Annotated in this window: 47 protein-coding genes, 2 tRNA genes and 1 riboswitch; of the genes, 28 read left to right on the top strand and 21 right to left on the bottom strand. The window is 30.1% G+C overall.

Annotation, left to right across the window (positions count from 1 at the left end; translation table 11 throughout):
- Positions 1-175: 175 nt before the first annotated feature.
- The gene (locus RSC72_RS12140; RefSeq protein WP_332565904.1) at positions 176-2,926 is read right to left on the bottom strand and encodes a M4 family metallopeptidase; all 2,751 of its coding nucleotides are present in this window, start codon (positions 2,924-2,926) and stop codon (positions 176-178) included.
- Between the two features lie 191 nt (positions 2,927-3,117).
- Between RSC72_RS12140 and htpG the strand changes: the two genes are divergently transcribed.
- Complete coding sequence (htpG, locus tag RSC72_RS12135) at positions 3,118-4,995, top strand: molecular chaperone HtpG (RefSeq protein ID WP_332565905.1); 1,878 nt, start codon at positions 3,118-3,120, stop codon at positions 4,993-4,995.
- Positions 4,996-5,669: 674 nt separating this feature from the next.
- Here htpG and RSC72_RS12130 read toward each other — a convergent pair.
- From RSC72_RS12130 to RSC72_RS12120, 3 genes are read right to left on the bottom strand one after another with little or no spacing between them, the layout of a single operon-like run.
- Positions 5,670-6,446, bottom strand: coding sequence for a succinate dehydrogenase/fumarate reductase iron-sulfur subunit (locus tag RSC72_RS12130; RefSeq protein WP_332546987.1), 777 nt, complete (start codon positions 6,444-6,446; stop codon positions 5,670-5,672).
- Positions 6,447-6,506: 60 nt separating this feature from the next.
- Positions 6,507-8,519 (bottom strand): fumarate reductase/succinate dehydrogenase flavoprotein subunit, encoded by a 2,013-nt coding sequence (locus RSC72_RS12125; protein ID WP_332546988.1) that lies wholly within the window; start codon positions 8,517-8,519, stop codon positions 6,507-6,509.
- A gap of 12 nt (positions 8,520-8,531) precedes the next feature.
- Positions 8,532-9,224, bottom strand: coding sequence for a succinate dehydrogenase cytochrome b subunit (locus RSC72_RS12120; protein WP_332546990.1), 693 nt, complete (start codon positions 9,222-9,224; stop codon positions 8,532-8,534).
- Positions 9,225-9,541: 317 nt separating this feature from the next.
- Between RSC72_RS12120 and RSC72_RS12115 the strand changes: the two genes are divergently transcribed.
- The 8 genes from RSC72_RS12115 to RSC72_RS12080 all read left to right on the top strand — a co-directional run bounded on the left by RSC72_RS12115 (position 9,542) and on the right by RSC72_RS12080 (position 15,959).
- A complete protein-coding gene (locus RSC72_RS12115; protein WP_332565906.1) occupies positions 9,542-10,042 on the top strand; it encodes an RNA polymerase sigma factor in 501 nt (166 codons plus the stop codon).
- Positions 10,042-10,683, top strand: coding sequence for a hypothetical protein (locus tag RSC72_RS12110; RefSeq protein WP_332546753.1), 642 nt, complete (start codon positions 10,042-10,044; stop codon positions 10,681-10,683). Before RSC72_RS12115 ends, RSC72_RS12110 begins: the two co-directional genes overlap by 1 nt.
- Before the next feature lie 22 nt (positions 10,684-10,705).
- Complete coding sequence (locus RSC72_RS12105; RefSeq protein ID WP_332546750.1) at positions 10,706-11,017, top strand: hypothetical protein; 312 nt, start codon at positions 10,706-10,708, stop codon at positions 11,015-11,017.
- 51 nt (positions 11,018-11,068) lie between these two features.
- Complete coding sequence (locus RSC72_RS12100; RefSeq protein ID WP_332546749.1) at positions 11,069-13,453, top strand: TonB-dependent receptor; 2,385 nt, start codon at positions 11,069-11,071, stop codon at positions 13,451-13,453.
- Between the two features lie 7 nt (positions 13,454-13,460).
- Positions 13,461-13,784 (top strand): hypothetical protein, encoded by a 324-nt coding sequence (locus RSC72_RS12095; protein ID WP_332546748.1) that lies wholly within the window; start codon positions 13,461-13,463, stop codon positions 13,782-13,784.
- 64 nt (positions 13,785-13,848) lie between these two features.
- Positions 13,849-14,298 (top strand): DUF4625 domain-containing protein, encoded by a 450-nt coding sequence (locus tag RSC72_RS12090; protein WP_332546747.1) that lies wholly within the window; start codon positions 13,849-13,851, stop codon positions 14,296-14,298.
- Positions 14,299-14,398: 100 nt separating this feature from the next.
- Positions 14,399-15,253, top strand: a complete 855-nt coding sequence (locus RSC72_RS12085) for an ATPase (protein WP_332546746.1) — start codon at positions 14,399-14,401, stop codon at positions 15,251-15,253.
- Position 15,254: 1 nt separating this feature from the next.
- The gene (locus RSC72_RS12080) at positions 15,255-15,959 is read left to right on the top strand and encodes a formyltransferase family protein (RefSeq protein WP_332546745.1); all 705 of its coding nucleotides are present in this window, start codon (positions 15,255-15,257) and stop codon (positions 15,957-15,959) included.
- A 49-nt stretch (positions 15,960-16,008) separates the two neighbouring features.
- On the opposite strand, the gene RSC72_RS12075 is transcribed toward RSC72_RS12080, so the two are convergent.
- The 3 genes from RSC72_RS12075 to RSC72_RS12065 all read right to left on the bottom strand — a co-directional run bounded on the left by RSC72_RS12075 (position 16,009) and on the right by RSC72_RS12065 (position 17,232).
- Positions 16,009-16,239: a hypothetical protein gene (locus RSC72_RS12075; protein ID WP_332565909.1), complete on the bottom strand. Its 231-nt coding sequence runs from the start codon at positions 16,237-16,239 to the stop codon at positions 16,009-16,011.
- Positions 16,240-16,381: 142 nt separating this feature from the next.
- Positions 16,382-16,573: a hypothetical protein gene (locus RSC72_RS12070; RefSeq protein WP_332565910.1), complete on the bottom strand. Its 192-nt coding sequence runs from the start codon at positions 16,571-16,573 to the stop codon at positions 16,382-16,384.
- Positions 16,574-16,626: 53 nt separating this feature from the next.
- Positions 16,627-17,232 (bottom strand): DUF4126 domain-containing protein, encoded by a 606-nt coding sequence (locus RSC72_RS12065; RefSeq protein ID WP_332547108.1) that lies wholly within the window; start codon positions 17,230-17,232, stop codon positions 16,627-16,629.
- A gap of 143 nt (positions 17,233-17,375) precedes the next feature.
- On the opposite strand from RSC72_RS12065, the gene RSC72_RS12060 reads away from it, so the two are divergent.
- The 14 genes from RSC72_RS12060 to RSC72_RS11995 all read left to right on the top strand — a co-directional run bounded on the left by RSC72_RS12060 (position 17,376) and on the right by RSC72_RS11995 (position 31,758).
- A complete protein-coding gene (locus tag RSC72_RS12060; RefSeq protein ID WP_332547106.1) occupies positions 17,376-17,588 on the top strand; it encodes a hypothetical protein in 213 nt (70 codons plus the stop codon).
- The gene (udk, locus tag RSC72_RS12055) at positions 17,575-18,243 is read left to right on the top strand and encodes a uridine kinase (protein ID WP_332547104.1); all 669 of its coding nucleotides are present in this window, start codon (positions 17,575-17,577) and stop codon (positions 18,241-18,243) included. Before RSC72_RS12060 ends, udk begins: the two co-directional genes overlap by 14 nt.
- Positions 18,243-18,623, top strand: coding sequence for an FtsB family cell division protein (locus tag RSC72_RS12050; RefSeq protein ID WP_332565911.1), 381 nt, complete (start codon positions 18,243-18,245; stop codon positions 18,621-18,623). Before udk ends, RSC72_RS12050 begins: the two co-directional genes overlap by 1 nt.
- Positions 18,616-19,890: a methylmalonyl-CoA mutase family protein gene (locus RSC72_RS12045; RefSeq protein ID WP_332578521.1), complete on the top strand. Its 1,275-nt coding sequence runs from the start codon at positions 18,616-18,618 to the stop codon at positions 19,888-19,890. Before RSC72_RS12050 ends, RSC72_RS12045 begins: the two co-directional genes overlap by 8 nt.
- 149 nt (positions 19,891-20,039) lie before the next feature.
- Positions 20,040-20,624 carry a Crp/Fnr family transcriptional regulator gene (locus RSC72_RS12040; RefSeq protein ID WP_332565913.1) on the top strand — a complete coding sequence of 195 codons (585 nt, stop codon included), beginning with the start codon at positions 20,040-20,042 and terminating at the stop codon, positions 20,622-20,624.
- A 63-nt stretch (positions 20,625-20,687) separates the two neighbouring features.
- On the top strand, positions 20,688-21,626 hold the full coding sequence (locus tag RSC72_RS12035) for a ketopantoate reductase family protein (RefSeq protein ID WP_332546358.1): 939 nt from the start codon (positions 20,688-20,690) through the stop codon (positions 21,624-21,626).
- A 114-nt stretch (positions 21,627-21,740) separates the two neighbouring features.
- On the top strand, positions 21,741-22,907 hold the full coding sequence (locus RSC72_RS12030; RefSeq protein WP_332546359.1) for an RsmD family RNA methyltransferase: 1,167 nt from the start codon (positions 21,741-21,743) through the stop codon (positions 22,905-22,907).
- A gap of 64 nt (positions 22,908-22,971) precedes the next feature.
- Positions 22,972-25,161 (top strand): FUSC family membrane protein, encoded by a 2,190-nt coding sequence (locus RSC72_RS12025; RefSeq protein ID WP_332546360.1) that lies wholly within the window; start codon positions 22,972-22,974, stop codon positions 25,159-25,161.
- 1 nt (position 25,162) lies between these two features.
- Positions 25,163-26,962, top strand: coding sequence for an ABC transporter ATP-binding protein (locus RSC72_RS12020; protein WP_332546361.1), 1,800 nt, complete (start codon positions 25,163-25,165; stop codon positions 26,960-26,962).
- Between the two features lie 60 nt (positions 26,963-27,022).
- Positions 27,023-27,697, top strand: coding sequence for a hypothetical protein (locus tag RSC72_RS12015; protein WP_332546362.1), 675 nt, complete (start codon positions 27,023-27,025; stop codon positions 27,695-27,697).
- Between the two features lie 180 nt (positions 27,698-27,877).
- Positions 27,878-29,767: an ABC-F family ATP-binding cassette domain-containing protein gene (locus RSC72_RS12010; protein WP_332565916.1), complete on the top strand. Its 1,890-nt coding sequence runs from the start codon at positions 27,878-27,880 to the stop codon at positions 29,765-29,767.
- A gap of 104 nt (positions 29,768-29,871) precedes the next feature.
- Positions 29,872-29,972: riboswitch (SAM-I-IV-variant riboswitch) on the top strand.
- Positions 29,973-30,018: 46 nt separating this feature from the next.
- The gene (locus RSC72_RS12005) at positions 30,019-30,264 is read left to right on the top strand and encodes a hypothetical protein (RefSeq protein WP_332546364.1); all 246 of its coding nucleotides are present in this window, start codon (positions 30,019-30,021) and stop codon (positions 30,262-30,264) included.
- Between the two features lie 90 nt (positions 30,265-30,354).
- On the top strand, positions 30,355-31,350 hold the full coding sequence (locus tag RSC72_RS12000) for a pirin family protein (protein ID WP_332565917.1): 996 nt from the start codon (positions 30,355-30,357) through the stop codon (positions 31,348-31,350).
- 54 nt (positions 31,351-31,404) lie between these two features.
- Positions 31,405-31,758: a hypothetical protein gene (locus tag RSC72_RS11995; RefSeq protein WP_332546108.1), complete on the top strand. Its 354-nt coding sequence runs from the start codon at positions 31,405-31,407 to the stop codon at positions 31,756-31,758.
- Between the two features lie 82 nt (positions 31,759-31,840).
- On the opposite strand, the gene RSC72_RS11990 is transcribed toward RSC72_RS11995, so the two are convergent.
- From RSC72_RS11990 to RSC72_RS11980, 3 genes are all read right to left on the bottom strand, one after another.
- A complete protein-coding gene (locus tag RSC72_RS11990) occupies positions 31,841-31,987 on the bottom strand; it encodes a hypothetical protein (RefSeq protein ID WP_332546109.1) in 147 nt (48 codons plus the stop codon).
- The gene (locus RSC72_RS11985; protein ID WP_332546110.1) at positions 31,971-32,558 is read right to left on the bottom strand and encodes a zeta toxin family protein; all 588 of its coding nucleotides are present in this window, start codon (positions 32,556-32,558) and stop codon (positions 31,971-31,973) included. Before RSC72_RS11985 ends, RSC72_RS11990 begins: the two co-directional genes overlap by 17 nt.
- 131 nt (positions 32,559-32,689) lie before the next feature.
- Positions 32,690-34,306 (bottom strand): glycoside hydrolase family 10 protein, encoded by a 1,617-nt coding sequence (locus RSC72_RS11980; RefSeq protein ID WP_332546112.1) that lies wholly within the window; start codon positions 34,304-34,306, stop codon positions 32,690-32,692.
- Between the two features lie 176 nt (positions 34,307-34,482).
- On the opposite strand from RSC72_RS11980, the gene RSC72_RS11975 reads away from it, so the two are divergent.
- The gene (locus tag RSC72_RS11975) at positions 34,483-34,917 is read left to right on the top strand and encodes a potassium channel family protein (RefSeq protein ID WP_332546113.1); all 435 of its coding nucleotides are present in this window, start codon (positions 34,483-34,485) and stop codon (positions 34,915-34,917) included.
- Positions 34,918-34,961: 44 nt separating this feature from the next.
- Here the strand turns inward: RSC72_RS11975 and RSC72_RS11970 are convergent, their stop codons facing one another.
- Positions 34,962-35,696 (bottom strand): DUF2911 domain-containing protein, encoded by a 735-nt coding sequence (locus RSC72_RS11970; RefSeq protein ID WP_332546115.1) that lies wholly within the window; start codon positions 35,694-35,696, stop codon positions 34,962-34,964.
- A 1-nt stretch (position 35,697) separates the two neighbouring features.
- Positions 35,698-35,859, bottom strand: a complete 162-nt coding sequence (locus tag RSC72_RS11965) for a DUF5522 domain-containing protein (protein WP_177190320.1) — start codon at positions 35,857-35,859, stop codon at positions 35,698-35,700.
- A gap of 183 nt (positions 35,860-36,042) precedes the next feature.
- Between RSC72_RS11965 and RSC72_RS11960 the strand changes: the two genes are divergently transcribed.
- The 3 genes from RSC72_RS11960 to RSC72_RS11950 are packed head-to-tail and all read left to right on the top strand — an operon-like array spanning position 36,043 to position 38,387.
- Entirely contained in the window at positions 36,043-36,369 is a 327-nt protein-coding gene (locus RSC72_RS11960) for a hypothetical protein (RefSeq protein ID WP_332578520.1), read from the top strand.
- Positions 36,370-37,287 carry a 1-aminocyclopropane-1-carboxylate deaminase/D-cysteine desulfhydrase gene (locus RSC72_RS11955; RefSeq protein ID WP_332546117.1) on the top strand — a complete coding sequence of 306 codons (918 nt, stop codon included), beginning with the start codon at positions 36,370-36,372 and terminating at the stop codon, positions 37,285-37,287.
- Entirely contained in the window at positions 37,284-38,387 is a 1,104-nt protein-coding gene (locus tag RSC72_RS11950) for a glucosaminidase domain-containing protein (RefSeq protein ID WP_332546119.1), read from the top strand. Before RSC72_RS11955 ends, RSC72_RS11950 begins: the two co-directional genes overlap by 4 nt.
- Positions 38,388-38,435: 48 nt before the next feature.
- Here the strand turns inward: RSC72_RS11950 and RSC72_RS11945 are convergent, their stop codons facing one another.
- The 7 genes from RSC72_RS11945 to RSC72_RS11915 form a co-directional block, all read right to left on the bottom strand.
- Complete coding sequence (locus RSC72_RS11945) at positions 38,436-38,852, bottom strand: copper resistance protein NlpE N-terminal domain-containing protein (RefSeq protein WP_332546120.1); 417 nt, start codon at positions 38,850-38,852, stop codon at positions 38,436-38,438.
- A gap of 47 nt (positions 38,853-38,899) precedes the next feature.
- Positions 38,900-39,907 (bottom strand): cytochrome d ubiquinol oxidase subunit II, encoded by a 1,008-nt coding sequence (locus RSC72_RS11940; RefSeq protein WP_332546121.1) that lies wholly within the window; start codon positions 39,905-39,907, stop codon positions 38,900-38,902.
- 2 nt (positions 39,908-39,909) lie between these two features.
- Positions 39,910-41,247 carry a cytochrome ubiquinol oxidase subunit I gene (locus RSC72_RS11935; protein ID WP_332546122.1) on the bottom strand — a complete coding sequence of 446 codons (1,338 nt, stop codon included), beginning with the start codon at positions 41,245-41,247 and terminating at the stop codon, positions 39,910-39,912.
- Positions 41,248-41,340: 93 nt separating this feature from the next.
- Positions 41,341-42,342, bottom strand: coding sequence for an acyl-ACP desaturase (locus RSC72_RS11930; RefSeq protein WP_332546124.1), 1,002 nt, complete (start codon positions 42,340-42,342; stop codon positions 41,341-41,343).
- Positions 42,343-42,351: 9 nt separating this feature from the next.
- On the bottom strand, positions 42,352-43,086 hold the full coding sequence (locus RSC72_RS11925; protein WP_332546126.1) for a lysophospholipid acyltransferase family protein: 735 nt from the start codon (positions 43,084-43,086) through the stop codon (positions 42,352-42,354).
- A gap of 63 nt (positions 43,087-43,149) precedes the next feature.
- Complete coding sequence (locus RSC72_RS11920; RefSeq protein ID WP_332546128.1) at positions 43,150-43,551, bottom strand: hypothetical protein; 402 nt, start codon at positions 43,549-43,551, stop codon at positions 43,150-43,152.
- Complete coding sequence (locus tag RSC72_RS11915) at positions 43,548-44,054, bottom strand: nuclear transport factor 2 family protein (protein WP_332546129.1); 507 nt, start codon at positions 44,052-44,054, stop codon at positions 43,548-43,550. The genes RSC72_RS11920 and RSC72_RS11915 overlap by 4 nt, the downstream gene beginning before the upstream one ends.
- Positions 44,055-44,203: 149 nt before the next feature.
- On the opposite strand from RSC72_RS11915, the gene RSC72_RS11910 reads away from it, so the two are divergent.
- Positions 44,204-44,455, top strand: coding sequence for a hypothetical protein (locus RSC72_RS11910; protein WP_332565919.1), 252 nt, complete (start codon positions 44,204-44,206; stop codon positions 44,453-44,455).
- 767 nt (positions 44,456-45,222) lie between these two features.
- Here RSC72_RS11910 and RSC72_RS11905 read toward each other — a convergent pair.
- Both RSC72_RS11905 and RSC72_RS11900 read right to left on the bottom strand, forming a co-directional pair.
- Positions 45,223-45,296: transfer RNA gene (locus RSC72_RS11905), tRNA-Arg, on the bottom strand.
- A gap of 25 nt (positions 45,297-45,321) precedes the next feature.
- Positions 45,322-45,396, bottom strand: a tRNA-Pro gene (locus RSC72_RS11900).
- Positions 45,397-45,474 lie beyond the last annotated feature (78 nt).

Below are 45,474 nucleotides of genomic sequence, written 5' to 3'. Positions count from 1 at the left end.
ACATTCAACTTGAATGTTAAAGTATAATCGCGTTGAGTACGCTTTGTATAAACTCGCTCTTCTTTCATAATGATGCTTTTTTATGTATCACTATTTCAGGACGAGACACATTATACTTCATAAAAAAACGATCATATTTCTATGACCGTTTTTTAATATTTAAAAATTTCTGAACTTATTTTTTAATAAATTTCTGAACTGTTTCAGTTCCGTCTTGTGTTATCTTAAGAATGTAAACTCCTACTCCTAACGAAGTAACATTGATTGTCTTTTTAGAAGTTCCTAATTTAACTACACTTCCTGCAGTATTAATAATTTCAAATTTGAACTCTTTATTATTAAGTAATTCTACATTTAAAATATCATTTACTGGATTTGGATAAATTTTGACTGATTTACTTGTTAAATTATCAGTTGCTAAATTTGCCTTTACTGTAACAGAATAATCTTCAACTTCTCCATATACAAACTGAGCACATCCTGTAATATTTGTATTATTAGGGTTGTACATTTGTATAATTCTTAATCTTAATGGTTGATCTGTAGTTACTGTTTCAGGAATAGTTATAGGAATAGATAATACATTTGATCCAGCTGCAGTTACATTAGCTAACCTTTTAGTTGCATTAAAAACTCCATTGTTATCATTATCTAAAAATACTGCATATGATAATTTAACACTACTATATCCTGTTAAAATAGATGGAGTTATATCTAGATTATATGATTGTCCTGCTGTTAGTTCTGTATTAAGATAAGAAAAATCATCATATCCTTTTACTGAAATACTTGGATTATTAATTGTATTTAATTTCACATTAGATATACTAAAATAATTAATAAAACCACTTGAAACATCACAAGGAGCTGCAAGGTTTGTCGTTGTAATATTAGCTGAATTACTTTTAGATGATTGATTATTATAATTATCGTAAGCAATAACATCAAACTTATATGATGTTAGGGGTTTTAAATTATTAAGTCTGAAAGTTGCATTTGGTGTTCTTCCAACTTCTTTGTCGTCTTGCATAATAATGTATCCCCAAATTCCATTCTCATCTGTTGCTACATCCCAAGTTAGCGTAGTCGCATTTCCTGTTGTATTATTTGCTACTAAATTAGCTGGTGTACTTGGTACTTTTGTATCTGCAACAGCTAAATATTTACCTCCTAAACCTACAGCGTAAAATGAATTTTGAGTGGCAATTGCCTGAGGAGAATCTGCTCCAAAAAGATCTATAGCTGCTTGTATTCCGAAATCTCGTGTATTTTTATAATCAGATTTTGGTGATAAATAAGCTGTTTCTAATCTATAAACAATCTTTTCAGCATCTTCAAAACCTATTCCTGTAACATTGTATGCATTGCCTAAATCATTCGTTGCATTTTTACCCATTACCAAGATGTAAAACCAATGATTTAAAACACCACTATTATAATGTACGCCACAACCATCATTTGTATTAGAATTTGGAACTAAACAACCATCATCTACACTAGATTTAAACCAATATTCTCCCTTATAAGTATCTGGATTTTCACGTGATTTAGGATCGGACATTGATCTCAAATAATCACCACCTTTAATAAAAATTTCACTTCCTAAAATAAATGCTTGCTTCTCTGGAGCAAATTTGTGTTTTACAGTTGCTGACCAAATATCTGAAAAAGCTTCGTTCAAAGCTCCCGACTCTCTTTCATAATCTAAACCAGCGGTTTCCTGAGTAATTGCATGTCCTAATTCATGCGCAGTTATATCCAATGCTGTTAATGGATCCGTTTCAACACCATCTCCATCTCCATAAACCATAGCGCTTCCTGACCAATAAGCATTATCATAGTTTTTAGAATAATGAATAAAGCTATATAATGGCGCTTTTTTATTATCATAACTATCTCGATTGAACGTTTGCTTAAAATAATCGTAAGTTTTTGTTACTCCCCAATGTGCATCCAGTGCAACATCATCCTTATTTGTATTCTTAAATTCTGCAGCAGTCCAATTGTTATCGTTGTCATTAAATTCGGTTAAATTTGATGTATCTGCTAATCCATTCAAATTTAAAGTAATAATCTCTATACCTCTAGAAGTATCAAATAATCTATAAAATCCTTCTTTTTTTGGATCAAGTTCTGCTTGAATTTCTCTAGTTCCACTATAACGCGTTTCTGCATTACCTGTATCTAAGTAAGAGGTATTTTTTAACTCTTTACTTTCTGATTTTTTATCATTATGAAGATTAATACGCCCTTCTGCATGTTTTATAATCGGAGATTTTTTAAGTAAAAGACCAGTAGCTGCATCTATAAAAATATAATCTCTAGATAAAGGTACTAAAGCATAAACATCAAATTTGTAAGATAAAATTAAAGCATATTTATCCTCACTTTGTTGTATAGGTAAATAAACCAACTCTCCTTTAGGCTTTTTAATATCAAAAGAAATATTATTCGACTTTTCTTCCCAAGCATAAGTTTTAGCATTAACATTATTTAAAGCTTTGTTGAATGCTTCTTGTTCTGAAATTACATTTTGATTTGAGTTTAAGTTTTCTACAGAAAAAGTTCTACCAGAGATACTTATTATATCATTTGCTTTATAATTCACACGATATTCTCCTCCATCAATCTTATAACCATTATAATATGTATCATAATATTCTGTTACAAAATTCTGAAATCCAGCTTCTGTTTTTCTTAACCTCAACTCTATATCATTAGATATATTAAGTAATTTATTCAAATTTGTTGAATTACCTTTAGAGTTAATGATAGAGTTTTTCGGTGTTCCATTCTTAAAAGTTATCATACTCACAGACCCATCTGTATTATGATAAACATTTTGCTTTGTTTGTGCAGAAACATTAATATTCTGAAAAATTAAAAATGCTGCAATAGGTAATGTAGTAAAGAGTTTTTTATTCATATAAATTTAATTTATATTAAAGTTATTAATTATTTATAATAGAATTATTTTTTTAACACTAATTCAAAAAAATAGAGCCAAAATGGCAGAAAAATGTTGTTTGGAATATCTTTTGAAAAATAAAATATCAATCAAAAGAACCTTGATTGACAAAAACGATAAACTAATTATTAAAAAAAATATAAAATAACATGAGTAAAGGAAATATTAATGTTTCGGTAGAGAATATCTTCCCATTAATTAAGAAATTTTTGTACAGTGACCACGAAATATTCTTGCGTGAGTTAATTTCAAATGCGTCTGATGCAACATTAAAACTAAAACATTTAACAAGTATTGGTGAAGCAAAAGTTGAGTACGGAAATCCTAAAATTGAGGTGAAAATCAACAAAGAAAATAATACTTTACACATTATTGACCAAGGTTTGGGAATGACGGCCGATGAAGTTGAAAAATACATCAATCAAGTTGCATTTTCTGGTGCAGAAGAATTTATCAATCAACACAAAGATGCGGACGGAATTATTGGTCATTTTGGATTAGGATTTTATTCTGCATTTATGGTTGCGGATACAGTAGAAATCATTACAAAGTCTTTCAAAGATGAGCCTGCAGTACATTGGACATGTGATGGTTCTCCAGAATTTACATTAGAAAACTCGGATAAAACTGATCGCGGAACAGAAATTATTTTACATATTGCTGAAGATTCTAAAGAGTTTTTAGATGAATGGAAAATTCGTGAATTATTGAATAAATACAATAAATTCATGCCTATTCCAATCAAATTCGGAACTAAAAAAGAAACGCTTCCTTTACCAGAAGGCGCTGCAGAAGATGCAAAACCAGAAGAAATTGAGGTTGATGATATTATCAATAATACACATCCAGCTTGGACAAAAACTCCTTCTGAATTAACGGATGAAGACTACCAAAGTTTTTACAGAGAATTGTATCCAATGCAATTTGAAGAACCTTTGTTCCATATTCATCTTAATGTTGATTATCCATTTAATTTAACAGGAATTTTATTCTTCCCAAAATTAGGAAACAACATCAATATTGATAAAGATCGTATTCAATTATACCAAAACCAAGTCTTTGTAACAGACGAAGTAAAAGGAATTGTACCAGATTTCTTGATGTTATTGCGCGGTGTTATAGATTCTCCGGATATTCCTCTTAATGTTTCGCGTTCGTACTTACAAGCTGATGGTGCTGTGAAGAAAATTTCTGCTCACATCACGAAAAAAGTAGCGGATAAAATGTCTTCTTTATTTAATCAAAATCGTGAAGATTACGAACAAAAATGGAATGACATAAAAGTTGTGATAGAATATGGAATGATTTCGGAAGATAAATTTTTCGAAAAATCTGACAAATTTGCATTATATCCAACAGTTGATGGAAAATATTTCACATGGGACGAATTGACTTCTGTAACAAAAGATAATCAAACAAATAAAGATGGTAAATTAGTCGTTCTTTATACTTCTGATGCAGATGGGCAAGACCAATACATACAAATTGCGAAAGAGAAAGGTTACGAAGTTATTTTATTAGATTCTCCTATCGCTTCACACTTGATTCAGAAATTAGAATCTACAAAAGAAAATGTAACATTTGTTCGTGTTGATGCAGATCATATCAATAATTTGATCGAAAAAGATGAAGTAAAGATTTCTAAATTGTCTGAAGATGATAAAGAAAAATTGAAAACTGATATTACAACTTCTATCAACAATAAATCATATACAATACAATTAGAAGATTTATCTGCTTCTGACGCTCCATTTATTATCACTCAATCAGAATTTATGCGTCGTATGAAAGACATGCAAGCTTCTGGTGGAGCTGGAATTATGGGAATGGGAAATTTCCCTGAAATGTATAATGTAGTTGTTAACTCAAACTCAGATTTAGCTTCAGAGATTTTAACAAAAGAATCTAAAGAAGAAAAAGAAGCGTTAATTAATCAAGCATTAGATTTAGCAAAATTATCACAAGGTTTGTTAAAAGGTAAAGAATTAACAAATTTTATCAATAGAAGTTTTAAGAACATCAAATAATCTCAGAACACTTTACTTTAGTGTCTTGTAACAAAAATTCCAGCTCAAATTGAGCTGGAATTTTATTTTTATTATGATGTATTGATGTGTTAAACTTTTAAAATTAGTTCTTATAAATTTGCTAAACATGATTTTTGTCATTAATTTTACACTAAGGAATTAATAATTATTCGTTCTCTTCTTTAAAATAGTTTAGTTGTTTTAAAACAGAACATTAAAATTAATAATTATTTTCCGTTAAAATAACGAAATTTTTAAGCCGAAAAAGTTTTCATGTAAAGGTGAAAAATTTAAAAAATCATTATCAAAAATTTCGGGAAGGATTTCAAGAAATTGAAATCCTTTTTTACCAAGATGTTCTTTTTAAATTGATTTTGCTCATTTAGTCATTACACATATAAGTTCAATATAAACGTTCCGTTTATTCTATAATTAATGAGCATTTATTAATTTATAATTAAATAACATATTTGTTCTTAATTATTAATCGATATAATCCCATAAGATTATATTTAATCAATACACAAAAAGAACAGTTTACAATGTTTTATTCGTAAAAAAGGTTATGACATTGGGAAGGATTTCAAGAAATTGAAATCCTTTTTTTATGCACAAAAAAAAAGGCATGAAAATATTTCATACCTTTTTCTATATTGTGTGAGTAATCTCTTTTATTAAGCGATTTCTTCTGAAGTAATTTTTGCTGATAAAAACTCACGGTTCATGCGAGCTATGTTTTCTAAAGAAATTCCTTTAGGACATTCTACTTCACAAGCTCCTGTGTTTGTACAGTTACCAAATCCTTCTAAATCCATTTGCGCTACCATTTTCTGTGCACGACGAGCTCCCTCAACTTGACCTTGTGGTAATAATGCGAACTGAGAAATTTTTGCACCTACAAATAACATTGCAGATCCATTTTTACAAGTTGCAACACAAGCTCCACAACCAATACAAGTTGCAGCATCAAAAGCGTCATCAGCAGCTTTCTTATTAACTGGAATTGCATTAGCGTCTACTGTGCGTCCAGATGTGTTTACAGAAACGTAAGCACCAGCTTGTTGGATACGGTCAAAAGATGAACGGTCAACAATTAAATCTTTGATTACTGGGAATGCTGCAGATCTCCATGGTTCGATAAAAATAGTCTCTCCATCTTTGAACATACGCATGTGTAATTGACATGTTGTTGTTCCAGAATCTGGTCCGTGTGCTTGTCCATTGATGAATAAAGAACACATACCACAAATTCCTTCACGACAATCGTGGTCGAAAGCAACTGGTTCTTTTCCGTCTTCAATTAATTGCTCGTTTAATAAATCAAGCATTTCTAAGAAAGAAGAATCAGTCGAAACATCTTTTAGAGAATATGTTTCCATTTTCCCTTGGTCATTAGCGTTTTTTTGACGCCAAATTTTCAGTGTAATACTGATATTTTTTGATGATGCCATATTATTTTAGATATTTTGACATTTGGATTAGTTAGATATTAACTAATCCAAATGATTATATTATTTATAACTACGAGCTTTTAACTCGATATATTTGTACTCTAACATTTCTTTGTGTAAAACCTCTTTGTTGATGTCTCCACCTTGATATTCCCAAGCAGCTACATAAGCAAAGTTTTCGTCATCACGTAAAGCCTCTCCTTCTTCTGTTTGATAATCTTCACGGAAATGTCCACCACAAGATTCATTACGGTGTAATGCATCGATAGCCATTAATTGACCTAACTCTAAGAAATCTGCTACACGCATTGCTTTCTCTAACTCAGTATTCAACTCATTAGCATCTCCTGGAACTTTTACATCGCGGTAAAATTCTTCACGTAAAGCTGCAATTTCTGCAATAGCTTCAGTTAAACCTTCTACGTTACGAGCCATACCAACTTTGTTCCACATAATGATACCTAAACGTTTGTGGAAATTATCTACAGATTTAGTACCGTTATTATTAACAAAGAAATTTAATTGATCTTTTACAGATTTTTCTGCTTCATCAAATTCTGGAGAATCTGTAGAGATTTTTCCTGTACGAATATCAGCTGATAAATAATCTGCAATTGTATAAGGTAATACAAAATAACCATCTGCTAAACCTTGCATTAATGCAGAAGCTCCTAAACGGTTAGCTCCGTGATCAGAGAAGTTAGCCTCTCCAGCTACGAAACATCCAGGAATTGTAGATTGTAAGTTATAATCAACCCAAACACCACCCATTGTGTAGTGAATTGCAGGATAGATACGCATTGGATTTTCGTAAGGATTTTCGTCTGTAATTTTCCAATACATTTGGAATAAGTTACCGTATTTTTCCTCAATCCATTGTTTACCTAATCTTTGGATTTCTGCATCAGAAGGATTTTGATCTCCATTAGCAAAAGCTACTTCGCGACCTTTTTTCTTGATTTCATCTGTAAAATCTAAGTAAACTCCTTCTCCTGTTTCATTCGCTTCGATACCATAACCAGCATCAGAACGCTCTTTTGCAGCACGAGAAGCAACATCACGAGGAACTAAGTTACCAAATGCAGGGTAACGACGCTCTAAATAGTAATCTCTATCTTCTTCTTTAATATTTACTGCTTTCAACTTTCCAGCACGGATTGCTTCAGCATCTTCTTTCTTTTTAGGAACCCAAATACGACCAGAGTTACGTAATGATTCAGACATTAACGTTAACTTAGATTGATTTGTACCATGGATTGGAATACAAGTTGGGTGAATTTGTACGTAACATGGATTTGCGAACAATGCACCTTTTTTGTGAATTTTCCACGCAGATGTTACGTTAGATCCCATTGCATTAGATGATAAGAAGTAAACGTTACCGTAACCTCCTGTCGCAATAACTACTGCGTGAGCTGAATGTCTTTCAATCTCACCTGTAACCATGTTACGAGCAATAATACCACGAGCTTTTCCATCAACTAATACGATATCCAACATTTCGTGACGGTTGTACATCTCGATTTTTCCTAAGTGGATTTGGTGATTCATTGCTGAATATGCACCTAACAATAATTGTTGTCCTGTTTGTCCTTTTGCATAGAAAGTACGAGAAACTTGTACACCACCAAAAGAACGGTTATCTAATAATCCACCATATTCACGTGCAAAAGGAACCCCTTGCATTACACATTGATCGATAATATTACCAGAAACCTCAGCCAAACGATAAACGTTAGACTCACGAGCACGGTAATCACCACCTTTTATTGTGTCGTAAAATAAACGATAGACAGAGTCATTATCTCCTTTGTAATTTTTTGCAGCATTTACACCACCTTGTGCAGCAATAGAGTGCGCACGACGTGGAGAATCTTGGTAACAAAAAGCTTTCACTTTGTAACCTAACTCTGCTAAAGTAGCAGCAGCAGAACCACCAGCTAAACCAGTACCTACAACAATAACATCAATTTTATCACGGTTATTTGGAGCTACTAAGTTTAGGTGAGCTTTATGCTCGCTCCATTGGTTTGCGATATCTCCTGTTGGAGTTTTTGAATTTAAAATACTCATTTTTTCTTGATATTATAAGTTATTAACAAAATGGTAAATAGCAATAACGATAAAACCAGCAGGAATTAAAATTGAATACCATTTTCCGAAAGCAACAATAAATGGTGTGTATTTTGCATGACGCGCTCCAATAGATTGGAAAGCTGATGCAAAACCATGTTGTAAGTGTAATGATAAAAACACAAAAGCAATTACGTATAATACCAAAGTAACAATTCCTGTAATTTGAGAATTAAATACGTGAATTACGTGATCCATAAAGAAGTTTCCTTGTGCAAAATTAGGATCTACGTTAATGTAATGTGCATTAATTGTAGGTACCCAAAACTGCCATAAGTGTACTAATAAGAAAACTAAGATTACAGTACCAGAAATCAACATGTTTCTAGACATCCAAGTTGCGTTTGCTGCACCATTGTATTTTTGATATGCAATTGGTCCACGCGCTTTTTTGTTCTGCATTTCTAATACAAACCCCATAACGAAGTGGTATACTACCCCAATAAGTAAGATTGGTTGCATTACAAATTGAATAATTGGGTTTGCGCTCATAAAAGCTGAAACCTCGTTAAAACCCTCAGGATAAACTACTGACAAGGTATTAATCACGAAATGTTGTAACAAGAACACGATTAAAAACAACGCTGAAAGCGCCATCGCGAACTTCTTACCAATCGAAGACTTTAGTAATGATTCATTTGCCATAAAGCAATACGTTTAATTTTTTTTTAGATATTTCTACAAATTTACTAAAGAACGAAGTCTATTCACAATGAATTATGTCATTTCATTAACGTTTGCTTATAGTTTAGAATCATTCTTAGTTAAAAGTGTTAAAACTTTTAACTTTTATTAAGAAACTATTGTACATCATTTTTTTATTAATTAAACTTGCAATAGAAAAGTAGAATAACTTTTCATAGGTTTAAGTTAGTTAGGTTAATCCTCTTATAGTTTTATAAGAGGATTTTTTTGTAACAATTCTTCAAATTTTACTACCTATAGATAACAATCAAAAAAAATTGGATAGTAAAGCAAACATATTTACCGAATTAGTCGAAAAAAATCAGGGAATTATCCACAAAGTATGTCGTATATACACAGACGACAAGGACTCTCATGACGATTTATTTCAGGAAATTGTTTTACAACTTTGGCGATCTTATGATAGTTTCAAAGGCGATTCAAAATTTAGTACTTGGATGTATCGTGTCGGATTAAATACTGCAATTACATTAATTCGCAAAAAAACAAAAACACGCGAAACCGATTATATTGAAGATCAATTCATACACATCAAATCCGACGACAAAGATGAAGTTTTAGAAGAACGTATTACACTTTTATATGCTGCAATTCGTTTTCTGAATGATGTAGAACGTGCATTAGTCCTACTTTTCTTAGAAGATTTACCTTACAAAGACATTGCAGAAACTTTGGGAATTTCTGAAGTGAATGCGCGTGTAAAGATGAATCGTGTCAAAATAAAATTAAAAGAAATAATGTCTAAAATGGAACAATAATGGAGTTAGACGATTTAAAATCAATTTGGGGTTCCATAAAGGAAGAAGAAAAATTTGATCAAAATCAGATTTTTCAAATGTTAAAAAAGAAATCATCAACAACAATAAAATGGTTATTTATTTTCACGTTTTGTGAATTTATCCTTTTTATTAGTTACAATTTATATGTTTTAATTTCAGGTAAAAGTTTATTTAATAATGAAGTTAAATCACTTGTTGAACAAAAAACAATTCATAATTACGAAATCGCTTCAGTTTTAGGAATCGCAATCACATTCGGTTTTCTTGTAATGGCTTATCGTTATTTCAGAAAAATTGATCTTAATCAATCTGTTGTCGATCTAATGAAAAATATTATTTCTTTTCGCAGATTAGTTAATTTATTCATCCTATTTACAGTTTTAAGTTTAATTATTTCCTCGGCTCCATTTTATTACGAATTAGGGCAATCTATTTATCTTGCAAAACATGCAAATGATATAAAACCTCTTGTAGAAAACGCGACTATTTATGGCTGGATTGCGATTATTACTGCTGTTGCGTTTATAATAATTATAGGAACTGTATATTACGGAATAATTTATTTTTTATTTTTAAGAAAACTTCAACAAAATTTAAGAGAATTAAGAGAAATCAAATAAAAGTTTTAATTTTGTATTAATAATGAAAAAATTTATCCAATATCTAATGCTTACGATTTCGCTGTTTATGACAGTGTATCAATCTGCGCATATATTGGATCATGCTCTAAATAAAGAACACAAACAAAGTAACGATAAATTTTCAACTGTACACGACCATAGCTGTACGGTTTGTCACTTTAATCAACATTTTATCGAGAATGATTCAGAAATCAAATTATTTGAATGGACTAAATCTTTGATCCAAAAAGATAAAACACTTTACACAACATACGTAAAAAAATCTGTTTTATTAACACACAAAAGTCTTCGCGCACCGCCCTACTCTATTTAATTTCAAGAAAAAACATTATTATTTTTTTAACGTTATTAAATTATTGTATTTATGTCTATCAACATAAAATGCGCTATTATAGCTACATTTTTGTGTAGCACAACATTTGCACAAACTATTTTTGAAGGTCAAATTATTGACAAAAATCAAAAACCAATTCCTTTCGCTACAATTCAATTAAATGAAGAAGAATTTCATGCAGACGCAGAAGGAAAATTTAAAATTGAAGATCTAAAAAAAGGAAAATATAACGTTTTGATTGACGAACAGGGTTACGAACCCTTTTCGCAAACAATTACGTTAAACAACAAGCAAAATTTTGTTTTCACACTCACATTTCACAAAGCTTATAATCTTGATGAAGTAACTGTTTTAGGACATCACCACGATTTTTCTACTGCAAATGTAGAGCGCGTCGACCAATCTTATATTCAAGAAAATTATGCTGGATCGCTTGCAAAATCTTTAGAAAATATTGCTGGCGTTAACGCTTCTGGAATTGGTTCTTCTGCCTCAAAACCAATCATTCGTGGACTTGGTTTCAATCGACTTATTGTTACTGAAAATGGTGTAAAACAGGAAGGACAACAATGGGGAGCCGATCATGGTTTGGAGATTGATGCACTAAATGTTGAAGATATTGAAGTGATAAAAGGACCAGCAGCATTAGAGTATGGAAATGAAGCTATAGCTGGAGTTATAAAGATTAACAACAATAATTTACCAGCAAAAAACTCAACTTCGGGGGAAATAAAAACTTTGTATCAATCTATAAATGATAATTATGGATTTGGATTTAATATAAAATCTCGTGGCGATAAATTTTTCTATAAACTGAAAGGTTCTTACTCCGATTATGCCGATTATAGAACTACAACAGATAGAATTTATTACTTAAATCGTTATTTACCAATTTACAACAAACGTGTGAAAAACACGGCTGGTAGAGATTTTAATACCGAAGTACAAGCTGGTTTTGTTGGAGAAAAATTTCGTTCAATTTTGACACTTTCTAATGTAAATCAAAAAATTGGTTTTTTCCCAGGATCGCACGGAATTCCTTCTGTAGATAGACTTCAAGATGATGGAAATTATAGAAATATCGATTTTCCGTATCAAAAAGTAAATCATTTTAAAGTAATTTCTGAGAATGAATTTAGATTAAATTCTAAAGATATTTTCAAATTTGTGACAAGTTATCAAAATAACCGTCGTCAGGAAATGAGTGCTTTTCACACACATTACGCAAATCAAACAGCACCAACAAAAAATCCTGATTTAGAATTAGATTTTAATTTATCAACCTACGATTCACAATTAAAATTTGAACATAATCACAACAAAAATTTCAAAACAATAATCGGTGCGCAAGCTCAAATCCAAGAAAATAATATTGCGGGTTACAACTATTTATTACCAAAATATAACCGAAATATTTACAGTGGATTTTTGATAGAAGAATTCAAAAAGGGAAATATTTGGAAAATTACGGCTGGTTTACGTTACGATTATTCAACGTTTAAATCTGAAGGATATTTTGATGATTTCTTGTATAATTATTTAATAGAAAGAGGAAATTCTGCTGGAATTGCAGATTTTTATGCAACAAGAAGTAAATCTATTGATAGAAATTTTAGTAACCTAAACGGAATGATTGGCGCAACATTTCAGCCAAATGATTTGTGGGATTTTAATTTGAATGTCGGAACTAATTTTCGTTTACCAACGGCTATAGAATTAGGTGCTAATGGAATACATCACGGAAGTTTTCGACACGAACGCGGTGATGAAAATCTTGATGTAGAAAAAGGAATTGCGGTAGATTTCAAATCTGTTTTTCATAAAAATGATTGGGATATTTCCATTAGTCCATACTTATATTATTTCAGCAATTATATTTTCTTGAAACCTTCTGGTCAATTTTCTATTTTACCACATGGCGGACAAATTTATCAATACACGCAAAACAAAGCGTTGTTAACTGGTTTTGAGTTTGAAGTACGTAAAAAAATCAACGAAAATTTTGATGCAAATGTTATTTATGAATATTTGTACAATCGTCAAATTACCGAAAACAATAAATTAGGAAATTATTTACCATTTACCCCTGCAAATAATTTGTTTGGTCAAATCAATTACAAAATCAATCAAAATATTGATTTTTTAGATGATGTGAACTTTTTCGCTAATGGAAAATATACGTTTCAACAAGATAAAATTGCACAAAATGAAGACATTACAGCAAGTTATTTCTTGGTAGGAATTGGTGGAAAAACTCAATTAAAATTCAACAATTTTAGAGCAAATTTAAGTATTCAAGTTTCTAATTTACTGAACAAGAATTATTACAATCATACCAGTTTTTATCGTGCTTTGCAGTTACCAGAACAAGCTCGAAATATACAAGTTATGTTAGGAATTCCGTTCGGAAAATAGGTGGAAAATGAGAAAGTATAATCCAATTTTTGGACTATTCTTTGCAATTATCATTTTTTCAATACCAATTTTTAATCAACTTCACTTTTCATTAATCGATCATTCCGAAACGATTAATAATCAGAAAAAAGAAGTTATTCATCATCAATGTCATCATTTTACGTTTTATACTATTTTTATTGATACACATGATGAACCAAAAATTGAACTTGATGTAGAAGATAATTTTCAGAAAGAAAAAAGTCTAAATTATATAGAAAATCTTGTTTTTTCTACAATAGAATTAAGTTTTACACGTGGTCCACCAAAGGCGGATATTAGAATTTCGTAATCATTTTTTAGAAATTCATAAAACGTTTAAAAATTAAAATTCAATTCAAAAAAATTAAAAAAACATGAAAAATTCAATCTTAAAATATACATTTATTACATTATCAGCATTATTCATTAGCTCTTGTGCAGAAGATTCGATGGATTTGGACACAACAAAACCTGAAATTAATTTGATTTCCCCGAAAGATGAAGCGCATTTTCACTTGGGAGATGAAATCACGATAGAAGCAATTTTGAAAGATAATGTAGAATTGGGAACTGTAAAAGTAGAAATACATTCGGCTGGTGACGGACATCAACATAAAAGTGCTGCTGTCAATTGGGAATATGATGCAGAAGAAGTAATTCCGAGTGGAAAAACTGAACATACGTTTTCTCATAAAGTGAAAATTCCTGCAGAAGGTATCAAAGACGGTCATTATCATTTGGGAATTTTCTTAATTGATAAAGTAGGAAATCAGTCACAATCTTTTATCGAAATCGATGTAGTAGACGAAAATCACGAACATTAAAAATAAATTTATCTAAAACGCCCTAATTTTTGGGCGTTTTTTTGTGTTAATTGTTAAATGAATGCTATTTTAGCACTCCTCAACAATATCAAACAAAAAAATGATTGCAATAGCAGATAGCGGCTCTACTAAAACTGATTGGGTAATTTTAGGAGATGACTTAAATGAAGTTTTTAGAACAAGCACAATAGGATTTAATCCATATTTCGTAACGTCACAAGATATTTGCGAAGAGTTACAAAAAAATGAAGATTTTGCACCTTATGTAAATGATTTTACAAAAGTTTTCTTTTACGGCGCAGGAACATCAAGCCCAGTAATGCATGAAGTTGTAGAAAAAGGTTTACGCGCATTTTTTACAAATGCAGAATTTGTAATCGATCACGATTTATTAGCAGCTTGTTATGCGACTTACATGGGAAAACCTGCAATGGTTTGTATCTTAGGAACAGGATCTAATTCTTGTTATTTTGATGGAAATACAATGCGCGAAGAAACAAAATCTTTAGCTTATATCTTAGGAGACGAAGGTTCTGGAAATGACTTAGGTAAACGTGTTTTACGCGCTTTCTATACAAAAAAAATGCCACCACATTTGGCAAAAGCATTTGATGATTATTACAAATTATCTGTAGATGAATTAAATAAAAATGTGTATCAAAATAAATTTGCGAATACATATTTAGCATCATTCAATAAATTTGTGGTAGAACATAAAAATGATCCATTTATTCAGAAAATAATTTATGATGCAATGTCTTCTTTTATAGAATATCAAATTATGCCATACGAAGAAGCACGTCATTCTGAGCTAAATTTCATTGGTTCTATAGCACATATTTACGAAGATGTAATACGTTCTGTTGCTGCTGAATATCACTTAACAGTTGGTCATATTATCAGAAAACCAATTGATAATGTAGTTGATTATCACAGAAATTATTTGATAAAATAAGATGATAAATCAATCCAAAATTGCTGTAATTTCTTACAATACACCTCATCGTAAAACACAAGATGTGCTGAATGGTTTGAAAGCAAAAGGCTATGAAAAGATTAAAGTTTTTGCTTTACCTTTTGTACAACGTGAAAATCCGTTCAAGCCAATCTATCAGCATCGTCCAAGTAAGGCAATAGAAGTTGAACCGATAGAATTTTGCAAAAACTTTGGTTATGCTTTTGATTTAACAACAGCCGAAACACTGAATGAACAATTAAATGATTTTGAGGCTGATTATGTAATTATTGCTGGAGCAGGTTTGTTACCAGATGAGTTGGTCGAAAATCATAAAATAATTAATACACATCCTGGTTTTTTACCACTTACACGAGGTTTAGATTCGCTGAAATGGGCAATTACGAAAGATGTAAAAATTGGTGTAACGACTCATTTTGTAGATACAGAAGCTGATGCAGGTTTTTTGATTGAACAAAAACTTGTGCCGATTTACGGAAATGACACGTTTCATTCGGTTGCCTATCGTCAATATGAAATGGAGATTGAAATGTTGATAAATTCGGTTGAATTAATTCCAACTTTAACAGATTTTAAATCACTTTCATCCAACGAATTTGAAGCTACTCGACGAATGCCAAAAGCAATTGAAGAAAGTTTAATGCAAGCTTTTGAAAACTATAAACAACAATTTAAAGTTGATTAAAATTCATATACAAAACAAAAAAGACCAACAAATGTTGGTCTTTTTTAGTTTATTTAAATTCTATTTCATTCAAATTAAAAACTTCATATAGCGTTTCAAAGTAATTAATTTTATAATCATTAATTTCTACGATTGATTTTTCTAACTTAAATAAATCTTTTTTATCAATATTTATACTTTTAAATAACTCATTTTCTTTTGCATGAATTTTATAATAAGTATTACTAACTAAATTTTTTATAACTAAATTCCTACCAGAAATGTATACAAAAAAAAACATTATAAAAAATGTTCGTTATAAATCTATTGTGAATAAAGTTTGAATGATAATTAATTATAGATATAACATCTTTTTTGTAGTTATATAAAACAAAATTTCTTTCGTAAGGAATATAAACTATTGGCAAAAAAGGATGTGAAAATTAATAATCAATATTCATTAATATCCTATTCCAATTTCCATTTACTTCTGTAAATCGATCTGTAATATCAACTCCTTCATTTGTAATTTTAGGTATTAACAATTCTCTTCCGTTGTTTGGCTCATCATAACCAATTATTTCTAATTTTAATAATTGATCAAAAGACTCAAGTCTTTCATCAGGATAATACATAAATTAAAATTATTTCAACTACTCATTTTTTGATTGAAAAATAAAAATCATTTTTACAATTCTCGTGCTAATAATTCATCACCTTTTCTCTTTATTTTCTTGAAAGCATGATAACAACAATACAAAATAACAACAGCAATAATAAATGCTAATGGTGCAAGAACAATAGCTGTTATACTCAATACGGTAGAACTTAAAGTTTCTCCTGTATTGACCAAAAAATTACCAGCTCCTGCAGTTGTAGTTGTCGACACTGCACGTGCAGCAGCAGTAGTACCACTTATCGCTGCGGCAGTTCCACCACCAGCAATTATAGCCAAAGCCCAAGTTGCAACTTCATTCATTTCTGGCATTGTAATTCCTACAGCAATAGTACCAGCCACACCTGCTAGCGGAACAGCAATGGTATCTAACATATTATCTATAATCGGAATATAGTACGCACCAATTTCTACCAACATCGCAACTCCTAAAGTTATTAACGCTGGTGTGCTACCAACCCACAACCAACTTTCATCTAAATTAATAAAACTACCACCAAGTTTAACGGCTAAACTTAAAACAAATAAGGGTAAAAAAATTCTAAAACCAGCAGCAGCGGCTAAACCAATTCCCAGAAAAAGAGAAAAAATTGTTGAAATTGACAATAAATCATTCATAGTGTGTTATTCTAAATGGTTCTAATTGTATAAATATAATGATAAAAAAAAATAAAAATTTTATTATTTTTTCTTTCCTTTGCATCCGATTTAAAGAAAGCAAAGTACTGTAAAGTACTTTTTTTATGTACAATAAACACTAAATGTCTGTATTACATCTAAATAATCGATTAAAAACTCTATCAATTGCAAATTGTTTGAGTAATATTCGTATTCTTAAAAATCAACCAACCAATGACGCTACATCGACACAACAAAAATCATTCGCAAATCAACAATTTTTTATTTTAGATTCTGATATGAAACGAGTATATTTAAGAAATTTTTTCAAAGGATCTTGCAATGAAATCAATTAAGGAAAATAAGAAAAACAAGAAAAAGAACATGCTAGTAATTGGGATTGCAGGAGGAACTGGTTCTGGAAAGACAACGGTTGTACATAATATTTTACGTGATTTGAACGCAGAAAGCGTTATCGTAATTTCACAAGATAATTATTATAAAGATCAACCAGAATTATCTTTTGAAGAACGTTCAAAAACAAATTTTGATCATCCAAGATCTATTGATTTTGAATTATTGAAAGAACATGTTGCTGCTCTAAAAAATGGAGAATCTGTTTCACAACCTGTCTATTCATTTATTACGCATAGCCGTCAAGATGAAACAATTTTAACACATCCACAATCTGTCGTTATTGTAGAAGGTATTTTAGTATTAACTGATGCCGATTTACGCGAATTGTTTGATGTGAAAATCTTTGTCCATGCAGATTCTGACGAGCGCCTTATTCGTCGTGTTCGCCGTGACATACAAGAAAGAGGTCGTGATTTAGATGAAGTTTTAACTCGTTATCAAAAAACATTAAAACCGATGCATCAACAATTTATAGAACCGTCTAAAAATTATGCAGATATTATAATTCCTAACATGAAGAAGAAAAATTCTGTTGCAATCAAGGTTTTATCAACTGTAATTAAAGAAAAATTAAACTCTAAAACTACCGTATAATGAAAGATAAGTCGGAAGAAATATTAGATGATGAGCTTACGCCAAAGAAAAAAATAATGGACACACGTGTTGTAAAATTTGTGTGGAATCGTTATTTTATCTTAACAATTGCATTTGCTGTCTGGATGTTTTTTTTCGACCAAAATTCTTTTTTTGTACACCGTGAGTTAGACAAACAAATAAAACTTTTAGAAGTTGATGAATCCTATTTTCAGGAACATTTGAATACTGAAACTGAAAAATTAGATCAACTTAACAGCAATCCTGCCGAAATAGAACGAATTGCAAGAGAAAAACATTTCTTGAAAAAAGATGATGAAGATATTTTTATTATTGAACAAGAAAAAGTAAACAAGCCACAAAAAAAGGAAAATGAGTAAATTATTTGAGAATTTTGATATAATTTCTGACAAAGAATGGAAAAATAAAGTTCAAGTTGAACTAAAAGGTTTAGAATATAATGAAACATTAGTTTGGGGAACAAACGATCAAATTAACGTAAAACCATTATATACAAAAGATGATGTTGATTATTCAGCTATTCAACCTTTACCAAGAAACTCAAAAGATTGGAAAATAATTTCGAAATATACAGGAAATATCAACCAAGATTATAGCTTTTTATATGGTTATTTAATTCCTCAAAAAAGTTTTAATGAAAAAATTGAGCTTCCAAATTATTTAGATTTATTCATTGAATTTGATGGTTCTACTGATTTAAAATCCTTAGAAAACATTCCTAATCTTAAATATTTAGATTTAGATATTTATGGTTATTTGGCTCAAAATGGTTTGTGGCAAAATGATTCTCAAAAAGCATCTAAAGCATTAGTAAAAGAAGTTCTTGAACTGAAAAATTTTGAAAAAGTAATTTCTATTCAAGCCGATGTTTACCAAAATGCAGGCGCAAATCATGTACAACAACTTGCAATAACATTGGCACATGCTGTAGAATATTTAGAAAATTTTGGAGCAGACATTGCCGACAAAATCTATTTTAAATTTGCTGTTGGAAGTAATTATTTCTTTGAAGTTGCCAAATTAAGAGCTTTTCGTTTTTTATGGAAACTAATTTTAGAGCAATACAATAAAGAAAGTGAAGCCTTTATATTTACATCAACTTCAGATCGAAACAAATCTAAATTAGACATTTATAACAATGTTATTCGTACAACTTTAGAATCATCTGCTGCCATTTTTGGTTCAAGTGATGCTGTATTTGTTGGTTCGTATGATGAAGTAAATAACGAAACTGATTTTGGTTTAGAACTGGCTGCAAAACAACAATTATTATTGCAAAAAGAATCTTATTTAAATCAATTTACAGATCCTGCTGCTGGTTCTTTTTATATTGAAAGTTTAACGAATCAATTAGCTGAAAATGCGTTAGAGTTATTCAAAACGATACAAAATGTTGGAGGTTTTGTAAGAGCATTAGAAAATGAGACACTTCAAGACTATATTTACACGAGTGCAAAAAAAGAGCAAAAAGATTTTGATGAGCAAATCATCAAATTAATTGGTGTAAATAAATATAGAAACGAAGCGGATGTTATAGAAAAAATACCAAAAGAAAAGATTATAAAACAAGCGCTTTTCATTCCGATAGTTCCTACTCGTTTAGCAGAAAAAGAAGAAAAAAAATAATATTCAATTCCAGTTTAACTCAAAATTAGAATTAAATATTTTTAAGATAAATTATTGCAGAAACTATAGTTAATTCTATATTTTTTGCATTTTTTTTTATACTTATATATTTCATTAAAAAGTAAATCAAGCATTTACTAAGGTAAATTATGATGGATAAATCAATTATAAATAATTATTTCAAATCTTTATTTCCGATAGAAAATGATGTTGTTGAAAAAATAACAACCTCTTTTTGTCAATTTGAATTAGATAAAAATAAAATTCTAATCGATCAAAATACAATAAGTACTAAAACTTATTTTCTAGAAAAAGGATATGTACGTTCTTACACACTAAATGAGGATAATGAAGAGGTAACGACAAATATTTTTTATGCGCCATGTTTTGTAAATGATTTTTTATCTTTCTTTAAAAAAGAACCTACAAAAGAAATTTACCAAACTATTTCTACTTGTTCTTTTTGGGAAACTAGCTTAGAAAATGTTCAAAACAATTTTCACAATATACCTGATTTCAGAGAATTCAGTCGGCTATTATTTGTCATAAATTATTATAAATTAAATGATCGTATTATAGCATTAACTAGTCAAAAAGCTGAAACTAGATATTTAAATTTACTCGAAAAACATCCAGATATTTTTCAACATGTACCGTTAAAAATCATTGCCTCGTATTTAGGTGTTACCAATAGTTCTTTAAGTAGAATTAGAAAAGAAATCGTTAAATTTTAATTATTTGCCATTTGGCAATTTTAAATGAAAACGATTATCCTATTTTTATCAAAATAAATCACAATGAATAAAAAACAGATTACAATTGTTGGACTTGGTGGAGTTGGCGGATATTTTGGTTTTAAAATTAATGAATTTAATGAAAAAGCTAACGAATTCTTCATTTCCTTTGTTGCAAGAAATGAAACTTACACCGTTGTTAAAGAAAATGGTCTAACCCTACTTTCTTCTGAACATACAGAAAGTGTAACAAAACCTAACTTCGTTTATCAAAATATTAGCGAAATAAATCAACCAGATTTGATTTTAATTTGTGTGAAAGAATATGATTTAGAAAATGTCTGTAAACAATTGCAACGTATTATTACTGAAAATACAATTCTTCTTCCTTTGATGAATGGAGCCGATATTTATGACCGAATCCGAAAAATTATTCCGAATAACACAATTTTACCCTCTTGCGTATATGTTGCGTCACATATAAAAGCAAAAGGAATTGTTGAACATAAAGGTAAAGCTGGGAAAATAATTATAGGTAAAGACCCAAATCATTCTTCAAAAAATATAGATTGGATCATTAATTTACTTCAAAATAGTAAAATTGATTTCGATTATAAAGAAAATTCATTTGCAGATATTTGGACAAAATTTATTTTTATTGCAAGTTTTGGTTTGGTTACTGCAAAATATAATTCTTCTATCGGAACAGTTTGTACAGATGAAATTCAGAAACAAGAAGCCACAAATATTATGGTAGAGTTAAAATCTATTGCAAATAAAAAAGGAATTATTCTTCAAGATAATATTATTGAGAGTACATTCGAGAAAGCGATGACTTTTCCTTTTAACACACCAACTTCTTTGCAATTAGATATCAATTCGAAAAAAGAAAATAATGAACTCGAATTATTTGCTGGTGCAATTATCAATTATGGAAAAGAATTAAATACTACAACTCCCTTTACCGAGAAAATATATTCGGAATTAAAACAAAAAATTTAAATTATTTTCCGTTCAAAATATTATCAATTATTTTGATTTCCGTAATTTCGTCACTTCTATTTTTATTATGTAAAGTATAGAAGTGACGAAATTAATTTATAAAACACAACAAAATTGAATAGTGCAGTTTTAACTCCTGAATTTCAGGACTATCTAAAAAAAATAGAACACGAAGATATTAAATCGATAGGTCTTAAAAAATCGCCTTTTTCTACAATATCTCCCGCAGAAATTGCACAACAATTAAAAGGTTTACAAGTTGCGAAACATAAATTTCCAACACTGTACAGTTCCGAAAACATTTTTTTTCCACCGAGTATTAATTTGGAACAAGCAAGTTCTGAAGCTACTGCAAATTATAAAGCAACTTTAGTTAATGGTAAAAACTTAGTCGACTTAACAGCTGGTTTTGGAATTGATACAATGGCTTTTTCAAAATCATTTGATAAAGTATATCATATTGAACAGAATGAGGAATTAAGTGAAATTGTAAAGCATAACGCTTCTATTTTAGCCCCAAATCTTGAAACATTTACAGGAACTTTTCAGGCTTTTTTTGATAAAAATCCAACGTTAAAATTTGACGTAATTTATCTTGATCCAGCTCGTAGAAATTCTGGTGGACGCAAGTTTATTTTAGAAGATTTAGAACCGAATATTCTAGAATGGCTTCCTATTTTTTTTGAAAAATCGGATAAAATAATCATCAAACTTTCGCCTTTATTAGACATCACTTCTACTCTACAACAAGTTAAAAACATTAGTAAAATACACATTGTTGCATTAAAAAATGAAGTGAAAGATTTTCTACTTGTTTTAGATAAAAATAATTCTTCCAAAAATCCATTAATCAAAGCTATTAATTTAGAAAATAATCAGCCCGAATTTGAATTTTTACATGAAGATGAACAGTACGCAAATGCAAAATTTGGAGATATTGCGAACTATATTTACGAACCAAATGTAGCGATTCTTAAAACTGGAGCTTTTAAACTTTTGAGTGAAAAATTTAATCTAATAAAACTTCATCCAAATACACAATTGTATACTTCTGATAAAATTATTGAAAATTTTCCTGGTAAAATTTATCGCATTGAAAGTCATATCAATAATCCTAAAAAGGAACTCTTAAAAATAAAAGCAAATGTGTTAGTCAAAAATTATAATCAACCAATTGATATTGTTAAAAAGAAATTCAAAGTTGTAGATGGCGGCGATATAACTTTAATTTTCACACAAAGTATTGATGGTTTTCGTATTCTAAAAACTTCTCGTATTTAGTTGGGTTTGGCGAAAAGTTGTGCTATTTTTATACAACGATTCATTCATCCCAATAAAATATATTTTGAAACTTAAAAATACAATCGAAAACTTCATCTTCGGCGAAGCATTAGCAGACGGATTAAAAACATCGCTAGCGATTGTTATTCCGCCTTTAATTGCTAGTTTTTTTGATGATTTACATGCAGGTGTTACAATAAGTTTAGGTGCTATTTTAGCGCACATGACGGACACTCCTGGTCCATTTAAAGAAAGACGAAACCTAATGTGGCTTTCGGTTATTTTAATTTTCGTTGTATCATTTTTCACAAAAAGCATCAATAGTTTTCCAATTATCTTAGGTATTTGCCTAACAATTATTGTATTCCTTTCAAATATGCTAACAGTTTGGGGACAACGTACAAGTGCGCTTGGAATGGTTGTTATGATGACTATGGTTATGAATATGAATGATCTAAGAGCTGAATTTAGTCCATTTCATATTGCATTATTTGTTTCTGCTGGTGCAGTTTGGTACACTATTTTTAGTTTAGCAATCAGTACATTTCGTCCGTACAGAATGGCGCAACAAAACTTGGCTGATGCGATGATTCATATTTCAGAATATATTAGAATTAAAGCCTCTATGTTTGATAAAGATTCTGAATATGATGATATTATAAAAAAACTGATTGACGAACATGTTGTCATAAATGAGAAACAAAATTTAGTTAGAGAGTTAGTTTTTACAAATAAAAAATTAGTAAAAGATCAAACTCCGATCGGGCGATCTATTGTATTTATCTTTTCAGATTTGATTGATATTTTTGAGAATATAACAGCAAATCAATACGATTACAAGAAAATACGCGAAGTTTACGGAGATACAAAAGCGATGCGCAAGATTTATAATATGATGAATAAAATTGCGCATGAATTAAAAATGATAGCTTATCATATCAATTCAAATAAAAAACCTAAACAACCAACATTTGATTTTGAAGTTGAATTAAAAAAAATTGACGATGCTATAAAAGAATTGTATGCAGAGGGCAAAAAACCAATCGTTTTAACTAAAATTTATATCAATTTAAAACAAATTGTTTATAAAATTGAGTTTATACATAAATTCTTCTACGACGATTCTTTTACCGAAAAAAAGAAAAATCCGTTGGATCATGTCGAACATTTTCAACCAACAGTCGATTATTCTATCCGAAAATTACGTGATCATCTCAATCTGAAATCACCAATTTTCAGACATGCTTTACGTTCCTCTATCGTAATGATTTTGGCTTATGGCGTCACTTTTATCATTCCGATGACTTATCATAGTTATTGGATTTTGATGACCGTATTGGTTATCCTAAAACCAGGTTTTAGCGTCACTAAAAAACGAAATTTACAACGTTTAAAAGGAACAATTGGAGGTGGATTAATTGGAATATTAATTTTATTGATCATTCCACAACATAGTATTCGTTTTGTCTTAATGCTATTTTTTATGTTAATGGCCTATACTTTTATTCGTCAAAAATACGCCATCGGAACCTTTTATTTAACCGCTTATATTCTTATATCTTTTAGTTTCTATTCAGAAAAAGATTCTATTTACATTATACAAGAACGTCTTGTAGACACACTAATTGGTGGATTTATGGCTTTTATTTCGTGTTATATTATATTTCCTACTTGGGAAAAAAATAGTATGAATGAATATATTCAAAAAGCATTGATTGCTGACTATGAATTTATCTTTCTAATCTTCAAAAAATTAGCCGATAATGATGTTTCTACAACAGATTATAAGTTAGCACGTAAAGATGTTTTTATTGCAATGGCGAATATAAATTCCGTGTTTCAGCGCGTAATTTCCGAACCAAAAGGCAAACAAGAAAATGCCAAAGAATTGAATAAATTTACAATTTTCAATCAATCATTCGTCTCCTATTCAGTTGGTTTAGTTAAAATTATCAAGAAAAATAATTCTGTTATTTTAACTTCAGAACATATCCGATTAATGAAAAAAATTCTTCAATTACTCTTACAAAATATTCGATTGTATGGTGAATATGAAACGGATCATTTAATGAAGACAATTCAATTTCAAGAGAAAACAATAGCATATACAGAAATTGAAACAGAGGCTTTGCAAAATGAATCTGAATTAATAGAAGATTTGTTAGAGTATTTGTACGAAATAGTTTACGATTTTACCAAAGTTGGGCATGTTTTTGTAACGGACGAACCTTTAAAAGATACTAAAATCACATAAAATGACACTCTCTAACCTATTCAAAAATTTGCGTCCATTCGTAAAACCTTATCGCTCTTTGGTTGTCGCAACTCTGCTTCTAACCTTGCTTGGTTCTTTTACTTCGCAAGTCAATGCAGTTATTTTGAAGTATACTGTAGATTCAATTAACGATTTAGTTGAAGTAGGACAAGGTTTAAAAGAAGGATTAAAAATCATCACTTTCATTTCAATTGTTTTATTAACAAAAGAAATCTTAAATGCTTTTATCAGTTTTGGACAGAAATATTATGGTGAAAAACTAAGAATATTAGTTTCTCAAGATTTATCACAAGCCATTATCGAGAAAATATTGACGTATAAAATGGCTTTTTACACCAATCAAGACAATCAAGCAGGGAAATTACAAACTCGCATAGATAGAGGAATTGAAAGCTTAACACGTCTGGTTCAGAATTTTTTTATTGATATTTTACCTCTTTTTGCCAATTCTATTATTGCGCTAATTTTAATGTTCAACGCTAACTTTTATGTCGGTTTAGTTGGTCTTTGTATTGTTCCGATTTATTTTATCATAACACAGCAACAAGCCAAAAAACTGAGTGGTTGGCGAAGAAATTTGAGAGGTTTCAGAGAACAAAAATCACAAGGAATTATTAGTATTATTGATTCTATTACCGTTATAAAATCATTTAACCGCGAAAATATTGAAGGTAAAAAACAGCTTGATTTACAAAAAAGTTTGACTGATAATCAAATGCAAACGCGTAAAACAAGTTTCATTTTTGATGGATTAAAATCATTTATAGAGCAATTTGGTGTTGTAATTATCATTATTTTGACAAGTTATTTGGTTCTTAACGGACAAATGACAATTGGTGCGATAATGTTTCATATCCTTCTGTTTAATAACGTTTCGGCGCCAATTCGACAATTGCATCGTATTTATGATGAAATGAATGATGCAATGATTTATTCAGAAAGTTTTTTTGGTATTTTAGATGCGAATGAAGAAGTAGAATCATCTGGAAAATATATTCCAACCGAATTAAAAGGGAAATTTGAAATTCAAAATGTAGATTTTTCTTATCCAAATGGATACAAAGCCTTAAAAAATATAAATATGACCATTCAACCTAATAAAATTACGGCTTTGGTTGGTTTATCTGGTGCAGGAAAAAGTACAATTATTAATCTTTTAGATAAATTTTATCAACCAAATTCTGGTAAAATACTTTTAGATGGAATAAATTTAGAAGAATATGATACACAATATTTACGAGATAATATTGGTTTAGTACTTCAAAAAAATCACATTTTTAATGGAACAATCGAAGAAAATATTCGATACGGAAATATCAATGCAACTTTTGACGAAATAGAAGATGCTGCAAAAAGAGCGTATATTCATGATCAAATTTTGGATTTACCAGAGCAATATCAATCCAAAGCATTGTTACTTTCTGGTGGTCAACAACAACGTATTGCCATTGCACGTATGTTTCTTAAAAATCCACCAATTATTTTCTTAGACGAACCTACTGCAAGTTTGGATGCAATTGCGACAGAACAAATTAAAAACAGTATAGATGCTATAAAAAAGAATCGTACAGTAATTATTATTTCGCACAGTATTTCTCAAATTATAGATTCTGATTATACGTATGTGATGAAACAAGGCGAGGTTGTAGAGCACGGTGTACACGAAGATGTGTATAAAATGAGTGGAACTTACAAGGAAATTTTTGATGCAATGGCAAAAAGTCTAAACATAGAAAAAATAGCCAAAACATTAGATGATGACGAAGAAGAAAATTATTAAAAATAATTGAATTTTAAACGATTATAATCATTAACTTTAAAATGAATAAAAGCATTAAGTATGAAAAAATTATTTTTAATAATGGCAAGTCTTACTTTCGTCACCCAATCGTGTGAACCAAAGAAAGAAATTAACAACGAATTAGCAGAAAATAACAAAACATACGACAATGCTTTAGATGTCCCTGTTGGTAAAATTGGCGTGATAATAAATATTGATTCTTTGGGCTTTTTCGATCATAATTCTCAAGATTTAAACACAAAAATAGATTCAAAATACATTAAAAATCAACTTCATCAATTAAATTCTACGTTTGATATTAATCAAATTATTAAAGATAAATCAATCAAAATATTGAATGAAAATCATTATAAATATGATATTATCAACCAATACAACAAGGCCGATTTTCCGAAAGATTTGGTAACCAACGAAAATCTGAAAAATATTAATTTTGATTTGTTAAATAAAAATTACAAACAAGACGATTTGGTTCTTCTTAATATAAAATCTGGTTTAGATTATAACCCAGAAGACAAACAAAAATATGTTGCAAAAACATACGTGTATATTAATATTTTAGACCTAAAAAACAAAGTCTTAAAATACAGTGAAACCATTGGTGGAACAAAATATATAGATGAAGCTGCCAATAAAATTTCGACAAAAAGTCTTGAAATAAAACTGAATGAATCTCTTAACGAAACCTTAGAAATCATTGATAATAAATATTAAAATACATTGAACTATGCGGTCAAATTTATTTGACAATTTTTGGAAGTCCTGATTCTTAATAGATTCAGGATTTTGTTTTATATGGATTTAAGATAAGATTATCTTATCTTTGGCTTTCCAAATTTTAATCAATACAGGTTGATTTTTAATTAATCAACAATAAATCATAATCATTCAATAATGAATTTTCTAACAGTCGAAAATCTTACCAAATCATACGGTATTCGTACCCTTTTCAAAGATGTAAATTTCCATGTAAACGAAGGCGACCAAATTGCTTTTGTTGCAAAAAATGGAAGTGGAAAATCTACTTTACTTAAAATTTTATCAGGATTAGAAACTCCAGATTCTGGTGATATTCGTATAAACAAAGGTGTTAAAATTTTGATGTTAGATCAATCAGATGATTTTGACGAAAATTTGAAAGGTGAAGAATATATTTTCAATCACTCTAATGAAGTTTTAGATGTTGTTCATCAATACGACAACATGATAGAAAATGATCCGACAAATCCAGAATTAATGGATTTGATGAGTAAAATGGATTTGTTAGATGCGTGGAAAGTAGAACCTACGATTAGAGAAATTCTGTCGAAACTTAAAATTGATTTCTTAGATCAAAAAATCGGGAAGCTTTCTGGTGGTCAGCGTAAACGTATTTCATTAGCCAAGTTTTTAATTGATTTAAGTTTTGAAGCGGGTTATGTTTTATTGATTTTAGATGAGCCAACCAACCATTTGGATATCGAAATGGTAGAATGGTTAGAATATTTCTTGAACAAAGAAAATAAAACTTTGATTTTGGTAACCCACGACCGTTATTTTTTGGATGCAATTTGTACCAAAATATTAGAAATGGAGGACAAAATGCTATACGTACATTCGGGCAATTACGAAACATATATTACCAACAAAGCGTTGCGTGTAGACAATCAAAACGCAACAATTGACAAAGCAAAAAATCTATATCGTAAAGAAATAGAATGGATGCGTCGCCAACCAAAAGCGCGTACAACAAAGTCAAAATCTCGTATTGATGCTTTTTATGACACAGAAGAAGCTGCAAAGCGTAAAATTGTAGATCAAAAAGTAAAATTAGAGATGGTAATGACACGTTTGGGTCAAAAAATCATCGAAATGGAACATGTTTCGAAAGCTTTTGGTGAGAAAAAAATTCTTGACGATTTCTCTTATATTTTTGCTCGTGGAGCTAAAATTGGATTAGTTGGTAAAAATGGTGTTGGTAAAACAACTTTTTTACGCATTTTAGAAGGAATAGAAGATGCCGATTCTGGAATTATAGAACGTGGAGAAACATTGAACATTGGACATTTTAAACAAGAAGGTTTAAAATTTAATGAAGATATGCGCGTGATAGAATTTGTGAAAGATATTGCAGATTTCTTTCCATTATCTAACGGTAAAGAAATGCGTGCCGAACAATTCTTAGAAATGTTTTTATTTTCTCCAGAACAACAACATACACACATCGGAAAATTGAGTGGTGGTGAGAAAAAACGTTTACAATTATTAGCAATTTTATACCGTAATCCGAATTTCTTAATCTTAGATGAGCCAACAAATGATTTGGATTTACCTACTTTGACGGTTTTAGAAGATTTCTTAGAAAGTTATCAAGGTTGTCTTTTGGTGGTTTCTCACGACAGATATTTTATGGATAAAGTGGTAGATGAACTAATGATTTTTGAAGGAGAAGGAATTCTTTCTCGATACATGGGAACGTACACAGAATACTACATTGACAATAAAAATAGACCAGAAACTGAACCAAAAAAGATAGAAAAAGTTGAAATTATAGAAGAAGTAAAAATTGTTGAACCAATTAAAACTGAAACGAAATCAAAAAAATTATCTTTTAAAGAACAGCGCGAATTAGAAGAAATAAATAAAGCTTTACCTACTTTAGAAGCAAAAAAAGAAGAGTTAACAAACTTACTTTCAGATCCAAATTTGGCGTATGATAAAATCGCAACAATTGGCGATGAATTACAAGCTATTGTAGACGAAATTGAAGAAAAAGAACTCCGCTGGTTAGAGTTATCAGAATAAAATGAAGGAAGCAAATTGCTTCCTTTTTTTATGAATATATCCTTCAATAATAATTATTTAGAAGTTTATTTTGGTGATTAAACTTTTTAAACTATATTTACTCTATCAATCATCAGGAGTTTCTGAAAATTACAGAACACCAACCGAGCGTAAACCTGCTACGGTGGTATAGAATGAGGGCAAACCGCCAAATAAAAGGTTAATCTCCACTCTATCCTGTTGTTTTAATCATTCTAAAAAAATATTAAACAATGGAAAATCTAAAAAATGAATTTATCTCTTTATTCAGAGAATTAACGGACAATGAATTAATAGAACGCTTTAATCAATCTGTCGGAATTAGCGCATGGAATACCGCAAGAAGATGTTACGTAAAAACATTATTCAATGAATTACAATACCGAAATTTTGATTGTACAACAGTAGAAAGAGGAAATACATTTTCTCTTCAACACAAAGTCATTTTGGTTGAAAATAGATTAGAATATTTGGAGTAAAACATTTTAAATTCTTCAAAATTATCTGAAATTAACCTACATCAAGTTTATTATTCTTAAAGTGTAGTATTTTTATTAAAATATTTTATTATGGATAGAAAAAGCTTCATAAAAACTTCTTTATGGACTTCTTTATTGGCTTTCACAGGTATTTCTGTAAGTGCAATCACGAATAATGACGACAAAAAAATAGATAAGAAAAAACCTAAAAAAGATGGTTTGAGAGGTGTGGAAATGGTTTGCTCGCCAACCAATACGCATATGGTAGGAAATGGTTTTAAGGTGATGAATTTTTATCCGAACGGAAAAGGTTTTGAGGAGCGTATGAGTCCGTTTTTCTTATTAGATTTTAATGCGGAAGTTAATTTTCCACCGTCTGATATTGCGCACGGCGTTGGTGTGCATCCACATAGAGGAATAGAAACTATAACTTTTGCCTATAAAGGTGCAGTGGCTCATCATGATAGCGCTGGAAATTCGGGTGTGATAAATCCTGGTGATGTGCAATGGATGACTGCTGGTGGAGGCGTTTTGCATAAGGAATATCACGAGCAAACCTTTAATCAAAAAGGAGGCGCTTTTGAGATGTTACAGTTATGGATTAATTTGCCCAAGGCACATAAAATGACTCCTGCAAAATATCAAGGAATTACCCACACAGACAAACCAAAAGTAGAACTGCCAGATGGACAAGGAACTGTCTTTGTGGTTGCAGGCGAGTTTAATGGCGTTTCGGGTATTGCGACTACATTTTCCCCAGTTCACTTGTACGATATGCATTTGAAAAAAGATGCTAAAGTGAGTTTTGAACTTCCTGAAAATTTTAATTCTGGATTGTTGGTTGTAGACGGCGATATTGAAGTAAATGGTAATAAAGTACCTGAAAATCATTATGTTCAATTAGCTAATGAAAAGGGAGCAATTGAGATAAAAGTGAATCGAAATGCTCTTGTAATGGTGCTTAGCGGCGAACCTTTGAACGAACCTTATGTGAGTTATGGTCCTTTTGTGATGAATACGGAAGACGAAATCCGTGAAGCGATTGAAGATTATAAGGCTGGTAAGTTTGGTTTTTTGGCAGATTAGTGAGGTTATAATTATAAAAATTTATTTTTAACTATCTTTATCAAAAATAAATCAATGAAAAAATTAGCACTTATTTTGGGAATTTTTGCAAGTAATTTTGCCTTTTCTCAAACTGTAAATGATGTTCCAATCAAAGATATTAATGTAGATTATGTACAGATTATTGGAACTGGTCGCGGATTGAGTACAAAACTAAATGTTCGATTGGATTTTGGACAAGATACAAAGTCATTTTCATTGAAAAATGGTCTTAAAATAAAAGATGAACGTGGAATTGCTGTAAAATTTAATTCGATGATTGATGCGTTAAATTTTATGTCATCAAATGGATATGAATTTCAATTTGCCTATACGTCAAAAGAAAATGACGATGATGCGCTTTACTACATCTTGAAGAAACGAAAATAAAAAAATCCTCAACTAAGTTGAGGATTTTGTGTTTTAATATATAGCCACTCCGAATCTTAACAAGATGTTTATGTTAAACGGGCTACGGCTTAATTTTTACAATTTTATTCTCACGAATAATTACAATTTCGCTATTTTTTTCTTTTTTAAACTCAAGCATTTTTTCATACGCTTTTTCAAGTCCTTTTAGGATCTTTGTTTTTCTAATATTTTTAGCTTCTTTTGTCATAATAATTTTTTAAATCATTAAACTTCTCTAAGTTATGAATTACAATTTCTTCTTCAAAATTTTTCTCAGCAATTAAGATTGGTTTCCCCTCAGAATTATCAAATATTAAAACTTGGTCAACAATTTCTAAATAAATATCAAACAAATTTTTAATTCCATTGACGTATCTTCTCTCGATGACATCAATTGGAATATTATGACCGCCTTCTTTTACTCTTATTTTTACACGCTCTTTCGCTAAATCTGAATTTCTTAACCAAAAGAAAAGTAAGGTAGTATTATAATCATTTTCTTTAGCAAACTTAATTTTTTGTTTATAAATTTTAGTTGCTAATGTTGTCTCAAATGCAAAATTTTCTTGATTCTTAAATAATTCATCAATTCGATTTAGCATTATTCTTCCAGCTTCAAACGCAACTTTTTCTGGTTGAAATGGAGAAAGTCCTTTTGCAATTTCGTCTGCATTCACAAATTCTTTACAATCCAAAATCTCAGGTAAAATTGTAAATGAAGCTGTTGTTTTTCCTGCCCCATTACAACCTGCAATTATGTAAAGATTCTTATCATCCATAGGTACAAATTTACATTAAATTTTGAAGGAATTGAATACTTTATTTCAACTTGAAATCTATCAATATACAAATCAAAAAAAATCCCCAACTAAAAATTAGTTGAGGATTTATATTTTAAATAAAATTATTCTTAGTTAATCTTTTCAGCAACGTAATCACTTTCGTTTCCTAAGCGATCTATGGCTTTCAGAGCAACTGCGTTTAAGCTTTTACCATCTTTGTATTTAGAAATAGATTGTTTAGATCTTGTTCCTTCCATAATTGTTGTTTCCCAATCGTTATTGTAACGTGTGTACAAAATCCATTTAGCAACATTAGAAGATGTTTTATTGTCATTCCAATTCATTACAACCTCAGAAGAAGTTTTGCTAATATAAAGACTTGGTTTCGCCAAACGATCTGATTTAATCCAATTCATAGACGGAATAAGTGCTTTATTTTTGTACGGACCTTCTTTCAGATAAGATAACATCGACGGATTTTTTGACAAACCAGCGATACTCCAATGGATTACTCCAACATTATTTTGTAAAATATCTCCTGCCATTTTTACCTGATTTGTAATTTCTGTTGTACGATCTGCAACTTTTACTTCTACGGTATTAAGACCTGGCCAAAGGTGACGATTGTGCGTATTCTCTGATTTCCACCATTCTAAAAGTTTAGGAAAACTTTGACCTGTCGAATTAATTGGCCAATATAACTGTGGTGAAAAATAATCTACCCAACCTTTGTTTAACCATAATTTTGCATCTGCATACAATTCATCATATTGCGAAGAACCTGTAATTCCAGCTGGATAGCCAGGTTTCCAAATTCCGAATGGACTAATACCAAACTTAACAAATGGTTTTTCTGCTTTTATTTCTTTATAAATACGTTCTATAATTGTATTTACATTTTGACGACGCCAATCTGCTCTTGTTAACGAACCTCCGTTGCTTTTGTAAACATTCCAAGTTGAGTTGTCAGGGAAGTCTGCGCCACCATTGTACGAGGCATAAGGATAGAAATAATCATCAAAATGAACGCCATCTATATCATATCTCGAAACAATATCTTTTACAACTTCTGATACATGATCTTGTGTTTTTTTATCCGCAGGATCAAACCAATACATTCCATTTTTTAATCGAACAATATTTTCTGGCGATTTTTTTACCATCGACTCGCTTGTAACTGGACCTCCACTACTGTGATGCGCACGATAAGGATTTAACCAAACATGCAATTCTATACCACGTTTATGTGCTTCATCAACCCAAAACTCTAACGGATCATAATAAGGCGAAGGCGCTTTACCTTCGGTTCCTGTCAAAAAATAAGACCAAGGTTCGAAATTACTTTTATACAAAGCATCTCCAGCCGGACGAACTTGAAAAATAACTGCATTAAAATTATTTGCTTCTAACATATCCAACAATTTTATCGCCTCTTCTTTTTGCTGTGCCGTTGTAAGATCTCTTTTTGATGGCCAATTTATATTAGCAACTGTTGCAACCCAAGCCGCACGAAATTCGCGATTTACATCTGGAAGTGTTACTTTAAAAACTTCTTCTTTGGGTTTTGATGTTTCCGTTTTTGCAATAACTGTTTCAGAAGGTTTCTTAGTTTCAGAAGGTTTTGGAGTTGTAGTTTCTACTTTTTTGTAAACAATTTTTTTGGAACTTTTATTCGAACTACAAGAAGATAATGTAATCAAAACAAAAGATAAAAAAGTAACAATATATTTAAATTTCAAATTCATCAAAATGGGTTTAGTATATTTAAGAATTACAAAATTAAGAAATAAGCCAATAGGAAACTGCTTTTTATGGATTGTTTATGATTTATATGTTCAATCTTTCTTAAAAAGATGTTTTTTCTGTTTATTCCTTTGAAAAATTTCATGAAAAGAATACATTTACAAAAATGTCTATTTTTATGTTTCTTATTATTCTTTTTGGAGTTCTTATTATTTGTATCAATGTTATTTTACAATCAGTAATCACTGTTTTTTCTTTGAAATACTTACATCAATTTAATTCTAAAAAGGGAGAAATTTCAATTAAGGCTGTTTTATTTCAAACATCTTTGTCAGTTTCGCTTTTAACTTTATTGCATGGCGCACAATGTACAATTTGGGCGGCGACTTTTTATTTCAATCCAAATATTGATAATTTATATAGTTTTAAAGAAGCTATTTATTTTTCGTTAATTACTTTTACAACTGTCGGTTATGGAGATGTTGTTATAAATGGTGATTGGAAAATTTTGGCAGGTTTAGAAGCTATAAATGGAATAATGATGGTTGGTTGGTCTACGGCACTTATGTTTTCTTACTTCCAAATTATACTGAAAAAGAATATCTCAAAATAAATTAATCAAAAAATGCTACGAAAATTCGTAGCATTTTTTGATTCTTAATATTTCTCTTTTTCTAATTTCTCTTTCAATTCTTTGTAATAATCTGGTGCATTTGCATCTTTTTCTAATGCAATGTTTACCCATTTCAATGCCTGATTACGGTCTAATTTATTATTATAGTAGAAATTTGCAGAATTATAAAAATCACGTGCAGAAGAATTTTCATTTAACTGCTCTCCGATCATTTTCAAAACTGTACTAATCGTATTTGTTTCAATATTCAATACAACAGTTGTATTTTCCCAAGCCAAAACTAAATCTGCTTTCTGAGGTGTAACATTTGTAAAACGAATCTCAAATGTTTCTGTTTTATTATTCTTCGATTTCGTCGTTGCTCCTTTTACTTTTAGTGCAACATTAGACTCCTTCCACTCTTTTGGATTCCCCCAGTTTTTAGTGTCTTTATAAAAAATAACATCCCATTCGTCTTTATTTGGAATAGAATACAACGCATATTCACCAGCTGCCAACTCTTTACCATTTACTTTGATCGGTTGATCAAATTTTATCACCGTATTTTCATTTGCTCCAGTTCTCCAAACTTCTCCATAAGGAACTAATTTACCGAAAATCTTACGTTCGTTAACATTTGGACGATTATATTCAACCTCAAATTCAGTTAAACCAACTTTTTGTTCAACTTCAGAATGGCTACTTACAGCAGGAAATTTCATTTGAGCAAAAGCGCAACTTCCAATCAATACGGCTAAAATTGTTGATGTAATTTTCATATTATTCTTTCTTTTTTATCTTATCAGTCTTTTTATCATATCCATACGGACAATGTTTACAACCACTTTTACAACAATATCCACGACGTTTCAGATATTGTGCTGTAAAAATACGAAACCCTTCTGGAGACAAGTAATAATCTCCTTCTTCAAACTTTTTCATTTTATAATTGATGTGAAAATAGTTATAAAATTTCAATCAAAATCAATCCTTTTTTGTAATTCTAATTAGGATTTTGTTTGATAAAGTTACGTCAAATCTAAAATTGTTTTGAGGAAAATTTTATAAAATGAATGTTTTGAATGATATAATTTATAATTTTGTAATAAATTCAAGAATATATCAATGTTTGTAGTTGTTTTGAGCCACTTGTTTCGAAAGAATTTTATTGGAATTACACTATTTCCTTTCATTTTTTTGAGAGATCCGAAATTGAAGGAAAATAAAACCTTAATTAATCACGAAACTATACATATTATACAACAAGTCGAACTCTTGGTTATTCCTTTCTACATTTGGTATTTAACCGAATATTTGTTTCGATTAATTCAATACAAAAATCAACACAAAGCATATCGCAATATTAGTTTTGAGCGAGAAGCTTATGCAAACGAAAAAAATCCTAATTATTTGAAAGAACGTAAGTTCTATAATTTTTTAAAATACATATAAATGATTTGGAATAATTATAAAAGCATAATTCAACCGATTGATTTATCAAAAATTACGTCCCAAAACATTCAGCTTTCCATTTTAAGAGAAGATTTAATTCATTCAGAAATTTCTGGAAATAAATACCGTAAATTAAAGTATAATTTTTTAGAAGCTGAAAAACTTGGTTTCAATAAAATAATCACATTTGGTGGAGCTTTTTCTAATCATATTGCTGCAACCGCTGCCGCTGGAAAAGAATATGGATTTGAAACAATAGGTATTATTCGTGGAGAAGAATTAGCAAATAAAATTGAAGAAAATGCAACTTTACGTTTTGCTAAAAATTGTGGAATGCAGCTGTATTTTATTTCGCGAGAAGAATATAGAAAAAAAGAAGAAAATAGTTTTATTGAATCTTTAAATAATAAATTTCCAAATAGTTACGTTGTACCTGAAGGTGGGACAAATAGTTTAGCAATAAGAGGTTGCAAAGAAATTTTACATGAAAATTGTACTGAGTATGATTTTATAGCAACTGCAATTGGAACATCTGGAACTATTGCGGGACTAATGGAAAGCGCAAAACCTCATCAACAAATTTTAGGTTTTCCTAGTTTAAAAGGAGATTTTATACAAAATGACATCGAAAATCTTACAAAAAAGCGAAATTTCACTATTTTTAATGAATATCATTTTGGTGGATATGGAAAAGTTTCGGAGGAATTAATTAATTTTGTAAATTATTTTAAACAAACAAATCAAATTCAATTGGATCCGATTTATACGGGAAAAATGGTTTTTGGTATTTTCGAATTAATTAAAAATCACTATTTTAGTGAGTATTCTAAAATATTAATGGTACATACCGGTGGTCTACAAGGCATTGAAGGCATGAACCAACAATTAAAAAAGAAAAACAAAATTACTATAGAATGAAAAAATTATTATTAGTTTTTGGTTTTATTATATCAATTATCTCACAAGCACAAGAATCTCGTGATGTTTCTTACATCCGAAAACATGCGATTTTGGCTGTAGAAGAAATGCAATTGTACAAAGTACCAGCAAGTATTACGCTTGCCCAAGGTTTATTAGAAACTGGTGGCGGACAAAGTAAATTGGCGGATCAAGCAAATAATCATTTTGGTATAAAATGTAAAGGTCCAGAAGAATGGCCAAATGATATGCCACGAATTTATCATGATGATGATGCGCGTGGCGAATGTTTCAGAAAATATGGTTCGGTTGAAGAAAGTTACCGTGATCATTCTAAATTTTTAGCATTAAGACCTTATTATAAAGCTCTTTTCAATTTAAGCCAAACAGATTATAAAGCTTGGGCAAACGGACTTAAAAAATCGGGTTATGCAACAGACCCAAGTTATGCTTCTAAATTAATTTCTAGAATTGAAAAATATAATTTAGATCAATTTGATAAAATTTCTACAGAAGAAGTTTATGCAAAATTATATCATTTATACAATAATCAAGACGATAATTTATTAGCTAATAATTCTTCAAAACAACATAAAAAAGAAGAACATAGAGAAGAGAGAAAAGAAATGAAAGAATTAAAAAATAATGTTTCTTTAGCTTCTAATAAATCTATTGATGTTGTTTCTGTTCCAGATAATTCTCAAATTAACAATAGAACTGTAACATACGAAACGAGACCAATAAACCCTACGTTACGTATTAAAAGACATAAAAATAATATACCATACATTGTTGCGTTAGCAGGAGAATCTATTGGTACAATTGCAAAAACATATAATAAAGTACCTTCGGATTTGGCTAGTTTTAATGAAATACAAATGGGATCTAAATTATATGATGGACAAATTGTATTCTTCGGTAAAAAGAAAACAAAAGGATCTGAAACTACTTATAAAGTACAAAATGGAGATGATATGTATACGATTTCACAACGTTTTGGCGTCAAGATTAATAGTTTGTATAAATTAAATAAAATGGAGCCAGGTGATCAACCAAAAATTGGACAACGTATAAATTTAAAAACAAAAGTGAGAAGTTAATTCTTTAAAAATATAAATAAAGGAGGTCGGAATAAATTCCGACCTCCTTTATTTTTTATATAATACAAATTGATTATCTCCATTATTATTTTTGTACAAATGTCCATCATCGTTCAATAAATTAAGATTTCCATCTTCTTCTAAAAACCTATATGCGGAAGCATCTGTACCATAAACAACATAAAAATTACCATCAGTTATCCAAGTTCCTTCTTGTGTATCGATCGTTTTTTTACTAACGTAATCTATTTTTACAACATAGGTATTATCCTTATAAAAATAAAAAGTATAAATCGTAGGATCTTGATTATCTAACTTGATTGTTCCTTGATATTTGCTCAAAAGATTATTTTCATTTTTTACAAAACCAGCATTATTAATTATTTCAAATTTAGCAACTGGATCTTTATAACTACAACTGAATAGCGACAACGAAAATATGGTAATAAGAAGAAAAGATTTCATTTAAAAAAATATTACTTTTATTCTTAAACAAGTTACGTACCAAAATATTAAATTTTTTGTTTTTTATTAAAAGAATACATCAAATAGAAAAAGAATGGTAAAATAAATATTGAACCTAATAATAATGCCCAAGCCAACATATTTATAGTGCTTTCTGCTCCGAAATCATCTAATAAAGATAAAGTTGAACCATCTTTGAAAAGTACCAAATTAGGAAAATGCGAATAAGATGCTGCAAACAAAATCATCATGACAATTAAAGCGCCATAAATTTTTGTGAATTTATCTTTGCCTTTGTTCAAATCTATGATTAATAATAGAATAGATAATGTTGCTAATACAACTGCTATGTAACCATAAATTTGGTCTGTAATCCAATTAAACAAAGGAATCTCTTTCCAAATTGAAACAAGAAATACAAGTGCGCCTGCAACAAAAATTAATGTTGTATAAATTTTTGCTCTTTTTCTTAATTTAATTTTATCTCCTTCTTTTTTAACCGATTGAATAGAATAAACCGATGCTAAAAATGCACAAATAATTACTGTAAAAATTCCGACAGAAACATTAAACCAACTTAACCATGAATAAATATAAGCATCCAAAAAATTAGTTGCATTATCATCAATACTACCAGAAACAATAGATCCAGCAATAATTCCTAAAAACATTGGCGTTACAACGCTAGAATAAGTAAAAATTACCGCATACAATTTGTGCCATTCGTCTTTTATTACATCATAATTTCTGAATGTAAATGAAGTTCCTCTCGCTATAATTCCTAAAAGCATTAAGACCAAAGGAATGTGTAAATAATTGGAAACATCTGCATAAACCTTCGGAAAACCAACAAATAAAATAACAATTGCGATGATTAACCACATGTGATTGGCTTCCCAAATTGGACCAATCGAATTGTACATAATTTTTTGTGTTCGTTCTTTAAAATCTTTTTTCGAAAAAAGTTCTACAACTCCTGCTCCAAAATCTGCTCCACCTAAAATTAAATACAAGCAAGTCGAAACCCACAAAAATGCTATTACTACGTAAATCATACTTAATGTTTTTCTGGTTTATAATTAGGATCTTCTGGATCGTATAATTTTGCCACCATTTGTATTTGTCGATTCATCAAAAACACCAAAATAATGGATAATGTGATGAATACAAATGTGAAAACATAAAACGAATATTGAATTCCTGGCATTGGCGTAATAGAATCTACTGTTCGCATAATACCATAAATAATCCATGGTTGTCGACCAACTTCTGTCACCGTCCAGCCTGCTTCTAATGCAATATAACCAAAAGGCGTGGCAATCATAAACATCTTGTAAAACCAACGTTTTGTACGCCAATCTTTCTTAAGAAAATGAGCAATTAAGAAAATTATTGCAATTCCCATCATCAACATTCCGAATGTAATCATAATCTGAAAAGCATAATGAACAATTGCTACTGGTGGCCATTCATCTTTCGGAAATTCCTCCAAACCTTTTACTTCTGTATTAAAATCTGAATGAACCAAAAAACTTAAAACTCCTGGTATTTTTATTGCATAATTAATTGTTTCATTTTCCTCATCTACAATTCCTCCCAAAACAAACGCAGCACTTTTTTCAGTTTTGTAATGCGCTTCCATAGCAGCCAACTTTATAGGTTGACGCTCTGCAACATCTTTCGCGGAAATATCACCGCTAAGTGGCGCTAACATTGCCGCAACAATTGCCATAACAGAACTTATTTTGAAGGCTTCTTTATGAAAATTTACATTTTTACCTTTCAAAATTAATGAAGCATGCAAACCTGCAACTGCAAAACCTGTTGCACAAAATGCCGCAATTGTCATGTGTAAAGCCTGTGAAAACCAAGCGTCATTGAACATTGCTTTTATTGGATCAATATTAAGATATTCTCCATTTACAAAATCAAATCCAGATGGAGAATTCATCCACGCATTTGCAGCTACAACTAAAATTCCTGATGCTAAACCGCTAACTCCGACAATTACACCACAAATCCAATGAAACCATTTGTTGAATTTATCCCAACCGTACAGAAAAAAACCTAAGGCAATTGCTTCTATAAAAAAAGCTGTTCCTTCTAATGAAAAAGGCATTCCGAAAATTGGTCCTGCATGTTCCATAAATTTAGGAAACAATAATCCTAATTCAAACGAAAGCATTGTTCCAGAAACTGCTCCTGTTGCAAAGAGAATCGCAACTCCTTTGCTCCAAGCTTTGGTTAATCCTTTGTAAATTTCTTTTTTGGTTGTGAGGTATTTGTAGTGAGCAATCGCCATCATAAAAGGCATCACCATCCCGACACATGAAAAAACAATGTGAAAGGCTAACGACATTGCCATTTGACTTCGCGCAGCAATAAAATCGTCCATAAGAAGTTTATTTAATAATTTCTTTGTTAAAGTTAGTGAATAAAAAAAGGCAACTCATGATTGAATTGCCTTATTTTTATGATTTTAATTAGATTATTTCGCTGTAGCAGGAACTAACCATTTGAATTGTGGTCCAGCTTCTGGAATTACGATTCGTTGTGAAATACGCTCCATTCTATCAGGAAATTTCATAATAAAATCTCTTGCTTTTTCAGCTTCTTCATTCAATCCTGAAATTTTATCAATTTGCCAAGCATCAATTAGTTTACGCATAATATCCACATAATCGTGGGCTGTGTAAACACCAATACGTTGTGCAGAATCTGAGAAAGCATCAAACAAAGTACTTCTATCTTCACCAGATGCACGTAAGAAATGCGCTGGCATTACAATTTTCAGTTTGAACATATATTGTACAGCTTTCATCATTTCTGATGGATCAGCTTCAAAAATACGGCGTACAAATTCTGTGTAAGCTAAGTGGTGACGCATTTCGTCTCCTGCAATAATCTTACACATACGCGATAATTTTTTCGCACCATATTGTTTTGCAATTGCAGAAACATTGTTGTGAGAAACGTATGTTGCTAATTCTTGAAAACTTGTATAAACAAAGTTCTTGTAAGGATCGTGTGCCGTTCCGATATCAAAACCATCGTTAATTAAATGTTGAGTAGAAACCTCAACTTCTCTCATATTGATACGACCTGATAGATACAAAAATTTATTTAAAACATCTCCGTGACGATTTTCTTCTCCTGTCCAATGGCGAATCCATTTTGCCCAACCATTTTCTAAATATTGGCCATCTTCATCAACAACTCCTTCCATTTGCATCAACCAAGATTCGTAGGTTGGCAAAGCTTCTTCTGTTATTGTATCTCCAATAAGGGTAATCCAAAAATCATCTGGTAAATCTTTCGAAAGTTCTTGCAATTCTTTGATTTCCTCAAAGAAAGAATCACTTTGCGAATTAGGTAAAAAATCGGTTGGTTGCCAAATTTTATCGGCTGGAACTAAGAATTTATCCATGTAAGTATCAATATCTTTTTCAAGAAATTGCATTACTTCCAGACGAACATTTTTTAATGACATATTACTTTTTTATGCGGTTATACTACTTTTTACGGTTTGCTCAGTAAGTTCAAATAATTCATCAAATTTATATTCACTTACTTTCAGTGGTTTATGATATTGTATCGTTACTTTTGCGCCTAAATACATCGGAAATTTACCATATTTCGACAATTTCCATGAATTATTTAAGGTAACAGGAACAATATAAGCGTCTTTTGCATATTTTGCCAAGACCTTCAATCCATTTTCTTTAAACGATTTTGGAACACCATTAGCACTTCTTGTTCCTTCTGGAAAAATAATTGCTGAGTAATTATTTTTCTGAATATATTGCGCTAATTTTTTTATTTCCTCGATAGCTTGTTTTCCATTTCTTCGATCAATCAACGCTGATCCTCCATTTCTTAAATTATATGAAACACTTGGTATTCCTTTTCCTAACTCAATTTTTGAGATAAATTTTGGATGATATTCAGCCAAATCATATTCTAAAGGAGAAATATCAAACATACTTTGGTGATTTGACACAAAAATCAAAGGTGCATTTTTAATTAAATTTTCTCGACCAGAATAGGTATAAGTTGTTCCTAAAATCTTCGTTAAAACAACCAAAATACCATTCATTATTTTTACACTTTTATGATGAGCTTGATATCCTCCAATAGTATTACATAACCATTGCGCTACATGCATAATCAACAACGTTAAACCATATAATAAATAAAATATAATAGATAACGGGTAACTTAAAATCTTCTTCAACGTTAAAAATTTAGACAAATTTAATAAAAAATTATGCTAAGCATAATAAATTTTACTTGATGTTTATTTACTTATATTCAAAGTTAACTTTTCTTGATGGCTTTCATCATAAAAAGTAATCTGATTTGTAGAATTTACCTTAAAATATGCTGTTTTTCGTAAATTTTCGATCAAATTTTGAGGAATTTCACAATCAGCACTCACTTGTTTTAATTGATTAAAAATTATAGCTTGATTAATCTTTGTATAATCTCCTGAGATAATTCCGCAAGCTGTTTTCAAAACCATTTTTTTTGTTGTATCCTCAAAAATAATATAATCAGAACCATGATTCACAGACCATTTCCCAGACAAATCACTTATTTCTACAACAGATGTTTTTGGTTCTGTAACTGTTTTTGTTGGTAAACAACTCGTTAATCCAAGAATGAAAACAATTAAACTTAATTTTACTATTAATTTCATTTAGTTGTTTTTAAATCCTTTAATAATACATCTTGTTTAGCAGAAATCACTTGCAAAACATTTTTCACATCATCATTCGGAATCGTCATCGACAAAACATATTGTTTCAATTTCCATTCATTTCCTACTTTTACCAAAACGCCAGAACCTCTACAAATTTTCATCGAAGTATCTAACAATTCGTCAAACCAAGCTGTATTTCCAGTTTCATCAAAAAAGATATGACGTTCTAAAGGTTTCATCACCCAACCTCTTTTTTGCTCAAAAGGTTTCTTTGTATAACTTTTTAATTGATCCATCGTCCAATTTTCTGTCGGATCAGTTCCAATAAAAATCGCATCTTTTGTATAAAATGTAAAATAATGATCAAACTGTGAATTTGCAGCTGCCTGATGATAAGCATCTAAGGTTTGATTGATTTTTGATTGTTGAATTTCTATAGTAGATTGCGCATTTGCAAAAGTGGTAATTGTAACACAAAGGATTGGAAATACTGATTTCATGATGGTTTTTCTTTCTAACGAAGGTAAAGATATTTTGAATTAACCCAAATTGATTTATTGAAAAATATTAATGAAATATGTAATTAGATGTTCCTATTTTAAGAAAAATGAAATAATCGGTTTAAATTTGTTTAAAATATCCGCAAACAATGGCAAATACAAAGAAAGGTGACGTTTTTACAGACCAGAATAATGTAAAAAAAGTGAAGATTGAACGCAAACCAAGTTTTCCGAAAATTTATATATTAACAGATGAATTTCAACAAATAGAAGATGGTTTGTATGATTTAGAATTTTTTGAAACACCGAGTGTTTCCGATTTTAAGTCAGAATTAAATCCAAATATACCAGCTATTAACTTTAAGCAATTGAGTGAGAAAGGGAAAGAAAATATTTTATAAAAATCTAAAAACTTCCTCCAAAATTAGCACCTTCAAATAGTTTTAAAATTCCAAAAAAAGGGATAAAACTTAAAAGTAATACAAGATATAACATCCAATTTTTATAATTAAAAATAATGGATAGTATTGAAAAAAGTGGACATAAAATAAAAGATGCAAACCCTGTAATGGCTATAAAATGAAATACAAAATTTTGACTTCTTCCAATTTCAGTTCCATCAATATTATACATAAAAATAAAACAGATAAAGAAAAAAATTGTCAATCCTAAAAATATTCTTGAGATTTTGATTTTGGTAGGTTGATTCATACAATTTATTTAAAATCCAAAATTAGTATTTCCCAATTCAATAAAAAACCACAAAAGCGGAATCAAACTAAATGCAAAAACAATTTGTAAATCCTTATTATCTCTATTAAACAGAGTTGCCATAAACGAAAACAAAGGACATAAAATAACAGAAAACAGCCCTGAGTTTCCTAAAATATCAATAAAAATAGAGTCTATTGTAACTACTTCAGTTTTGTTTGTAGATACTATAAAGATAAAACAAAGAAAAAAATAGGCGAAAAGCCCTAAAAATATTCTTGAAATTTTGATCTTAGTAGATTGATTCATAAAATTTATTTCAATAAAAATAAGTACACTTTACTGAAAGAATCTCACTAAAAATGGTGATTTACACTTACCTAAGAATTTAATTATATTAAAGTAGAAATAAACAAAAAATCCACACTGATTATCAGTGTGGATTTTCTTTAGATTGTGACCCAATCAGGATTCGAACCTGAGACCTACTGCTTAGAAGGCAGTTGCTCTATCCAGCTGAGCTATTGGGCCGAACCTAAACACAAGGTTTAATTTGTCGGGGTGGCAGGATTCGAACCTGCGACCTCCTGCTCCCAAAGCAGGCGCGATGACCGGGCTACGCTACACCCCGAGGTGTAATTCTTATTTCAAAAAAGCGGAGAGACAGGGACTCGAACCCTGGCATCGGTTACCCGATGACAGATTAGCA

This window comes from Algoriella sp., assembly GCF_036647415.1.
In the GTDB taxonomy this organism is placed as follows: domain Bacteria; phylum Bacteroidota; class Bacteroidia; order Flavobacteriales; family Weeksellaceae; genus Empedobacter.
The sequence above is the reverse complement of the archived record's forward strand: the minus strand, read 5'-3'. Positions and strand labels throughout refer to the sequence as shown.

Coding starts and splice junctions, on each gene's coding strand:
- RSC72_RS11930 (WP_332546124.1), bottom strand. CDS start 42,342: ATGTCATTAAAAAATGTTCGTCTGGAAGTAATGCAATTTCTTGAAAAA.
- RSC72_RS11940 (WP_332546121.1), bottom strand. CDS start 39,907: ATGATTTACGTAGTAATAGCATTTTTGTGGGTTTCGACTTGCTTGTAT.
- RSC72_RS12035 (WP_332546358.1), top strand. CDS start 20,688: ATGAATAAAAAACAGATTACAATTGTTGGACTTGGTGGAGTTGGCGGA.
- udk (WP_332547104.1), top strand. CDS start 17,575: ATGAAATCAATTAAGGAAAATAAGAAAAACAAGAAAAAGAACATGCTA.
- RSC72_RS11980 (WP_332546112.1), bottom strand. CDS start 34,306: ATGAATTTGAAATTTAAATATATTGTTACTTTTTTATCTTTTGTTTTG.
- RSC72_RS11970 (WP_332546115.1), bottom strand. CDS start 35,696: ATGAAAATTACATCAACAATTTTAGCCGTATTGATTGGAAGTTGCGCT.
- RSC72_RS12130 (WP_332546987.1), bottom strand. CDS start 6,446: ATGGCATCATCAAAAAATATCAGTATTACACTGAAAATTTGGCGTCAA.
- RSC72_RS11985 (WP_332546110.1), bottom strand. CDS start 32,558: ATGGATGATAAGAATCTTTACATAATTGCAGGTTGTAATGGGGCAGGA.
- RSC72_RS12090 (WP_332546747.1), top strand. CDS start 13,849: ATGAAAAATTCAATCTTAAAATATACATTTATTACATTATCAGCATTA.
- RSC72_RS11960 (WP_332578520.1), top strand. CDS start 36,043: ATGTTTGTAGTTGTTTTGAGCCACTTGTTTCGAAAGAATTTTATTGGA.
- RSC72_RS12040 (WP_332565913.1), top strand. CDS start 20,040: ATGATGGATAAATCAATTATAAATAATTATTTCAAATCTTTATTTCCG.
- RSC72_RS12010 (WP_332565916.1), top strand. CDS start 27,878: ATGAATTTTCTAACAGTCGAAAATCTTACCAAATCATACGGTATTCGT.
- RSC72_RS12085 (WP_332546746.1), top strand. CDS start 14,399: ATGATTGCAATAGCAGATAGCGGCTCTACTAAAACTGATTGGGTAATT.
- RSC72_RS12075 (WP_332565909.1), bottom strand. CDS start 16,239: ATGTTTTTTTTTGTATACATTTCTGGTAGGAATTTAGTTATAAAAAAT.
- RSC72_RS11915 (WP_332546129.1), bottom strand. CDS start 44,054: ATGAAATCAGTATTTCCAATCCTTTGTGTTACAATTACCACTTTTGCA.
- RSC72_RS12095 (WP_332546748.1), top strand. CDS start 13,461: ATGAGAAAGTATAATCCAATTTTTGGACTATTCTTTGCAATTATCATT.
- RSC72_RS12070 (WP_332565910.1), bottom strand. CDS start 16,573: ATGTATTATCCTGATGAAAGACTTGAGTCTTTTGATCAATTATTAAAA.
- RSC72_RS11910 (WP_332565919.1), top strand. CDS start 44,204: ATGGCAAATACAAAGAAAGGTGACGTTTTTACAGACCAGAATAATGTA.
- RSC72_RS12060 (WP_332547106.1), top strand. CDS start 17,376: ATGTCTGTATTACATCTAAATAATCGATTAAAAACTCTATCAATTGCA.
- RSC72_RS12080 (WP_332546745.1), top strand. CDS start 15,255: ATGATAAATCAATCCAAAATTGCTGTAATTTCTTACAATACACCTCAT.
- RSC72_RS12105 (WP_332546750.1), top strand. CDS start 10,706: ATGAAAAAATTTATCCAATATCTAATGCTTACGATTTCGCTGTTTATG.
- RSC72_RS11950 (WP_332546119.1), top strand. CDS start 37,284: ATGAAAAAATTATTATTAGTTTTTGGTTTTATTATATCAATTATCTCA.
- RSC72_RS12020 (WP_332546361.1), top strand. CDS start 25,163: ATGACACTCTCTAACCTATTCAAAAATTTGCGTCCATTCGTAAAACCT.
- RSC72_RS12000 (WP_332565917.1), top strand. CDS start 30,355: ATGGATAGAAAAAGCTTCATAAAAACTTCTTTATGGACTTCTTTATTG.
- RSC72_RS11945 (WP_332546120.1), bottom strand. CDS start 38,852: ATGAAATCTTTTCTTCTTATTACCATATTTTCGTTGTCGCTATTCAGT.
- RSC72_RS12050 (WP_332565911.1), top strand. CDS start 18,243: ATGAAAGATAAGTCGGAAGAAATATTAGATGATGAGCTTACGCCAAAG.
- RSC72_RS12120 (WP_332546990.1), bottom strand. CDS start 9,224: ATGGCAAATGAATCATTACTAAAGTCTTCGATTGGTAAGAAGTTCGCG.
- RSC72_RS12110 (WP_332546753.1), top strand. CDS start 10,042: ATGGAGTTAGACGATTTAAAATCAATTTGGGGTTCCATAAAGGAAGAA.
- RSC72_RS12140 (WP_332565904.1), bottom strand. CDS start 2,926: ATGAATAAAAAACTCTTTACTACATTACCTATTGCAGCATTTTTAATT.
- RSC72_RS11920 (WP_332546128.1), bottom strand. CDS start 43,551: ATGAAATTAATAGTAAAATTAAGTTTAATTGTTTTCATTCTTGGATTA.
- RSC72_RS12045 (WP_332578521.1), top strand. CDS start 18,616: ATGAGTAAATTATTTGAGAATTTTGATATAATTTCTGACAAAGAATGG.
- RSC72_RS12065 (WP_332547108.1), bottom strand. CDS start 17,232: ATGAATGATTTATTGTCAATTTCAACAATTTTTTCTCTTTTTCTGGGA.
- RSC72_RS11995 (WP_332546108.1), top strand. CDS start 31,405: ATGAAAAAATTAGCACTTATTTTGGGAATTTTTGCAAGTAATTTTGCC.
- RSC72_RS12005 (WP_332546364.1), top strand. CDS start 30,019: ATGGAAAATCTAAAAAATGAATTTATCTCTTTATTCAGAGAATTAACG.
- htpG (WP_332565905.1), top strand. CDS start 3,118: ATGAGTAAAGGAAATATTAATGTTTCGGTAGAGAATATCTTCCCATTA.
- RSC72_RS11990 (WP_332546109.1), bottom strand. CDS start 31,987: ATGACAAAAGAAGCTAAAAATATTAGAAAAACAAAGATCCTAAAAGGA.
- RSC72_RS12015 (WP_332546362.1), top strand. CDS start 27,023: ATGAAAAAATTATTTTTAATAATGGCAAGTCTTACTTTCGTCACCCAA.
- RSC72_RS11965 (WP_177190320.1), bottom strand. CDS start 35,859: ATGAAAAAGTTTGAAGAAGGAGATTATTACTTGTCTCCAGAAGGGTTT.
- RSC72_RS12100 (WP_332546749.1), top strand. CDS start 11,069: ATGTCTATCAACATAAAATGCGCTATTATAGCTACATTTTTGTGTAGC.
- RSC72_RS11975 (WP_332546113.1), top strand. CDS start 34,483: ATGTTTCTTATTATTCTTTTTGGAGTTCTTATTATTTGTATCAATGTT.
- RSC72_RS11935 (WP_332546122.1), bottom strand. CDS start 41,247: ATGGACGATTTTATTGCTGCGCGAAGTCAAATGGCAATGTCGTTAGCC.
- RSC72_RS12125 (WP_332546988.1), bottom strand. CDS start 8,519: ATGAGTATTTTAAATTCAAAAACTCCAACAGGAGATATCGCAAACCAA.
- RSC72_RS11955 (WP_332546117.1), top strand. CDS start 36,370: ATGATTTGGAATAATTATAAAAGCATAATTCAACCGATTGATTTATCA.